Raw genomic sequence first — 57,671 nt, forward strand, 5'->3', positions numbered from 1 at the left:
GCCGCAACCAAAGACGGAAGCAGGTGAGACATGCTGGCTGATAAAGATCGCATCTTCACCAATATCTATGGCTTTAAAGACCAGTCGCTGAAAGGCGCCATGTCGCGTGGCCATTGGGATAACACCAAGGGCTTCGTCGAAAAGGGCCGCGACTGGATCATCAACGAAATGAAGGCTTCGAACCTTCGTGGACGTGGTGGCGCAGGCTTCCCGACTGGCCTGAAATGGTCGTTTATGCCGAAGGAAGTGACGGATCGTCCGCATTACCTCGTCGTGAATGCCGATGAATCCGAGCCGGGCACCTGTAAGGACCGCGAAATTCTGCGCCACGATCCGCATACGCTGATCGAAGGCTGCGTGATCGCCGGTTGTGCCATGAGTGCTCATACTGCTTACATCTATCTGCGCGGCGAATTCATGCGTGAGCGTGAAGCGCTGCAGGCAGCGATTGATGAGTGCTATGACGCTGGCCTTCTGGGCAAGAACAATAAGTGCGGCTGGGATATGGATATTTTCCTCCATCACGGCGCCGGCGCTTATATCTGCGGTGAAGAAACAGCTCTTCTCGAAAGCCTTGAAGGCAAGAAGGGCCAGCCACGTCTGAAGCCTCCGTTCCCTGCGAACATGGGCCTTTATGGCTGCCCAACGACTGTTAACAACGTTGAATCGATTGCTGTTGCTCCGACAATCTTGCGTCGCGGCGGTGCATGGTTCTCGTCGATTGGCCGTCCGAACAACGTCGGCACCAAGCTGTTCCAGATTTCTGGTCATGTGAACACGCCTTGCACCGTTGAAGAAAGCCTCGGCATTACTTTCCGCGAGCTGATCGAAAAGCACGCTGGCGGCATCCGTGGTGGCTGGGACAATCTGCTCGGCGTCATTCCCGGCGGTGCATCCTGCCCGATTATCAAGGGTGAAGACATGATGGATGCCATCATGGACTTTGACGGTATGCGCGAAAAGAAATCTTCGTTCGGTACCGGCGGCGTGATCGTCATGGACAAGTCCACTGACGTGATTAAGGCAATTGCCCGTCTTTCAGCTTTCTTCAAGCATGAAAGCTGCGGTCAGTGCACGCCTTGCCGTGAAGGCACGGGCTGGATGTGGCGCGTCATGGAACGCATGGTCAAGGGTAACGCGCAGAAGCGCGAAATCGACATGCTTCTCGACGTAACCAAGCAGATTGAAGGTCACACGATCTGCGCGCTTGGTGATGCTGCTGCATGGCCTATTCAGGGCTTGATCCGCAATTTCCGTCCGGAAATTGAAAAGCGCATTGACGATTATACACGCAACGCTGTTCAGAGCCGCAACATCCGCCTCGAAGCGGCTGAGTAAGCGGAAGAATACGTTGTATGTCCGCCCGGGAAGGGCGGACTTTAGAGTTTGACATCTGGAAGATGCGGCAAGAGCCGCAGGTTTGGATAAGCGATGGCAAATATTAAGGTTGACGGCACAGAGATCGAAGTACCCGATCACTATACGCTCCTTCAGGCTGCCGAAGCCGCGGGGGCTGAAGTCCCGCGTTTTTGTTTCCACGAACGGCTTTCCATCGCTGGAAACTGCCGCATGTGCCTTGTTGAAGTGAAGGGTGGACCGCCAAAGCCGGCAGCATCCTGCGCTATGGGTGTTCGCGATCTGCGTCCTGGCCCGAACGGCGAAGCACCTGAAATTTTCACCAACACGCCTATGGTCAAGAAGGCCCGCGAAGGCGTGATGGAATTCCTGCTCATCAACCATCCGCTCGATTGCCCGATCTGCGATCAGGCAGGTGAGTGCGATCTACAGGATCAGGCAATGGCATTTGGTACCGATGGCTCGCGCTATCGTGAAAACAAGCGTGCCGTTGAGAACAAGTATATTGGTCCACTCGTCAAGACCGTGATGACACGCTGCATTCACTGCACGCGCTGCGTCCGCTTCACGACTGAAGTGGCTGGCATTTCCGAGCTCGGCCTTATCGGTCGCGGTGAAGATGCTGAAATCACCACCTATCTTGAACGCGCAATGACCTCGGAACTGCAGGGCAATGTTATCGACCTTTGCCCGGTTGGTGCTCTGACCTCGCGTCCATATGAATTCCAGGCTCGTCCGTGGGAACTGAACAAGACTGAAACCATCGACGTGATGGATGCTGTCGGTTCGAACATCCGCGTTGATACCCGTGGCCGTGAAGTGATGCGCATCATGCCGCGCGTCAATGAAGCGGTGAACGAAGAGTGGATTTCCGACAAGACCCGCTTCATCTGGGATGGTCTGCGCACCCAGCGCCTCGATCGCCCATATGTTCGCAAGGAAGGTCGTCTGGTTGCAGCTTCGTGGCCAGAAGCTTTCGCAGCAATCGCTGCCAAGGTTTCTGCTACTTCCGCTGACAAGATCGGTGCAGTCGCTGGCGATCTGGCTTCGGTTGAAGAACTCTATGCTCTGAAAAGCCTCATTGCATCGCTCGGCTCGAAGAATATCGATAGCCGTCAGGATGGCGTATCACTTGATCCAGCTTTGGGTCGTTCAAGCTATCTCTTTAACACAACGATCGAAGGCATTGAAAATGCTGACGCTCTTCTGATCATCGGCTCCAACCCACGCGTTGAAGCAGCTGTTCTGAACGCTCGTATTCGCAAGCGTCAGCGCATGGGCCATTTCCCGATCGCTCTGATCGGCGAACAGGCTGAACTGCGTTACGACTACGAATATCTGGGTGCAGGCGCAGACACACTCGCAGCGGTTGCTTCGGGCAAGAACGCATTCCGCGACGTGCTGGCAAAGGCTGAACGTCCATTGATCATCATTGGTCAGGGCGCGCTCACCGGCGAAAATGGTGCAGCAGTTCTCGCATCCGCTGCAAAGCTTGCGCAGGATGTTGGTGCAATCAACGCTGAGTGGAACGGTTTCTCGGTTCTTCACACTGCAGCTTCCCGCGTCGGTGCGCTTGATCTCGGCATTGTTCCGGGTGAGGGCGGCAAGGCTGCTCGCGATATGTTGGGCAATCTCGATGTTGTGTTCCTGCTCGGTGCAGACGAACTCGACATGACGACCAAAGGTTCGAGCTTTGTTGTTTATATCGGTACGCATGGCGATGCCGGTGCACATGCCGCTGACGTTATCCTCCCAGGTGCAGCCTATACCGAAAAGTCGGGTACATGGCTCAACACTGAAGGTCGCGTACAGCTCGGCAACCGTGCTGGTTTCGCACCGGGCGAAGCGAAGGAAGATTGGGCAATTCTGCGCGCTCTTTCCGACACGCTCGGCAAGCGTCTGCCGTTTGACAGCCTCGCACAGCTTCGCGCCAAGCTCTATGCAGACTTCCCGCATATGATGGCGATCGACACTATTGCGCCTGCTTCGGCCGACGACATCGTCGCGCTGGCTGCAAAGGCATCCAACCTTTCCGGCGGCGCTGCTTTCGTTTCGCCGGTCAAGGATTTCTACCTGACGAACCCAATCGCGCGTGCTTCCGCTGTCATGGCCGAGTGCTCGGCGCTTGCGGCCGGCAGCTTCCAACAGGCAGCTGAGTAAGCGAGAGAGAGACGGAATAATGGACGGAATTTTTGCAGCTTACGTCTTGCCCGCGCTAATCATGGCGCTGAAGTCGGTCGTTCTGCTTGTCGTATTGCTGATCGTCGTGGCTTACCTGCTTTATGCGGATCGTAAGATCTGGGCAGCTGTTCAGCTTCGCCGTGGACCAAACGTTGTTGGTCCATGGGGTCTCTTTCAGGCATTCGCCGATCTTTTGAAGTTCGTCTTCAAGGAACCAATCATTCCTTCGGGCGCAAACAAGGGCGTGTTCCTTCTTGCACCGTTTGTTTCAGCGGTTCTGGCAATGGCAACCTGGGCAGTCATCCCGGTCAATGAAGGCTGGGCGATTGCTAATATTAATGTCGGCATTCTCTATATCTTCGCCATTTCTTCGCTTGAAGTTTACGGCGTGATCATGGGCGGCTGGGCCTCGAACTCGAAGTACCCATTCCTCGGCGCACTTCGTTCGGCAGCACAGATGGTCTCTTATGAAGTGTCGATCGGTTTCGTGATTGTCACGGTTCTTCTGACGGTTGGCTCGCTCAACCTGACGGATATCGTGCTGTCGCAGAATACGGGTCTCGGTACATCGCTCGGCCTGCCTGCTTCGTTCCTCGACTGGAACTGGCTGGTACTGTTCCCGATGTTCGTGATCTTCTTCATTTCGGCGCTTGCTGAAACGAACCGTCCGCCATTCGATCTTGTCGAAGCTGAATCCGAACTCGTGGCCGGTCACATGATCGAATATTCGTCCACGCCGTTCCTTCTGTTCTTCCTTGGCGAGTATGTGGCGATCACGCTGATGTGCGCCCTGATGACCACACTCTTCCTTGGCGGCTGGTTGCCTCCGGTTGACGTATGGTTCCTCAACTGGGTTCCGGGCATCATCTGGTTCATGCTCAAGCTCTGCTTCTGCTTCTTCATGTTCGCCATGGTGAAGGCTTTCGTACCGCGTTACCGTTACGACCAGTTGATGCGTCTGGGTTGGAAAGTGTTCCTGCCGATTTCGCTGGCAATGGTTGTTCTGACCGCGACCGTCATCAAAGTCTTCGATCTGGTGTAAGGAGAAAGACAAATGGCTTCATTCGCACAAGCCGCGAAATCCCTCCTTCTCAAGGAATTCGTCGGTGCTTTCTTCCTCTCCATGCGTCAGTTCTTTGCGCCCAAGGCGACACTGAACTACCCGCATGAAAAAGGTCCCGTTTCGCCACGTTTCCGTGGCGAGCACGCGCTGCGCCGTTATCCCAACGGCGAAGAACGCTGCATTGCCTGTAAGCTCTGCGAAGCGATCTGCCCGGCGCAGGCTATCACCATTGAAGCTGGTCCGCGCCGCAATGACGGCACGCGCCGCACGGTGCGTTACGACATCGATATGGTGAAGTGCATCTATTGCGGCTTCTGTCAGGAAGCTTGCCCGGTGGATGCAATTGTCGAAGGTCCAAACTTCGAGTTTGCGACCGAAACCCGCGAAGAGCTCTACTATGACAAGGATAAGCTCCTTGCTAATGGCGATCGCTGGGAACGCGAAATTGCGCGCAACATCGCGATGGATGCGCCATATCGCTGATTGGTTTTGCTGAAACCTTGTTTCGGCATCCGGTTTGAAAAGCGGCAACAAGAAGGGGCGGCCCGTCTTGTTGCTGGAATTTAAGTTTCGCGATTATTCGCGGCAAACAAAGACTAAAGCGGATGAAGCAATCAGGCTTTGTCCACGGAAAGGTGTTGGGGGATCCCCATGCTGACAGGTATTGCGGCAGCGTTCTTCTATCTGTTCGCCTTTATCATGATCGCAAGCGCGTTCATGGTGATTGCGGCACGCAACCCCGTGCATTCGGTGCTGTTTCTGATCCTCGCTTTCTTCAATGCAGCGGCGCTGTTCCTGCTGACGGGGGCCGAGTTCCTCGCCATGATCCTGCTCGTCGTTTATGTCGGTGCTGTGGCGGTTCTCTTCCTCTTCGTCGTCATGATGCTGGATGTTGACTTCTCCGAATTGAAGCGCGGTGCGCTGCAATATGCGCCGGTTGGCGCTCTGGTCGGTCTCATTCTGCTGGGCGAGCTGATTGTTGTTTTTGCGGGTTCGATGTTCACGCCTAAGCTGGGGCAGGGCGCCGTTCCGATCCCTGATCTTGCTGAACGCACCAACACCGCAGCCCTCGGTGATATTCTTTACACCGACTTCGTCTTCCACTTCCAGATTGCAGGATTGGTCCTTCTCGTAGCCATGATCGGCGCGATCGTTCTGACGCTGCGGCACAAGCCGAATGTTAAGCGCCAGTCGATCCCGGATCAGGTCGCTCGTACGCCTGAGACGGCGATCGAGATCAAGAAGGTCGAACCGGGCAAGGGCATCTGAGGATAAGAATATGGAAATCGGTATTTCTCATTATCTGACCGTTTCGGCCATCCTGTTCACCCTTGGCGTTTTCGGTATCTTCTTAAACCGTAAGAACGTCATCGTTATCCTGATGTCTGTCGAATTGATCCTTCTCTCGGTCAATCTCAATTTCGTGGCGTTTTCTTCTGTGCTTGGCGATATGGTCGGACAGGTTTTCGCGCTCTTCGTTCTGACTGTTGCGGCTGCTGAAGCAGCTATCGGTCTGGCAATCCTCGTTGTTTTCTTCCGTAATCGCGGCTCCATCGCGGTGGAAGACGTCAATGTTATGAAAGGTTGACGGGCAAATGCTCTACTACGCGATCGTCTTCCTTCCGCTTATCGGCTTTCTTGTTGCTGGCCTGTTCGGCAACAAGATCGGAGCCAAAGCGAGTGAATACATCACTTCCGGCCTGATGGTGATCGTCGCGATCCTGTCATGGGTCGTGTTCTTCAAGATCCCGCTCGGACACGATGCCGAAACAATTCGTATTCCTGTTCTTCACTGGGTTACGTCCGGTTCGCTGTCGTTTGATTGGGCTCTGCGTGTTGATACGCTGACTGGCGTTATGCTCGTCGTGATCAACTCGGTGTCGGCACTGGTGCACATTTATTCGATCGGATACATGCACCACGATCCACATCGTCCGCGCTTCTTTGCTTATCTTTCGCTCTTCACCTTTGCCATGCTCATGCTGGTAACGTCGGACAATCTGATCCAGATGTTCTTCGGCTGGGAAGGCGTTGGTCTCGCATCCTACCTTCTGATCGGTTTCTGGTTCCAGAAGCCATCGGCAAATGCTGCTGCAATGAAGGCATTCGTGGTCAACCGCGTTGGTGACTTCGGCTTCCTGCTCGGCATCTTCGGTCTGTTCGCGCTGTTCCAGTCGGTTGATTACAACACGATCTTCTCAGCTGCAGCGACCTATCTGCCAGCTGAAGGTGCGAGCGATGCCGGTTCGGTTGTTCTTAACTTCCTCGGCTATGAGCTGCACAAGGAAACCGCTCTGACGGTTGTCTGCCTTCTGCTCTTCATGGGTGCCATGGGTAAGTCCGCGCAGTTCCTGCTGCACACCTGGCTTCCTGACGCGATGGAAGGCCCGACGCCTGTGTCCGCGCTTATTCACGCGGCAACGATGGTGACCGCGGGTGTGTTCATGGTTGCGCGCCTGTCGCCGATCTTCGAACTCTCGCACACGGCTCTTCTGATCGTGACGATCATCGGTGCAACGACAGCTTTCTTTGCTGCAACCGTTGCTCTGGTTCAGAACGACATCAAGCGCGTTATCGCTTACTCGACCTGTTCGCAGCTTGGTTACATGTTTGCGGCTCTGGGTGTTGGCGCTTACGGTGCTGCTGTATTCCACCTGTTCACGCACGCTTTCTTCAAGGCTCTTCTGTTCCTTTGCGCAGGCTCGGTTATCCATGCCGTGTCTGAAGAACAGGACATGCGTCGCATGGGTGGTCTGCGTAAGCTGATCCCGATCACCTACTGGATGATGATGATTGGTACTGTTGCGATTACGGGTCTGGGTGTACCAGGCACGATCATCGGTACCGCTGGCTTCTTCTCGAAGGATGCCATCATCGAGTCGGTCTTTGCATCGCACAGCCTCGCATCGGGCTACGCTTTCACGCTCCTCGTGATCGCGGCAATGTTCACCAGCTTCTACTCATGGCGTCTGATTTTCATGACCTTCTATGGCAAGCCACGCGCTTCCGCTGAAGTCATGCATCACGTCCATGAATCGCCTCCGGTGATGCTGGTACCGTTGCTGATCCTCGCTGTCGGCGCTCTGCTTGCAGGTGTCGTATTCAAGGAATTCTTCTTCGGTCACGAATATGCCGAGTTCTGGAAGGGTGCGCTCTTCACGTTGCCAAGCAACGAAATCCTGGAACATTATCACCATGTTCCACTGTGGGTTAAGTTGTCGCCGTTCATCGCTATGCTGATCGGTCTGGTAACGGCTTGGATTTTCTATATCCGTGCGCCGCACATTCCAAAGGCACTCGCAGAACGTCATCGTGGTCTGTACCAGTTCCTTCTCAACAAGTGGTACTTCGACGAATTGTATGACTTTATCTTCGTGCGTCCTGCTCGTTTCCTCGGCCGCTTCTTCTGGAAGGTCGGTGATGGCAAGATTATCGATGGATACGGTCCTAATGGTGTCGCCGCACGCGTTCTTGATGTTACGGGTCGCGTTGTGAAGATGCAGTCGGGTTACCTTTATCACTACGCATTCGCGATGCTTATCGGCGTCGCCGCGCTCGTCACCTGGATGATGCTCGGGAGCTCTTTCTGATGACCGATTGGCCAATTCTTTCTACGGTCACATTCCTGCCGCTCGTCGGCGCCTTGTTGATCCTTCTCATCAAGGATGACAGCGAAGCCTCGCGTCGCAACATCAAGAATGTTGCGCTGCTGACCACGGTTTTCGTCTTCATTCTATCCCTGGTTATCTGGGCCGGATTTGATAATTCAAATCCAGGCTTCCAGATGGTCGAACAGATCGACTGGCTCGGTGGTGGCATTTCCTACCACATGGGCGTTGACGGCATTTCCATGCTGTTTGTCGTGCTCTCCGCTTTCCTCATGCCGTTCTGCATCTTGGCAAGCTGGTTGGCTATCGACAAGCGCGTCAAGGAATACATGATCGCTTTCCTTATTCTGGAAACGCTTATGATCGGCGTGTTCTGCGCTCTCGACCTGTTCCTGTTCTACGTGTTCTTTGAAGCAAGCCTTATCCCGATGTTCATCATCATCGGTGTTTGGGGTGGTAAGCGCCGCGTTTATGCAAGCTTCAAGTTCTTCCTCTACACGCTGCTCGGCTCCGTGCTGATGCTGATCGCAATCATGGCAATGTACTGGCAGGCCGGTACGCTCAATATCGTCGAACTGCTGAAATACGACTTCCCGGCAGGTATGCAGACGTGGCTGTGGCTGGCGTTCTTCGCATCCTTCGCGGTCAAGATGCCAATGTGGCCGGTTCATACCTGGTTGCCCGATGCGCACGTTGAAGCGCCGACGGCAGGCTCGGTCATTCTGGCTGGTATTCTTCTGAAGCTCGGTGGCTACGGCTTCCTGCGCTTCTCGCTGCCGATGTTCCCGCTTGCATCTGCCGATTTTGCACCATTCGTCTTTGCATTGTCTGCAATTGCTATCGTCTACACCTCGCTCGTGGCTTTGGTGCAGGAAGATATCAAGAAGTTGATTGCTTACTCGTCGGTTGCGCACATGGGCTATGTGACCATGGGTATCTTCGCAGCCAACGAGCAGGGCGTGCAGGGTGCGATCTTCCAGATGCTCTCGCATGGTATTGTTTCGGGCGCGCTCTTCCTTTGCGTGGGTGTCATCTATGACCGTATGCATACCCGTGAGATTTCGGCCTTTGGCGGTCTCGTCAACAACATGCCGAAATATGCGGTTGCATTCCTCATCCTGACGATGGCGAATGTGGGTCTTCCGGGTACTTCGGGCTTTGTGGGTGAATTCCTCACGCTGTTCGGTGTCTTCCGCGTCAATACGTGGGTTGCCCTGTTCGCGACATCGGGTGTGATCCTGTCGGCAGCCTATGCGCTGTGGCTCTATCGCAACGTGGTGTTTGGTGCGCTGACCAAGGAAAGCCTCAAGGGCCTTCTCGACCTCAGCCCGCGTGAAAAGCTGATCCTGTATCCGCTTGTGATCCTCACTATCTTCTTCGGTGTGTATCCGGTTCCGGTCTTTGATGCGACCGCAAGCGCCGTGCATGCACTGGTTACTAATTACGACGCAGCGCTGGCAAATGCCGCTAGCGCTACGCTGGCGCAGTAAGTAAAGGCGTAGGCTTGATGCAAACCGACCTGATTGCTTCCCTGTCTCTCGCAGCTCCCGAGGTTCTCCTCGCGCTGAGCGGACTGGCATTGCTCATGATCGGCGTGTTCTCCGGAGAGCGCGCCTCAACCCTCGTCAATGGACTTGCAGTCGCTGTTTTGATTGCAGCACTGGCTCTTGTCGTGATCTTCCCGCACAACGGCACTGCTTTCGGCGGTGGCTTTGTAAGCGATGGCTTCGCACGTTTCATGAAGGCGCTGACACTGATCGGCTCCATCGTGACGCTCGTTATGTCCGTTGGCTTTGCGCGTGAAGAAAAGTTCGACAAGTTCGAATTCCCAGTGCTGATCGTGCTTTCGACGCTCGGCATGCTCATCATGGTGTCGGCATCGAACATGCTGACGCTTTATATGGGTCTCGAACTGCAGTCGCTTGCACTCTATGTGCTTGCAGCCTTCAATCGTGACAGTGTTCGCTCCACCGAAGCTGGCCTCAAGTACTTCGTACTGGGTGCGCTTTCTTCGGGTATGCTGCTCTACGGTATCAGCCTTGTTTACGGTTACACCGGCCATATCGGCTTTGCCGAAATCGCAACCGCTATCAGCGGCGGCGAGCGTCAGCTTGGACTGGTCTTCGGTCTGGTGTTCATTCTGGCTGGTCTCTGCTTCAAGATTTCCGCTGTTCCATTCCATATGTGGACGCCGGACGTTTATGAAGGTTCGCCAACGCCTGTAACCGCATTCTTTGCAGCCGCTCCAAAGATGGCAGCAATGGCTCTGATCGTTCGTGTTGTTGAAGGCGCATTTGCTCCTGTGACCCACGACTGGCAGCAGGTTATCACTTTCGTCGCGATTGCTTCGATGGTGCTGGGTGCTTTCGCCGCTATCGGTCAGCGCAACATCAAGCGCCTGATGGCCTACTCGTCGATCAGCCACATGGGCTATGCTCTCGTTGGTCTGGCTGCCGGTACGGTTGTCGGTGTTAAGGGCGTTGCGCTTTACATGGCGATCTATCTCGTCATGACGCTGGGTAGCTTTGCCTTCATCCTGTCCATGCGGACCAAGGACGGCAATGTTGAGCAGATCGAAGATCTTGCGGGTCTTTCGCGTACCAATCCGGTGATGGCGACCATCATGACCATGATGCTGTTCTCGCTTGCTGGTATTCCGCCGCTCGCTGGCTTCTTCGGTAAGTGGTACACCTTCGTCGCAGCTGTTGAAGTTGGTCTTTATCCGCTGGCAATCATCGGTATCGTCGCTTCGGTTGTTGGTGCATTCTACTACCTGCGCATGATCAAGATCATGTGGTTCGATGAGCCAACAACGACTTTCGTTCCAGCAGCAATTGAGCTGCGTCTCGTACTGCTGGTTTCGGGTGCTTTCGTTCTGTTCTATGGACTGATCGGTGGCTGGCTCGGTGGCTTGGCTGAAACTGCAGCGAAGACGTTCTTCTGAGCATGACAATGAATAAGGCCGCAGGTGATGGCATGGGTTTCACGCTGGCACCTGCGGCTTTAGCAGACGAATACCGACTGGAGTTTTTTCCGGTCGTTGGTTCTACCAATGCAGAGGCGCTTGCACAGGCTAATGCCGGGGATGCAGGGCGCCACTGGTTTGTTTCTCCCAAACAGGAGAGCGGACGAGGGCGTCGTGGCCGTACGTGGACCGCGCCCGAAGGTAATCTTGCCGCAACTCTGCTTCTCGTTGATCGTTTTGATCCCAAAACTGCCGCCACACTCGGTTTTGTCGCAGGTCTCGCTTTGGCTGATGCTGTTGACGCCGTTTTGCCAGAAGCTGTAGCTGCCCGCGTCAATGTCGCGCTCAAATGGCCGAATGATGTGCTGGTTGATGGCGCAAAGCTTTCCGGAATTCTGCTTGAATCAACCATGCTCTCGGATGGACGTTTCGGAATAGCGATTGGCATGGGCACGAATGTCGTTGCAGCGCCTGAGGGCTTGCCTTACGCCGCAACCTCGATCAACGGATTGGGCGGCAATACGGATGCCGCTACGCTGTTTCTGGCACTTTCCGATGCATGGTGCCAATATTACCGCATCTGGGATCAAGGGCGGGGATTGAACAATATTCGCGAACTTTGGCTCAAGCGCGCGCATGGTCTCGGCCAGCCTGTTGCTATGCAGCTCAATGGCCGGATTGTTGAAGGCGTTTTTGAAACTATCGATTCGGAGTGTCGGTTGGTCATCCGTGAGGACGATGGAACACGCGTGCCTGTGACCGCTGGCGATGTCTATTTTGGAACGGCAGCATCTGTTAAAGCCGTTTCCTGAAGCAATATATGTGCACAATAGGCCTCAGTTGGCGCCGTTCCGGGCTTGCAAACTATCGGCAGTCGGTTCAACAGAGGCATAATCAGAGCATCTTCGGTGAAGAATTGTTTTCTCTTCCGGAACAGGATGCGCATTATATCAAAAAGTTAGAGTGTTAAGCTGAATCAATTTGCTAAGAAGGCACTCTAAAACGAAGTTAGAACAGGGAGGCATTATGCCCCGCTCACCATCGACGCAATTTGTCTTCCTGCCGCTCGGCGGTGTCGGCGAAATCGGCATGAACCTCGCCATGTATGGCTTTGGTCCTGAAGACAATCGTGAATGGATCGTGGTCGACATGGGCGTAAGCTTTGCCGGACCGGAACATCCGGGCGCGGACCTTATTCTCCCTGACATTCGTTTTCTTGAAGCTGAAAAGCACAATCTGCGCGGCATCGTCATCACGCATGCGCACGAAGACCACTACGGCGCATTGCTTGATCTGTGGCCGCGCCTGAAGGCGCCCGTCTATGCAACGCCATTCACCGCGGGCCTGCTTGAAGCCAAGCGCCAGTCTGAATTCGGTGCACCGGAAATTCCGATGAATATTTTCAAGGCTGGTGAAAGCTTTGAAATCGGCCCGTTCAAGTTGGAAGCGATTGCTGTCACGCACTCGATCCCTGAACCCGTTTCGTTGGCAATCACCACGCCGCTTGGAACGGTCGTTCATACCGGCGACTGGAAGATGGATCCGGACCCTTCAATGGGGCCGCTGATTGATGAAGCACGTTTCCGTGCGCTCGGTGATCAGGGTGTTCTGGCGCTTGTCTGCGACTCTACCAATGCGATGCGAGAAGGGGAATCTCCATCCGAGCGTCAAGTCGGCGAAAGCCTGCGCGAACTCATTGAAAACGCGCGTGGACGCGTTGCCATTACGACTTTCTCGTCGAATGTTGGACGTATTCGCTCGATCACCGAAGCCGCACGCGATGCGGGTCGTCAGGTGCTGGTGGTTGGTCGTTCCATGAAACGCACAATCGCTGTGGCGACCGAGCTTGGCTATATGGAAGGCCTGCCTGAGTTCCTCAGCGAAGACGATTATGGCTATATCCCGCGTGAAAACGTCGTGATGATCCTCACAGGTAGTCAGGGCGAGCCGCGTGCCGCGCTCGCAAAACTGGCACGCGATGAAATGCGCAGCATTGCGCTTTCGGCTGGCGATACCGTTATTTTTTCGTCGCGTCCAATTCCGGGCAACGAAAAGGCCATTCTCGACATCAAGAACAAGCTTATCGATCAGGGTATCAAGCTGATCAGCGATGATGATGCGCTTGTGCATGTTTCAGGCCATCCGCGAAGAGCTGAGCTGAAGCGCATGTATTCATGGGTGCGCCCAAAGATTCTTGTGCCGGTTCATGGAGAAGCCGCGCATCTGGTTGCTCAGGGTTCGCTTGGTGCAATGGAAGGTATCGAAGAGATTGCGCAGGTGCGCGACGGCGATATGCTGCGCCTTGCTCCCGGCAAGGCCGAAATCATCGATGAAGCCCCGATTGGTCGTATATACAAGGACGGCAAGCTGATTGGTGACGAAGACGAAATCGGTATGGTTGAGCGTCGTAAGCTTGCCTATGTCGGCCATGTCGCTGTTTCCGTGCTGCTGGATCGCGATTTCAAGATCATGGATGAGCCTGATCTCGTGGCTTTCGGTCTGCCGGAAGAAGATGCGCAGGGCGATCTGATGGAAGATATTCTGCTCGATGCCGCAATTGAAGCTATCGACAGCATTCCGCGCGCCCGCCGCAAGGATCTGGAAGTCGTTCGTGAATCTGTTCGCCGCGCTGTTCGCGCTGCGACAAATGAGGCATGGGGCAAAAAGCCGGTAGTGACGGTGTTTATCAACCGGATAAAGTAGGCTTCAGTTTTCGGGAGGAGGACACTGATGCTTGAACGCCTGAACCATGTCGCAATCGCGGTTCCGGATATAAAGACCGCGTCTGCGCTCTATAGCGCGCAGCTGGGTGCGAAAGTTACAGCGCCACAGGCTTTGCCTGAACATGGTGTAACTGTGGTTTTCATCGACGTCGGCAATACCAAGATCGAGTTGCTTGAACCTTTGGGCGAGGGATCGCCCATCGCAAGCTTCTTGGAAAAGAACCCTTCCGGCGGTATGCATCATCTTTGCTATGAAGTTGCAGATATTATCGCCGCTCGTGACCATCTTAAAGAGGAAGGCGCACGCATTCTCGGTAACGGTGAGCCAAAGATCGGTGCTCACGGAAAGCCCGTACTATTTTTGCATCCCAAGGACTTCAATGGGACACTGATCGAGCTTGAGGAGGCATGAAATGACCATCGTTTCCGGCGTCGCAATGTATTTTATCTTCTGGTGGATAACGTTGTTTGCCCTTCTACCCGTTGGCTTGCGCACACAGGCCGAAGAAAAAGAGGTCACATTGGGCACCGTTGCCAGTGCTCCTGCAAAGCCACGCATCGGTCTCGCCTTTCTGCGTACGACCTTTGTCGCGACCGCTATCTTCTGTCTCTATTGTTACATGACGCAGGTCCAGGGTTTTGGGCTTGATGATATTCCGCACTTCTTTCCCGATCTGAAGTAAAAGCGGACACTCTATTTCCAAAAAATTGTAAAATGAAAAAACCAAATGCCTATTTTTTAGGCATTTGGTTCACGCTAGGCATTTTCGCGGCTGTTGCTGCCTAGAGGCTATGAATCTAAAACTCATCAATTCTTTATAACTGTTTGAATCGATAGAAAATTAGCGCTTCTAGAAACTCGCTCTATGATGAAAATCGGCTGTCGATAACATGGTGTTCAAGCCAATAAAAAAGAGCACCCTACGCTGCGTTTTGCAGTCAGAGAAATAATAATACTATCAATGGGTTAATTCTGCGGGAGTTGGCTTTTTTATTGCGAGTTAAGTAAAGCCAAAAAAAAAGCAAGGCTTTCGCCTTGCTAGTCGAATACGCGTTCGACCCGTTTCCATTTTACTGGCGGCAGCGAGTAATCGCGCCTGGATCCATCCTCCCAAGACTTTGACCGCGTGAACCAACGGTTAATTCCGTTGTTAGGCTTATTGATGAAAAAAATAGCGGACTGCACAGCTTTTGTCACCAAAAATCTTTCACAATGTCATATTTCGTTCGTAATTTTTCCCAGAAGGATGTGCAGTTTAATTAATGTATTGAAATTGAATATAAATCTCGCTGTGTATAGTTTCTTGCGATCTACTTTCATGTTTAGGTGATGTTTGTGGATGGCAAAAACCCATATCAGCAAAGCAGCGGCGGGCGGGTTTTCAACAGCGGCATAACCCGTTATGAAACCGGCAAGTTTGCTTAATTTTTGCCTGATTCTACACGCACTCAGTTGATACTCAGGCAATCTCTCTCTTGATCGGTGGTCACGATGCGTCTGTCGCAGTATTTTTTGCCCATTCTGAAGGAAAACCCAAAAGAGGCAGAAATTGTCTCTCATAGGTTGATGCTGCGCGCGGGTATGATCCGTCAGCAGTCGGCAGGCATTTATTCATGGCTCCCGCTTGGTCTGAAAGTGCTCAACAAGGTTTGCAACATCATTCGTGAAGAGCAGAACCGTGCTGGCGCGAATGAAATTCTTATGCCGACGATCCAGTCCGCCGACCTTTGGCGTGAAAGCGGTCGTTATGATGCATACGGCAAAGAAATGCTGCGCATTCAGGACCGTCAGGAGCGTGAAATGCTCTTCGGACCGACGAATGAAGAAATGGTTACGGATATTTTCCGTTCCTACGTGCGTTCCTATAAGGATCTGCCGCTGAACCTTTATCACATTCAGTGGAAATTCCGCGACGAAGTGCGTCCGCGTTTCGGTGTGATGCGCTCGCGTGAGTTCCTCATGAAAGACGCCTATTCGTTCGACCTCGATTATGAGGGCGCGAAGATGGCTTACTACCGCATGTTCGTCTCTTATCTGCGCACCTTTGCTCGCGTCGGTCTGCAGGCAATTCCGATGCGTGCCGATACCGGCCCGATCGGTGGTGATCTCAGCCACGAATTCATCATTCTGGCTGAAACCGGCGAAAGCCAGGTTTATTGCGATAAAGCCTATCTCGATCTCGCCGTTCCGGGCGCAGATACGGATTTCCGAAATGACGAACAGCTGACGGATATCGTCACTCGCTGGACGACGCCTTACGCAGCAACTGACGAAATGCATGATGAAGCGGAATGGTCAGCGGTGAAAGCCGATGATCAGGTTTCCGCGCGTGGCATCGAAGTCGGCCATATCTTCCATTTTGGCACCAAGTATTCCGAGCCAATGGGCGCAAAAGTGCAGGGCCCAGATGGCAAGGAACACCTTGTTTCGATGGGCTCTTACGGTATCGGTCCTTCGCGTCTGGTGGCGGCTGCTATTGAAGCGTCCCACGACGAAGCAGGCATCATCTGGCCAAAGGCGATTGCGCCTTTCGGTGTTGGCATTGTCAACATGAAGCCGGGCGATGAAGGCTGCGATGGCGTGAGCGAAAAGCTCTATGAAGCATTCACCAATGCTGGGATCGATCCGCTTCTCGACGACACGGATAACCGTCCGGGTTCCAAGTTTGCGACAATGGATCTGATCGGCTTGCCTCATCAGGTTATCGTCGGTCCGCGTGGCGTTGCGGCTGGCGAAGTCGAGGTCAAGGACCGTAAGACCGGTGAGCGTCAGAATCTCACCGTCGAAGCAGCAATCAACCTTTTGACGGCTTAAACATGAGCAGTGCGGCGGCAGCAAAATCTGATGGTAAGCAGAAGGCGTCTGATAAGGCACCTTCTTCTGGCCCATTCTCAGCCTTTGAGCGGATGATCGCATGGCGCTATCTGCGAGCGCGCCGCCGCGAAACGTTTATTTCGGTGATTGCCGGTTTCTCGTTCACCGGTATCATGCTCGGCGTCGCTACACTCATCATCGTTATGGCGGTGATGAATGGTTTCCGCGCTGAGCTTCTGAATAGAATTCTGGGCATCAACGGACATCTCATCATGCAGCCGATAGATCGGCCACTTGATGATTATGCCAGCCTGATTACCCGCATTGATGGCATTTCCGGTGTGAAATTTGCTATTCCTGTCGTCGAAGGACAGGCTTTGGTGCAGGGCAATATCGGCGCCGGCACTGGTGCTCTGGTTCGTGGTCTTCGTGAGGAAGATCTTGCCAAGCTCAAGCTCGTTTCTGACAATATCAAGCAAGGCACTTTGCAGGGCTTTGATCAGGGCGGCGGCGTGGCCATTGGCACACGTATGGCTGAAAACCTTGGCCTTTCTATTGGCGATACGCTGCGCGTTATCTCACCCGATGGCGATGTGACGCCATTTGGCGTCAACCCGCGCGTCAAAGCCTACCCGATTGTCGCGATTTTTGAGATCGGTATGTCGGAATATGATGCGTCCATCGTCATGATGCCGCTATCGGAAGCGCAGCTTTTCTTCAATCAGGAAGGCAAAGTGCAGTCGCTGGAAATCTTTGTCGATAATCCTGATAAAGTAGATGCCATGCGAGCACCCGTTGAGGAAGTTGCAGCGCGTCAAATCTCCATGGTCGATTGGCGTCAGCGCAACCAGACGTTCTTCTCTGCCTTGCAGGTTGAGCGTAACGTCATGTTCATGATCCTGACGCTGATCGTGCTTGTGGCCGCACTCAATATCATTTCCGGCCTTATCATGCTGGTGAAGGATAAAGGGCGCGACATCGCTATCCTTCGAACCATGGGGGCAACGCGTGGCGCGGTCATGCGGATATTCCTGATGACGGGCGCTGCGATTGGCGTGACGGGTACGCTTGCAGGCGTGGTTCTCGGTGTCGTCGTATGTCTTAACGTCGAACGGATTCGACAGTTCTTCTCGTGGCTTTCGGGCACGACCCTGTTTAATCCGGAGCTTTATTTCCTGAGCACGCTGCCCGCGAAGATGGATGTTGGTGAAACATTCTCCGTTATAGCAATGGCTTTGGTCCTTTCTTTTATTGCCACCATTTTGCCGGCATGGCGCGCTGCTAAGCTCGATCCGGTCGAAGCCCTGAGGTATGAATAATGGCGGCTGAAGTCATTCTGCGTCTGGAAAATGTCAGCCGTGCCTATAAGGAAGCTGATCGCGAACTCGTTATTCTTAAGGACGCAAATTTTACGCTGCGTCGCGGAGAGATGGTGGCACTTGTTGCGCCGTCTGGCGCTGGCAAGTCGACCCTGCTGCACACGGCGGGCCTGCTTGAGCGTCCGGATGCAGGTGACGTCATTCTTGATGGCCGTTCATGTGGCGGGCTGTCGGAAGACGAGCGAACTTCTGTTCGTCGCAACGATGTCGGCTTTGTTTATCAGTTTCATCACCTGCTGCCGGAGTTCTCTGCTTTGGAAAATGTGATGATGCCACAGATGATCCGCGGCCTTCCACCGAAGGCTGCAACGGTGCGTGCGCAACAGCTGCTCGACTATATGAAGATCGGCAAACGTGCGTCGCATCGTCCTGCCGAGCTTTCTGGTGGTGAGCAGCAACGTGTCGCAATTGCGCGCGCGGTAGCCAACGCACCGCTCGTTCTGCTGGCGGATGAACCGACAGGCAACCTTGACCCGACCACTTCGTCCTACGTCTTTGGGGCGCTTGAAGCGCTCGTGCGGCAGTCGGGACTGGCAGCTCTGATCGCGACCCATAACCATGAGCTCGCTCGTCGTATGGATCGTCGCGTCACCCTTAAAGAGGGCAAGGTCGTTGATGTCTGACGTCCAAAGGGACGTTTAAAAGTATTTCCAGCAAAAGTGCGAAGCGCCTATGCATGGAAATCAGTTCGTCGGACTGATTTCTTTTCCTGCTGCGATGCGTCGGATAATACATAAAGCCAAATAGTTGCAGCGGTTCCAACGTTCATTCTCAACTGGAACCGCTGTAAAAGCAGCTATAGAGCGCTTTTCCAATGGTTCAGTTTAAACCGTGGATGCTTTAGCATTCTGCGTCAGCTGTTCTCCGCATAGATCTCATATTGTTGATCATTGAACGCCGGTGGCCATGCTGCCGGCGATTGCATGTTTATTTTTCATAAACCTTAAATACATGACTGCAGCAGAACGGGTGTTGACTTTAGAACAAAAATGGAACAAAAACTAAACATACGTGAACAAAGAGGAGTTATCCCAATGACCGATCTCGTCTACGACGTTTTGTCTTTCGTCTCCGTCAGCCTGTTCGTTGCTACCTTTGCTATCTGGGTAAGCGTAATCTGAAAGCGTAATGCGGGTTCTTCTGTGAACCCCGATGATAGTAGCGACCGTCACGCTGGACATCGTTGCGGTATTCCCCGAAACTGCCTAAATGGGCGATAAGAGTCGCCCGTTAGAGTGTGCAAATCCATATAGTGATTGGCACGCGGATGGCGCTGAAGGCATGATGTCGTTGTCATGATATTGCAGTGCGTTTAGCTCTGCAAAGAACGGGGAAATAGTATGAATGATAAAGCAAGCATTTTAGCGGGCGGGGGCAAGTCGTCACCTCGTTTCGTTCATCTGCGAGTTCATTCTGCTTACTCCTTGTTGGAAGGCGCGCTGCCTGTCGGCAAGATCATCAAACAGGCGATTGCCGATCAAGCACCGGCCATCGCGATAACTGACAGCAACAACCTTTTCGGCGCTCTCGAGTTTGCACAAAAGGCGTCAAAGGATGGTTTGCAGCCAATCATAGGCTGCCAGCTGGATGTTGCTTTTGGCGATCACAACGATAACAGCCGCAGTGCAAACCGACGATTGGTTCTCGATCTTGCACCTCTGGTTTTCCTCGCTTCGACTGAGGAAGGTTATGCGAACGTTGTCAGGCTTGTCAGCCGAGCGTTTCTTGATACGCAATCGGGAGACCCAGTGCATGTCGATGCAAGCTGGTTATCTGATCTGTCAGAAGACGTGATTGTTCTTTCAGGCGGCCCTTTGGGGCCAATCGGACGCGCATTTGCTGCTGATCGTCCCGATCGCGCTGAAACCCGTTTGGCCTTTTTGAAAGAAGCATTCGGTGATCGGCTTTATGTCGAGTTGCAGCGGCAGGCGGGCTATGATCGCGCGCTTGAGGCAAAGACCGTCGAGTTAGCATATGCGATGGAACTGCCGCTCGTCGCGACCAATGAAGCTTTCTTTTTGAAAGCCGAGGATTTTGAAGCGCACGACGCGCTTCTTGCCATCGCTGAAGGTCAAATTCTATCCAATGATGATCGCCGTCGCTTGACGCCGGATCATCATTTGAAAAGCCGTTCGGAAATGGCTGCCCTGTTTGCAGACCTGCCCGAAGCGCTCGAAAACACGATTGAAATCGCCGAGCGGTGCAGCTGGTTCACGCAGACACGTCAGCCGATCCTACCGCGTTTCACCGGCGAGTCTGACGATCCTGAAGCAGCCATTCAGGCGGAAGCTGACGAGCTGGCACGTCAGGCGCGTGAAGGCCTGCAGATGCGGTTGGAAACAGCAGGTCTTGCTGAAGGCTATACAGAAGAACAATATGCCGAACGTCTCGATTACGAGATCGGCATTATTACCCGCATGAAATTCCCGGGTTACTTCCTGATCGTTGCGGACTTTATCAAATGGGCCAAACAACAGGGTATTCCTGTAGGACCGGGGCGTGGTTCTGGTGCGGGTTCGCTCGTCGCTTATGCTTTGACGATTACAGACGTTGATCCGCTGCGCTTCTCGCTTCTGTTCGAACGCTTCCTCAATCCAGATCGCGTATCGATGCCCGACTTCGATATCGACTTCTGTCAGGATCGTCGCGAAGAAGTTATTCGCTACGTTCAGGAGAAATACGGGCGCGATCAGGTCGCGCAGATCATCACCTTCGGTACTTTGCAGGCGCGTGCTGTGCTACGCGACGTGGGCCGTGTTCTCGAAATGCCATACGGTCAGGTTGATCGTCTCTGTAAGCTTGTACCGCAGAACCCGGCCAATCCGGTGTCTCTGGCACAAGCCATCGAGACTGAGCCAAAGATCAATGAAGAGCGCGAGAAGGAGCCCGTTGTTGGCCGTCTTCTTGATATGGCGCTGAAGCTTGAAGGACTGTATCGTCACGCCTCGACCCACGCCGCCGGTATCGTCATCGGCGATCGTCCGCTTTCTGAACTCGTGCCGATGTATCGCGATCCACGTTCCGATATGCCGGTCACTCAGTTCAATATGAAATGGGTCGAGCAAGCCGGGTTGGTCAAGTTCGACTTTCTGGGTCTGAAAACACTGACGGTTCTCGAAACAGCCGTGAAGCTCGTTGCACGCAAGGGCATCGATATAGACCTGTCGCGCCTGCCGCTCGATGATGAACTCACCTATGAAATGCTGTCGCGCGGCGAAACGGTCGGCGTGTTCCAGGTGGAAAGTGCCGGTATGCGTAAGGCGTTGCTTGGTATGCGTCCCGACCGGATCGAGGATATTATTGCGCTTGTTGCGCTTTATCGCCCTGGTCCGATGGAAAACATCCCGACCTATAATGCGCGCAAGAACGGTGAGGAGGAAATCGCCTCCATTCATCCAAAAATCGACGATCTGATCAAGGAAACGCAGGGCGTTATCGTTTATCAGGAACAGGTGATGCAGATCGCACAGGTGCTTTCCGGCTATTCGCTCGGTGAAGCTGATCTTCTGCGCCGCGCGATGGGTAAAAAAATCCGCGAAGAAATGGACAAGCAGCGTGTCCGTTTTGTTGATGGTGCGATCGAAGGTGGTGTTGATAAGGCTCAGGCGAATATGATTTTCGACCTGTTGGCTAAGTTCGCTGACTACGGCTTCAACAAGTCGCACGCTGCTGCCTATGCGATTGTCTCCTACCAAACTGCCTATATGAAGGCGCATTATCCAGTTGAGTTTCTAGCGGCATCGATGACCTATGATATGTCGAACGCAGATAAGCTCAATGATTTCCGTCGTGATGCAAATCGTTTGGCAATCGATGTTGTGACACCTTCCGTCATGACATCGTTCCGTCCTTTCGAGGTGGGCGAGAAGAAGATTTTCTATTCTTTGGCAGCAATCAAGGGCGTGGGCGAAGCTGCCGTTGATCATATCGTCAGTGTGCGGTCCGAAAAGCCGTTTGAAAGCCTTGAGGATTTCTGTGAGCGGATCGATCCGAAAATCGTCAATCGCCGCGTAACGGAAAGCCTGATCAATGCAGGCGCACTTGATTGCTTTGGTCGCGACCGTGCTGCAATGAGCGCGGGTATGGACCGCATTATGGGCTTCGCGCAGCGCACGCAGGAAAATGCGGCCAGCGGCCAGTCCGATATTTTTGGGCTTTCAGGTGCTCCGAAAGAAACACTGATTCTTCCGCAGGCAGCGCCATGGCTCCCTTCGGAAAAGTTGCATCGCGAGTTTCAGGCAGTTGGCTTTTATTTGTCCGCCCATCCGCTCGATGAATATCGTCAGGTCCTTGACCGGATGCGTGTGCAGAGCTGGGCCGATTTCTCGGCGGCGGTGAAGCGTGGTGCAAATGCAGGTCGTCTTGCCGGAACAGTAACCACCAGACAGGAGCGTAAGACGCGCACAGGCAACAAAATGGGCATTGTGCAGCTGTCGGATGCCACCGGCCAGTTTGAAGCCGTACTTTTCTCGGAAGGTCTCGCGCAGTACCGCGACCTGCTTGAAAGCGGTAAATCGGTGGTGATCACAGTTGCCGCGGAAAACCGTCCAGAAGGGATTGGCCTCAGAATTCAGACGGTGCAGTCGCTCGAGGACGAAGCCTGCCGGATGCAGAAGGCACTCCGGCTCTATCTTCGTTCAGCGGAAGCGGTGAAGCATATTGTTCCGCATTTCAACACGCGTGGCGACGGTCAGGTGAGCCTGATTGTCATTAAGGAAGAAGGTCAGCGCGAAGTCGAGATTGAGCTTCCCCACCGCTATCGCGTCAGTCCGCAAATTGCGAGCGCGATGAAGGCAATTCCAGGTGTCGTTGAAGTTGAACTGGTCTAATAAAAAAAGCCGGCTGGGAATATACAGCCGGCTTTTGTTTTAAGCGGGTGTTCGCATGCTCAAGGCCTTGCGGACTTCCGGCGCAACCTTGGTCCCGAACAGCTCAATTGATTTCATTGTATTTTTGTGCGGCAGATTGCCGAGGGCTGTCTGCAGCAAGAACCGGTCATGCTTGAAATAGCTATGCTGGCTCAAGATTTTGTCGACGATCTGTTGCGGGCTTCCGACGAGCAATGATCCTCGTGGTTGGCACATCGCATCAAATTGTTCACGAGTGGCCGGCGGCCAACCACGCTCACGTCCGAGTTTGCTCATGACATAGGCGTATGAACTGTAAAATTCGTCGCCAGCTTGTTGAGAGTTTTCAGCAATATAGCCGTGAGAGTTGATTCCAACTTTGAGTTTTTCTGGTGCGTGTCCGGCTTTAAGACCTGCTTCGCGATAGAAATCGGTCAATTGCGCGAAACGCTCCGGATACCCTCCGATAATCGCGATGGCGAGAGGCAGGCCAAGAAGTGCTGCTCGTCCCACTGAAGCGGGCGTACCACCCACTGCGAGCCAGATGGGTAAGGAATCCGGTAGTGCGCGCGGATAGACACCACGTCCGTCAATTGCTGCGCGCATGGTGCCAGTCCAACTAACCCGCTCATTCTCGCGAATATTAAGCAACAGATCGAGTTTTTCGGCAAAAAGCGTGTCGTAATCGTCGAGATTATAACCAAAAAGGGGGAAGGACTCGATGAACGAGCCACGACCTGCCATGATTTCAGCACGCCCGTTGGAGATGAGATCAAGCGTTGAAAATTGCTGATAGACCCGCACCGGATCGTCAGACGAAAGAACCGTCACCGCACTGGTCAGCTTAATGTTCTTCGTGCGTGACGCTGCCGCTGCCAGCACGACAGGCGGTGCAGAAATCGCGTAGTCCGGGCGATGATGCTCGCCCAAGCCGAACACATCGAGGCCGACCTGATCGGCGAGTTCAATCTCTTCTATGAGATTGCTGAGCCGTTGTTGCGGCGAAAGGGGGCGATTGGTTTCGGGATCAGGCCCGATATCACCGAAAGTATAAATACCGAGTTCCATGGCGTTCCATCGATCTGTTGGCTGTTGCGCTTTAATTAAGGCGCTTCATGCCGCTTGTTAAGAACGCACTGAAAGGTGATCGGGTTACCTTGAGGAAACCGGGCGGTTGCCCGCCCGGCAATCGATTGCCTTAGTATGCAGCGGTGAAACGCTTGCCGATGTGCTTGCCCTGTTCTGCTTCATCGACAATCGCAACAGCCAAATCTTCGACGGAGATTTTGCTTTCGCCCTTGTCATCAAACACGGGCTCGTCAGCACCAAGACGATATTTTCCGGTGCGTTCGCCCGGCTGAAGAATGATCGCAGGCGAAACGAACGTCCAATCAAGGTCTTTTTCATCACGCAATTCGTTCAATGCCTGACGTGCGCCAAGTGCGCCTTCTTTCCATTCGGCGGGAAATTCGGGTGAATCCACCAGCTGATGGCCATTGATGGCAAGGCTGCCTGCACCGCCGACTGCGATGAGACGCTTAACGCCAGCCCTTTTGGCAGCTTCGTTGATGGAGCGGCTGCCCTTGATATGGTTTTCGCGAATGTTGGCATCCGTCCAGCCGGGGTTGAAGGCTGAAATAACGATGTCGTGGCCTGCAAGTTGTTTGGCGAGCGCGTCAGTGTCGAATACGTCTGTCTTCACTGCTGTAACATTATCGAGTTTCTCAACCTTGTCCGTGTTGCGGGCGAGGGCCGTTACAGTATGGCCGCGAGATACGGCTTCCTTGAGGACAGCAGCGCCTACAAAGCCGGTAGCGCCGATCAGTGCAATTTTAGCCATGACATTTTCCTTTTCAGTTAAACCTAGAGAAGTGATATTTAATAATCAGGTTCTTTATGGTAACTAGGTAGTCGAGATGAGAAGCCTTGTGAAGAACGCACTTTTTCATGTTTAAGGTACATGGAAGTAACCGCGTTGCCGGCAAGAGCAGAAATCGCCGATAAAAACAGTAGGCTTTGGCGCGCGCATGACTCCCCCAAATGCAAAACGTCTTTGGGGAAAGAGGTGCCTGGAAGCGATGATTTAAAGCGTGCCGCCTGAACTTTGTTAAGTGCGATACGCTTTAAGGAGTAAGAATGAAAAATACGACCGAGCCAAATGCGAGCTCGCCCTTATTGTCTTCAACACCCGCTTTTCAGGCTGATCCCGAAGGTGAGGGCTCATGCCCTATTCGCGAGGTGCTGGATCGCGTCGGTGATACCTGGAGCATTCTCGTGGTTTTCAATCTGCAAACGGGTTCATTGCGTTTCAACGCTTTACGTCGCGCGATTGAGGGCATTTCCCAGCGAATGCTGACCGTTACCCTGCGATCTCTCGAACGCGATGGATTGGTCGCGCGTCATGTACGTCCAACATCTCCGCCGGAAGTGACTTATTCACTTACCGAGCTTGGTCATTCTCTGGCCGTGCCGATTGATGTGTTGGGCCAGTGGGCGGTTAAAAATCGCGAGGAAATGCGCAGCGCCCGTTCACGCTTTGATGCAGCTACAGAAGATTAAGGAACCTGATATCGGCGCGCTCGTTGTTCTCTTGAAAAAGGGAGTAAGGATTATGCCAGCAAAATCACAGGCGCAGCAAAAAGCTGCCGGTGCAGCACTCGCTGCCAAGCGCGGTGAAATCAAAAAGAGTGAGCTGATCGGTGCATCAAAAGAAATGTATGAGTCGATGACCGAGAAGGAACTGGAAGAATTTGCGGAAACCAAACGCAAGGGCTTGCCGGAGCATGTTTCAGACAAGAAAAGCAGCTGACTTTTAATCAGCTGCTCTCCAAGATTACAAAACTATAGCCTATTTTGCGCCTTTTCCGGGCGCAAGCTCAATAGCTTTCAGCTTGCCGCCGGTAATTCCACAGCGCAAAGTGATTGTATCCCACTGCGCACCGCTTCTATTGCGCGCTTCTCCCGGAACAGAAATCACCGCAGAAACCTTGCTTGCGTCTTTCGCGCTGAATTTCGATGATTTGTCATTCGTCGTGGCTGCTGCAATGTCCGCTTTGGTGAAGCCAAGGCGGTCGTATTTTTTGCTTTTCTTCACATAGTCATAGGCGCTCGCAATGCAGTCGGCCACCTGCGGCGATGCCTGCTGATCTTTTGCGAGCGTTTGGTAGTTTCCGGTAAAATCTTTCGAGCGCTTAGGTACCGCATCTGCATGGGCTGCGCCCGCAATTCCAAGTGTAAAAATTGCAGAAAGTATAAGTTGGGTCGATTTCATGGATCGCTTCCTTTGAACAGCTACCGCGCAAAGTGCGGTAAGCAAATCGATAATGACGATGCTATTAGAAACGCAGATTGGATTTTTTTGTGTTTTCCCCGTCACCTAGAGCGCATCCCGAAAAGTGCGAAGCGGTTTTCGGAAAAAGATGCGCGTAGAAACAAATGGATAGAGCACTTCCAATAATTCAATCAAAACAGGAAATGCTCTAGCAGAATATCTTACTGGCAGATTCGAGCAAGGCAGGATTTGCCGTGACAGCCCTGATCCAGATGCATGTTTGTGCGATGCGCAGCATCGCCGTCGGGCCCGATCACAGTCATGAAAAGCTTGCAGCTCGCACCATGCACCGCGCGCCAGAAAGTTTTCTCTTTTTCAGACCCATTCCAGCCGCTTTCGAGCTCCGTCTTCGAGCCATCTGAAAACTTAAATGACATGATATCAAGCGCATTGGCGAAAGCGTGTTCTGACACTCGCCCCGTCGAAGCACCATTGACCTTGCGGCACTGGTAATCCGAACCGGTGCCGATTTCAGTGATCTTGATGCTGTCGCCGTACACTTTCTTCGCGGCGTCACTGACATCTTTCGACCACTCAGCAAGCGTCACAGCCATGGCGCAATTTGTCGTGACTGCGGTGGCGAATTTCAGCGGCTCGGTTTTTCCTATAGCTGTGAGCGATAGAGGCGAACGAGCGCTGCATTGCGGGCCATCTTCAATCGGTGGCAACAGTTTGCCCTCTACGTCTCCAGCCATCAGTGCAGGACATGACACTTGATAAATACGTTCGGGCTTTGCAGGGGGTGCTGGTGCGGGGGGTGGTTCAGCGCTTTCTACCGGTTGTTCTGGTTTTTTATCGGGAAGTGGAGCCTTTTCAGTAGGAGGTGTTTGAGTGGGCTCCGATTGTTCAGGCTGCTTTGCTGTTTCCTCTTCGCGGCGAGGTGATGGCGTCGGTAACGGAATAACCACGGGTGCGGGGGTAGCTGATGGGCTAGGCGCAGCAGGCAATGCTTTTGATTGCTTTTGTTTGGCTATACGCTTTTTCTTCGGCCGCTTGTGGGAAGATGTGTGTCTGGCGTTACCGTTTAACATCCTTTCGATAAGGTTTTGCGCGTTAGCGCTCGAAAGACTGCCCCAGTTCTCTTGCGGAAACACCACAATCGCGAAAGTAGCGAAGGCGATAATCATCAGCCTTTGAAGGAAAGCGAAGGAAACGGCCATATTCACCTCTTTTGATATCGGGCGCTAACGAGTAATGTTGAAAGGTGATATGTCGTTCCTTCACGCTTGATGGCAGAACGTTGCAATTGGCTTCGATCAGACCCAGTTCGACGTGCTTCTTCTATAAATGATGCCTTGTGCCATTTAAGATCCGCTTTGAGCTGGCCAAATGGCTTAAAATCAGGGCTTCTGCCTTGACAAGATGACACTCCAATGACTAAAAGCCGCCATCGCTGGAGCCTAAACGCTCCGGCGTTTCATTTGACGTGTCCCGTGGATGAAGATCGCAGCTGCGCGCTTCATCCTGTCAGTCCTTGAAACCCAAGGGCAGAGGAGGGCGCGTTTCCTGTCAGCGCCGTAAGGTGCACTAACTTTTTAAAGGAAATGCGATGAGCAAGCGCGAATCCGCTAAGTACAAAATTGATCGCCGCCTTGGCGAAAACATCTGGGGCCGTCCGAAGTCCCCTGTAAACCGTCGTGAATATGGCCCAGGCCAGCACGGTCAGCGCCGTAAGGGCAAGCTGTCCGACTTCGGTGTACAGCTCCGCGCAAAGCAGAAGCTCAAGGGCTTCTACGGCGATATCTCGGAAAAGCAGTTCCGCAAGACCTATGACGAAGCAGCTCGCCGCAAGGGCGATACCGGTGAAAACCTCATCGGCCTGCTCGAATCGCGTCTGGACGCTGTTGTGTACCGCGCAAAGTTCGTTCCAACGATCTTCGCTGCACGCCAGTTCATCAACCACGGTCACGTCAACGTAAACGGCCGCCGCGTCAACATTCAGTCCTACCGCCTGAAGGCTGGTGACGTTGTTGAAGTTCGCGAAAAGTCGAAGCAGCTCGTTGTTGTTCTCGAAGCTGTTGCGCTCGCAGAACGCGATGTTCCTGACTACGTTGAAGTCGATCACAACAAGATGGTTGCGACCTTCGCACGCGTTCCAGTTCTCGGCGACGTTCCATACGCCGTTCAGATGGAACCAAACCTCGTCGTCGAATTCTATTCGCGTTAATTTTGAGCCTCTGGCTCATTTAGCTGAAATAAATGGCCGCCCTCGGTTTTCCCGAGGGCGGCTTTTCTGTATGTAAACATAATCTCTCTTATTCGCAGGAAGCATCATGAACGCTTTTGATCCTAACATCGGGTCAGATATCGCAGACGAAAACGGAGGCGATGGCTGCCACCCACTTTTCCGCGATGTGCCAGCCTCGGTTGAGTTCAACAAGCTGCGTAAACGTCTCCTGCGTCATACGCGCCAGGCTATCGAAGATTTTGCCATGGTAAAGCCCGGTGAGCGTTGGATGGTTTGCCTTTCCGGAGGTAAGGATTCCTACGGTCTGTTGGCGCTTCTGCTCGATCTCAAATGGCGCGGTGTGCTGCCGGTGGAATTGCTGGCGGTCAATCTCGATCAGGGCCAGCCAAATTTTCCGAAGCACATTCTGCCGGATTTCCTGAACAGCTACGGTATTAAGCATCGCATCGAGTATCAGGACACCTATTCCATTGTTACTGAAAAGCTGCCTGAAAACAGCACCTATTGCTCCCTTTGCTCGCGTTTACGCCGCGGCAATCTCTATCGCATAGCGCGAGAAGAAGGCTGCTCGGCCGTTGTTCTCGGCCATCATCGCGAAGACATTCTCGAAACCTTCTTCATGAATCTTTTCCATGGTGGCCGTCTTGCCGCCATGCCGCCGAAGCTTCTCAATGACGAAGGTGATCTCATGGTTTTCCGTCCGCTCGCCTATGCGGCGGAAGAAGATATGGAAAAGTTTGCGACTGCGATGCAGTTTCCGATCATTCCTTGCGATCTCTGCGGTAGCCAGGAAGGCCTGCAGCGCAATGCAATGAAGGCGATGCTGACCGATATAGAAAAGCGTATGCCGGGCCGTAAGGACACGATGATCCGCGCCATGACCAATGTGCGCCCGAGCCATCTTCTCGACCGCAAACTGTTCGATTTCGCAGGCCTGATGGCAAATTCCGACGTGGAGAATGATAGTGCAGTTTGATGAAAAGCAGATTGATTGGCTGGCCGATCTTCTGGCAGAAGCAGCCAACGAAGAAATCATGCCTCGCTTTCGCCAGCTGGGGCAGGGCGATATTCGCCAAAAGACCTCTGCTGCCGATCTCGTCACAGAAGCCGATGTGAATGCCGAGCGCTATATCACGGCGCGCCTCAATGAACGCTTTCCCAACGCGCTGATCGTGGGGGAAGAGGCTTGTTCTGATGATGAGGCTTTGCTTGATGGGCTCGGTGATGCGGATCTTGCATTCACGATCGATCCAGTCGATGGCACCTTCAATTTTGCTTCAGGTGTTCCCCTGTTCGGCGTAATGCTGGCGGTTGTTGCCAAAGGCGAGACAGTTGCCGGCATTATCTACGACCCAGTCGGCAAGGACTGGATTCTTGCTTCAAAGGGTAGCGGCGCGCATATTCGCCATGCCAATGGTTCAACGAGCCGCGTGAGTGTGGCTGAGCCTGTTGATATTTCGCAGATGACCGGTGCGGTTTCCTGGCAATATACTGTCGATCCGATCCGTTCGCGCCTTGCACGCAACCAGACGAAGTTTCTCTCCAAGATCGGCTATCGCTGTGCGGCACATGAATATCGTATTATCGCGACAGGCGGCGCGCATTTCGCAGTCTATAACAAGCTGATGCCGTGGGATCATTTGCCCGGTGCGCTTATCCATCAGGAAGCGGGTGGGTATCTCGCACGCTGGGATGAAAGCGACTATCTGCCGTCGCACACCGGTGGTGGGCTGCTGATTGCACCTGACAAGGAAAGCTGGAAAGCCATTCAGGCAGCTCTTTGGGAAGAATAAGAAAAGCCCGCCATTTGGCGGGCTTTTTATTTTCTACTCAGATTGGCTTGTTGTGCGGCTTGAACATCTTGCCGCGCTCAGCAATCAAAACGCAGATGAATGCGATGAAGCCCAGCACACAATAGCCTGCGGCGACCGGTGTTGTCGTTCCATCGAATGCCTGACCGATGACTGCGCCGAGTGCTGCGCCGATGACTGTCTGTGCAAAGCCCAAAACGGAAGATGCCGTACCGGCGACTTCGCCCAGAGGCTCCATAGCCAGCGCATTAAAGTTAGCCGTTACAAGGCTGAACGAGAACATGATGGTCATATAGATCGTCATCAGCATCCAGAATGGCACGGGACCGCTGAATGTCACAGAAAGCACGACCCAAAGCAGGCTGAAGCCGACAAATACCAGCAGCATCGTCTGTGAAATGCGGCGCATACCGTAGCGACCGACAAGGCGGGAGTTGAGGAACGATGCGAGAGCAAGCGTCATGGCGACGGCAGCAAAGGCCAGCGGAAACAGCGATCCAAGTTTGTAGATATCAACAAAGATTTGCTGCGCCGAGTTGATGTAGCCGAACAGCGCTCCAAGAATGAACGAGGTGCCGAGCATGTAGAAGAGCGCTACGCGGTTGGACAGAACGATACCAAAACCACCGATTACACTCTTGACTGTCAACGGACGACGATGGCTGACGGGCAGCGTTTCGGGCAGGCGCAAATATGCCCATACACCGATTATAACAGCCATAAGCGCCATAGACAGAAAGATCAGATGCCATTCACCGAACAGCATAATCAGCTGACCGGTTGCAGGGGCGACCACTGGCAGGATCATGAAGACCATCATGACGAGCGACATGACTTCAGCCATCTGACGCCCGGCAAACTTATCGCGAACAACTGAAACGGCAATTACACGCGTTGCTGCGGCACCCAGTCCCTGCAATACGCGCAGAACAATAAGTGTTGTGAAATCCGTTGCAACGGCTGCACCAAGTGCTGCGAGTATATAGATCAGCAAACCGCCAAAGAGAGGTAATCTTCTGCCGAAACGGTCGCTCAGCGGACCATAGAACAGCTGCGATACGCCAAAGCCGAGCAGATAGGCCGTAATGACAAACTGTGCGTGATTTTCTGAGAGCACGCCAAGGCTGGCGCCAATTTGCGGCAGACCAGGCAGCATAATATCCACTGCCAACGCATTGATTGCCATGATCGCTGCAATGAGAGCGATGAACTCGCCGCGCCCGCGCATGGAAGTCTTCTGGTCCGGAGAACCATTTTGAATGTCGATTGGCATTTGGGTAGTCCTCGATAAACGGCACACCGGTCAGGGGAGTGCCGGTGTAGTAGTCAGAATTTAGAAAACAGCGGCCCGGCAGCAGATGCTGCCTATGATGGCTATGCATCGGGCAATAGAAAAGGCGCCATGAAACGGCGCCTTTTAGAAAAGGTGAGCTTTAAAAGCCGTATGAGGGGTAATTAATCCTCAAGCGGCCTTGGTTGCAATACCCTTATCGGTAAAAAGTGCCTGTAGTTCGCTGGACTGGAACATTTCGCGGATGATGTCGCAACCGCCAACAAATTCGCCCTTTACGTAGAGCTGAGGAATGGTTGGCCAGTTGGAGTAATCCTTGATGCCCTGACGGATTTCGTCGGAAGCAAGAACGTTCACGCCCTTATAATCGACGCCGATATAGTCGAGAATCTGAACGACCTGACCGGAGAAACCGCACTGTGGGAAACCTGGTGTGCCCTTCATGAACAGCACGACGTCGTTGGTCTTCACTTCATTGTCAATGAAATCGTTGATTCCGGTCATTTTAGTTCCTTTCAGGATGCCGGTTCAAATCCCGGCCCGCGTAGGGAGAGGTTCTACCCCAATATAGTAAGCTGAGCTTTGGTAATCACCCTCTAAAGGTGAAAGCAAGTCAAATTAGCGCGAAATCAGGCTGTTTTGGGGGCAACATCTTGCCGCAGGAAGAAAATCACCGCCCGGATTGTCGTTTCCAAGTGCCATTGCGTGTATTTCAACACTTGGCTAAAGGCTGGAAAGCTCAACCGAGAGCGGTGTTGGATTAGTTTATTCTGGTACGCTGGTCTGGAGGGCAAGGGCGTGAAGCACGCCGCCCATGTTGCCCTTGAGGGCGTCATAGACCATCTGGTGCTGCTGCACGCGTGACTTGCCACGGAAACTTTCCGCAACAACTTCCGCCGCATAATGATCTCCGTCTCCGGCAAGGTCGCGGATCGTAACCTTTGCGCCGGGAATACCTTCGCGTATCAGTTTTTCGATCTCATGAGCGTCCATAGCCATGCAAAATCTCCTGCCTTTTAGGGCTTCTTCTTGTTCGTTTCGAATCGTAACGCATCATCGTGATACGTCAATATTCAACTGTCTAACGTTTAAATTGCCGACAAGCAAACGCCCGGCGCGGTGTTCCCGGCCGGGCGTCAATTGGTAACAGTTCTAACCAATAACGTTTAGTTGTCGACTGCAGCTTCTCCACTCATGAAGCCCGGGAACCAGCCTTCAAAAGCATTGTTAAGCTCTGCAACTGCTACATCAACCGTTGCACCGAACTTCAGGCGGTCGCCGCCGACCGTGCCGAGTACACGGAACGGAACGCCAGCACCTTCTGCATTGAGCGCAATGAGTTTCGCCATTTCAGGTGTTGCTGCAACAACATAACGCGACTGATCTTCGCCAAACAGCGCGGCATGTGGCAGGCCGTCGCCCGCATCAAGAACTGCACCCTTGCCGGACTTGATTGCCATTTCAGCAACAGCAACGGCAAGACCACCATCGGAGAGGTCGTGACAGGCTGTCACCTGGCCATTGCGGATCGCCGAACGGACGAACTCGCCGTTACGCTTTTCAAGAGCAAGATCAACCGTTGGAGCAGGGCCATCAGCACGATCAAAAAGATCGCGCAGATAGACTGACTGACCCAAATGGGTGCCGTCGCCGCCCAGCAGAACCAGCGTGTCGCCATCCTGCATTCCGCCGATCTTGGCCATCTGCGACCAGTCAGGAATGAGGCCGACGCCGGCAATGGTCGGAGTTGGCAGGATCGCCTGACCGTTAGTTTCGTTGTAGAGCGATACGTTGCCCGAAACGATTGGGAAATCGAGCGCACGGCAAGCTTCGCCGATACCTTCAATTGCCTTGACCAGCTGGCCCATGATTTCCGGCTTTTCAGGATTGCCGAAGTTGAGGTTGTCGGTCGATGCAAGCGGCTCAGCACCGGTTGCGGAAATGTTGCGCCAGCATTCGGCAACAGCCTGCTTGCCGCCTTCAAACGGATCAGCTTCGCAATAGCGTGGCGTTACGTCAGACGAGAAAGCGAGTGCCTTGGTGGCGTGACCTTCAACGCGGATCACACCAGCATCGCCACCCGGGAGCTGCAGCGAGTTGCCCTGAATGAGTGTGTCATACTGTTCGTAAACCCAGCGGCGCGATGAACCATCCGGCGAGCCAACGAGCTTGAGCAGCGCATCCGAATAGTCTTCAACCTGTGGCACATTGCTGGCAGGCAGCGGTGCATGCTTGCCCGGTTCCATCCATGGACGATCATACTCAGGAGCTTCGTCACCGAGTTCCTTGATCGGAAGGTTTGCAACTTCTTCGCCCTGATGGATGACGCGGAAGCGCAGATCATCAGTAGTCTTGCCGACGATTGCGAAATCAAGACCCCACTTACGGAAGATCGCCTGTGCTTCTTCTTCCATTTCTGGCTTGAGAACCATGAGCATACGCTCCTGGCTTTCCGACAGCATCATTTCGTAAGCTGTCATGTTTACTTCGCGAACCGGAACATGGTCGAGAATGAGCTCGATACCGAGATCGCCCTTCGCACCCATTTCAACGGCAGAACAGGTGAGACCTGCAGCACCCATATCCTGAATGGCGATAACCGCACCCGAAGCCATCAGCTCAAGGCAGGCTTCCAGAAGGCACTTTTCGGTGAATGGATCGCCAACCTGAACGGTTGGACGCTTTTCTTCAATCGATTCGTCAAATTCAGCCGATGCCATCGTTGCACCGCCAACGCCATCCCGGCCCGTCTTGGCACCGAGATAGACAACCGGCAGGCCAACGCCCTTGGCTTCCGACAGGAAGATGCCGTCATGCTTGGCAAGGCCAGCTGCGAATGCATTGACGAGGATATTGCCGTTATAGCGCTTGTCGAAGTTCACTTCGCCACCAACGGTCGGAACGCCGAAAGCATTGCCATAACCGCCAACGCCGGAAACAACACCGGAAACAAGGTGGCGGGTCTTTGGATGGTCAGGCTCACCGAAACGCAGGGCATTCATGGCTGCAATTGGGCGAGCACCCATTGTGAAAACGTCGCGCAGAATGCCGCCAACGCCTGTCGCCGCGCCCTGATAAGGCTCGATATACGACGGGTGGTTATGGCTTTCCATCTTGAAGACGACGCAGTCGCCATCGCCAATGTCAACAACGCCAGCGTTTTCACCCGGACCCTGGATAACGCGTGGCCCGGTTGTCGGGAGAGTACGCAGCCACTTCTTCGACGACTTGTAGGAACAATGTTCATTCCACATGGCCGAGAAAATGCCGAGCTCCGTGAAGCTTGGTTCGCGTCCGATCAGGTCGAGAATACGCTGATATTCGTCCGGCTTGAGGCCGTGAGCAGAGATAAGTTCCGGCGTGATGTCGCGCTTATTGGAAATAGTCATGGAGATGAGGGACCCCGTCGCAGGCTGCGGTACCCGGAAACTTCTGCCGAAGGGCGGACACCTAAGGTTTCAAGGGGCCTCTTTAACCTAACTCTGTTGGAAGCGCGACAGGAAAATGCCGATTTCCCGGCTCAAATGCTGCCTTCATAGCCTACTTGTTCATTTTCCAGCAATTGCCGCAAAGTTGCGAAGCCATTTTCGATCAGATTACGATCCGTCGGTGAGGAAAAAGCAATACGAACCCGGTGGTAAGTTCGATCAATGCGACCGGCTTTGAACTCGTCTTCATCGTCGATCAGTAGTCCGTTTTCATAGGCGGCTGCTTTGAATGTACTGGCAAGCCATGGTTCCGGCAGTTTCAGCCAGAGGATCGGAACATGCGGTGAAGAAACAAAGTCGTAACCGGCGAAGACCTTGCGGGCCAATTGCTCGCGCCATTTGATTTCAGCCGAGCACTTGTCCAGCAGGGCATTCGCCTGACCTGAAAGTACCATCTGTGCGGTAGTTTCAGCGAGCAGAAACGAAACGCCGCCCGTCATCAGCTTGTGGGTCACGCGTAAACGTTGCGCGCAATGCGGCGGGCAGGCCACCCAACCGCAGCGCAAGCCAGCCGTTACGGCCTTTGAAAGACTGCCGAGAAGAAATGTGCGTCCCGGTGCAATATCGGCAATCTTCGGGATATTTGACCGGGTCATAACCCCGTATGTGTCATCTTCAATGAGCCAGACATTGTGTCGAGCCGCGATATTGGCAATCGCCACTCGGCGCTCATAGGGCATGGTCGCAAGCGTTGGATTGTGGATGCTTGGCATGAGAAACGCCATTGTCGGGTGCTGCTGGTTGCAGACCCGCTCGAATTCTTCCGGGATCATGCCATATTCATCGCTCGCGGCAATCGCGACGCGGCGTCCGGCAATTTTCACGGACCGGCTCACTTGTGTGTAAGTGAGATCTTCAAAAACAATCCTGTCGCCGGGCGAGGTGAAAGCCGTAATCGCCGCAATTGCACCAGCATGTGCGCCGTTGGTGATAACAATATTGCTCGCATCGGCAGGAGCGTTTTCCTGATTGAGCCATTGGCGTCCGGCTTCAAGCCAGTGTTGCGGGAAATGTCGCGTGTAGTTGACAACCTCATGCGGGAAATTGCGAATGACAGACGCAATCAGCGGCTCAAGTATCGTATTTTGTCCGACGTCAGGAGCTGCCGTCGTATCGAAGCGTCCCTTGTCGAGTGGTGCGTCCTGAATACGCGTGCCAGCAATGCCATCGCTCGAATAGGCAGGTGGCGCATTCTTGCCGTCGGCCCTGCCAAGCACATAAGTTCCGCGACCAACTTCGCCGGTTACAAGTCCACGCTCATGCGCGAGAGCATAGGCGCGCCCGATTGTACCGATTGTCACCTTCAGATCATAAGCCAGATTGCGTTGCGGCGGTAGCTTCTGTCCCGCAGGCAAAGTTCCAAGGGCGATCGCTTCTTCAATTGCGTCAGCGAGTTGAAGATAGAGTGGGCCGGATTTTCCGGTGAGGTCGGGAAGCCAATTTGTCATGGTCACAATATAAGCATTGTACCGATATTTGAGTCAATTGTATTTACGTTGCACGCATCAGATTGATGCATAATATCGGCTAAGCCCAGTTTAAAAGGCTCTTTGCTATGACATATACGTCAGTTAAGCACGATGAAATAGATACAATTGATACAATCAAGACAAGGGAAAGCGATTTTTGTTACGCTTCTCGTTCTGTCTGGCAGCGTTTCATTGAATGGTGCTCTCTGCGTCTCATGCTGCGCCGCAGCCGCATTGAATTGATTGATCTGACGGACGAGCAGCTTCGCGATATAGGTATTACGCGGAACGAGGCAGATGTGGAATCGCGCAAGGTCCGTTTCCACATCCGTTAAATTTGAACGTCAGCAGCCTTTTTGGCCCGATGCCCAACGATTAATGTCAGCACTGATACGACTGCTATGACCCTGCTGCATCATCGGGCCAAAGGCTTCAATGCGTGCTGGATTGCCTTCTGCCTGCACAACCAGAAGCGGGCGTCCTGCCAGATTTCGAGCAGGAACCACCAACATACGTGGACGCCCTGAAAAAGAATTAAGTTCCGGCGCAAATGCATAGCCGCGAAAATCCTTATCATTGGATTTGAACCAACAGCTATTCGCTCCCACAGCGATCCGCTCCATGGTTGCCAACGCTGCTTTGCTAACACTTGTGGGAGTAGGAGGCGTCGGTTTCGGCGTGCAGGCTGCAAAGAGTGCCAGAGCAGGCAGTGCAACGAGCGCAATGGTCTTGTTCTTCAAGGAAGGCTCCATAAGAACGTTTTCGGCAAGACCAACAAAAGAGTGGCTTGCCGATAAACGCATAGAAACAATGTGTTAAAGCGCATTTTCAAAAATGCGCTTTCTATTGGACGGGATAATTCAGGCAAGCTGCGGCATGAAAGCCTTTAACCCGTCACTCATCTCATTCCATATGAGTTCGAACGCAGGGTCCTGCTTTGCTTTCACCGCATATGTGTCGAATTTTGGGTAAGCAGCCAGCAAATCGTCTTTCCCCGAAAGCTTCTTGAGTGGCTCCATGAGGAAGCGTACTGGCAGCAGCCATGCATCGGCAAGTGTCGGCGCATCGTTGAGTGCAAAATCGTGATCGGTGAGACGGGATTCAACCACGCTCAAGCCTTTGTGGAGCTTGGTAAACAGCCGCTCGATAGTGGCCTGGTCCCTTTCAGGCTTGCTCTGAAGAATGAAGAGTTTCATCGCAGGGCCGAGAACTTCCAGCTCCGTCACACGCGCCAGAAGGCGGATCAGAGCACGCTCGCGCGGGCTGCCGGGCAGAACGGGAGTGTCCGGAAAATGGTCTTCCAGATATTCCGCAATGACAGCTGCTTCAAACAATGTCTCGCCAGAGCCGGTAATCAGCACCGGGACACGCTTTAAAGGTGTCACATGAATGAAGTCTTCGGGAAATGGATAGGGGAGGTTAATAGGTTTGAACGGCAGTTCCTTGAGATAAAGAACACCGCGCACAAAAGCGGAATAGGGGGAGAGTGGGCGTGAATATAACTGCATCGATATCGTTCCCCGATTCGGTTTACTCAGGAAGTATCTATCGATCAAGCTGCCACGATTTTGTGCGTGGCGCTAGAGCGCATTCCGAAAAGTGGGATCGGTTTTCGAAACCAGATGCGCGTAGAAACAAAAATATCGAGAGGTTTCAACGCTTCGATATCAACTGGAACTGCTCCAGAGTGTCGTGTGCCTTATTGGATCAGAAAGATCGCTCTAAGACTCTGTTTTTACAGCATAATTTATCTTAGATCGAGTCGATTTTAAGGAACTATGCTCTAGGTCCTGAAAGGACTGTTCTCTTTTGCGGCCCCAATTGTGCATCTCGTTTATGCAATAAAAAATGGCCTCCGTTATTCAACGAAGGCCATTTAATCTGCTTGGTCGAGCTTTAAAGCTTTAAGCTGCGATACCCAATGCGCCTGCAAAAAGTGCACGGCCGTCATCGCCGCCATGTGCACCTTCGATCAGGTTTTCAGGATGTGGCATCATGCCGAGAACATTGCCGCGCGCATTGACGATGCCCGCAATGTCATTGACCGAACCGTTCGGATTGGTGCCGTCTGCATAACGGAACACAACCTGGCCTTCGCCTTCGACCCGCTTCAGTGTTTCTGCATCAGCAAAATAGTTGCCGTCATGATGGGCAACCGGGCAACGGATGATCTGGCCTGGCTGATAACCGCGTGTGAACGAGGTATTCGCATTGCTGACTTCGAGCTTCACTTCGCGGCAGACGAACTTCAGCGACGTGTTGCGCATCAGCGCACCTGGCAGCATTCCTGCTTCGACGAGAATCTGGAAGCCGTTGCAGACGCCAATAACCATGACACCCTTGTCGGCCTTCTCGCGAATGGCCTGCATTACCGGCATACGCGCTGCAATTGCACCGCAACGCAGGTAATCGCCATAAGAGAAACCGCCGGGAATCAGGATCAGATCAACATCATCGGGGATGCTCGTGTCTGTCTGCCATACGGTGATTGGTGCCTGACCGGAAATCTTAGTGATGGCCGCAATCATGTCGCGGTCACGGTTGAGGCCCGGAAGAAGAACGACTGCTGCTTTCATGGCGTTTTACGTCTCTTTGAATTTGAGTGCCCTTCAAACCCGCTGTGAAGCGGTGTGAAGGCGCGCAAAAAACTATACTTAAGCCGCAGCGCGTCAGGCGATGACGATTGCGTAATCTTCAATAACCGTGTTGGCGAGCAGCTTCTCGCACATGGCCTTGATTTCGGCTTCAGCTTTCGCCTTGTCCGAGCCTTCGAGTTCGAGATCGAAGACCTTGCCCTGACGGGCGGAATTGATGCCTTCGAAGCCCAGGCTGCCGAGCGCGCCGACAATAGCTTTGCCCTGCGGGTCGAGAACGCCGTTTTTCAGTGTAACGGTGACGCGTGCCTTGATCACTCTGTAGTTCCTGCTGATTTAATTTAACAACAATGAAAACAGCCCGGAACGCGAGTTACCGGGCTGTGCGGATCTTTACTTCACAAGCGTAGGGCCGGAAGGACGGGGCGTGTCGTTCTCGTTCATGATGCCGAGACGGCGCGCTACTTCCTGATAGGCCTCAACCAGCCCGCCCATATCGCGGCGGAAACGGTCCTTATCGAGCTTGTCATTTGTGTTGACATCCCAAAGGCGCGCCGAGTCTGGCGAAATTTCGTCGGCAACGACGATGCGCATCATGTCGCCTTCAAACAGACGTCCGCATTCCATCTTGAAATCAACAAGCTGGATGCCGATGCCCAGGAACAGACCGGTGAGGAAGTCGTTGACGCGGATGGCGAGAGCCATGATGTCGTCGATTTCCTGCGGGCTGGCCCAGCCGAAAGCGGTGATGTGTTCTTCGGTGACCATTGGGTCATCGAGGGCGTCTGCCTTGTAATAGAACTCGATGATCGAGCGGGGCAGAACCGTGCCTTCTTCGAGGCCCAGACGCTTGGACATCGAGCCTGCGGCGACGTTGCGAACAACGACTTCAAGCGGGATGATCTCAACTTCCTTGATCAGCTGCTCACGCATGTTGAGGCGGCGGATGAAGTGGGTTGGAATACCAATGCGGTTCAGCTGGGTGAAAATGTGCTCGGAGATGCGGTTGTTCAACACGCCTTTTCCGTCAACAACTTCATGCTTCTTCGCGTTGAACGCGGTTGCGTCATCTTTGAAGAACTGGACAAGAGTACCGGGTTCAGGGCCTTCATAAAGAATCTTGGCCTTGCCCTCGTAAATACGGCGGCGACGGTTCATGGCTTTTCTCGGATTTCCAAAAATGTGATGATCGGCTTTTGCCGCTATTCTCGCGGGCTACGTATAGCAATTGTGGGCTTTTAACAATCCTGCTTTGTACCCGTTCCCCCGTTTTAAGCGTTTCAGAGCCAGATAAATCAATAAAGTGACTTTTGGCTCTTGTATAATCTTGCGCCCCTTGCCAGCTTTAGGCAAGAGAACGGTTGACGATCTCACATAACTTAAAGTCTTGGGAGTTGTATGAATGGCCACTGGCATGGATGATCGCCGCAACGCATTTGAAAGCAAATTCGCACTGGATGCAGAACTTCGCTTCAAGGCAGAGGCTCGCCGTAACAAGATCCTCGGCCTCTGGGCTGCACAGCTTCTTGGCAAGCACGATGCAGACGCTGATGCCTATGCTCGTGAAGTTGTTGCCGCTGACTTTGAAGAAGCTGGCGATGAAGACGTTTTCCGCAAACTACGCGCCGATTTCGATGCGGCAGATGTGAAGGTAACGGACGAAACCATTCGCGAGAAAATGTTTGCTTTCCTTGAGGAAGCGATCCAGCAGGTTCAGAAAGACTAACTCGTAGTATAAAGGGCGGAAATGCAAAATGCGTTTCCGCCCTTAGTTTTTTGTAATGCAGGGGAATAAGCATGTCTTTGTCTTCGCGTCTTCGTGCCGGAGAAACAGTTCTTTCCGCGTGGTCATCTCTACCGGAAGCACTGACAGTTGAAGTTCTGGCGCACAGCTCCTTTGAAGCAGTTACGCTTGATATGCAGCATGGCGGCCATGATGAGCAGAGCGTGTTGCGCAGTCTCGGATTGATCCTCAATGCTGGTAAGCCGCCAGTCGTTCGTATCCCGGTTGGTCGCTTCGATATGGCAAGCCGCGCGCTCGATTTTGGTGCACAGGCCGTGATTGCGCCAATGATCAACTCGGTTGAAGACGCGCGTAAGTTTGCAGCCGCAATGAAGTACCCGCCGATTGGCGAGCGTTCATGGGGTGTTTTCCGCGCCAATGCTGATTACGGAGCGCCGGGCTCGAACGATTATCTCGTAACCGCCAATCAGGACACGCTGGCTTTCGCCATGATCGAAACGCGCGATGCCTATGATGCGCTGGATGCGATTCTTGACGTGCGCGGTATCGATGGCGTTTTCGTAGGTCCTGCCGACTTCTCGATTGCCTGGAGCAATGGCCGTGAAGCCAATCCGGATTCCGAAGCGATCATCGAGCCAGTGAGCATCATCGCTCGTAAGGCCGCAGCTGCTGGAAAATTCGCTGGCATTTATTCGCCGTCAGCAGAGTTCGCACGGCGCTACATCCCGCTTGGCTTCCAGTTCCTGACACTTGGAAACGATAGCGGCTATCTGCGCCTCGGCGCAAAAACGCTCGTTGACGCTGTCCGGGCTTAAATAAATAAGCGGCAGATCATTCAATCTGCCGCTTTCAAAACTGTTCTGAATCTATTTGATCAGAAAATTAGATAACTCTTTGATTCAATGCATTTTTGGCGGCTGAAGATTGGTCATAAATTCAGCAAAAACCATAGAGCCTTCTGGCCACGGGCCATGTCCGGATTCCGAATTGATATGACCTGCATCACCGGCGTCAATCAGCAGTGCGCCCCAATCCTTGACGATATCTTCTGCTGCTTCAAAGCTTGAGAAGGGATCATTGCGGCTGACGACGGTAATCGTCGGAAATGGCAGGCGCTCACGCGGATAAGGGCCGAATGTCATCAGGTGCTTTGGCCGGATCTTTTCGTTCGACACATCGGGAGGCGCTACAAAGAAAGCACCGGCTACCTTGTGCTGAATTTGCGGAAGAGCGTGAAGCGCAGTTGCAACGCCAAGCGAATGAGCAACAAGCACGATCGGCTTCGTCGTCTCATTGGCTGCTTTGACCAGCTGTGCCACCCAATCGTCTTTGACTGGCTTCGACCATTCGGCCTGTTCGACACGTCGTGCCGTCGAGAGTTTATTCTCCCAGCGCGTCTGCCAATGGTCGGGTCCGGAATTGGTGTAGCCGGGGATGATAAGAATATCTGCGTCTTTGACTTTCATGCCCCCTATTTAGAGCCGTTTCAACGCATCTTCAAGCTCAGCTATAGCGCGTCAAAAAGAACTTAGATGTCGCAAATGATGAACAGCTTGTTCGCTGATCGCTATCTTGTGAAACACTCGCTAAATTGTGATCTTTAGCGGGAAGATAATTACGGAGAGGATTTGACGGCCATGACGATAAGCAGAAGAACGATACTTGGTTCTGCAGGTGCTGCCGTCATGAGCAATATTCTTTCCGCGCGCGCAGAAATGCCGCCGAAGGAGAATGAAATGACTGAAACACTGAAGATGGCCGCTGCTGATAAGGGTGGTTCGACCGCTGCCACTGTAAAGAGCGCTCCTTTGCCTTTTGCTATGACGACACCGGTACGTGTGGCGCGCATTGGTCTGAAAGCGCGCGATGCAGAAACCCTGGCTGAGTATTATCGTGATGTCGTAGGCTTGCGTGAAATGACGCGTCGTGGCGCTTCCATTGTATTGGGTGCAGGCGACCGTGAATTGATGGAAATCGAGCAGTTTTCGGCTGCCAAGCCTGATGATCCACGCAGCGCTGGTCTCTACCACACGGCTTTCCTGCTGCCGACTCGTGGCGATCTCGCCCGCTGGTCGCGCCGCGCCATCGACAAGCAGCTGCCTGTTGCCGGTGCGTCTGATCATAATGTCAGCGAGGCAATCTACCTGACTGATCCTGAAGGCAACGGTATCGAGATCTATTCCGACCGTCCACACAATACGTGGCAGTGGAATGGTGATCGCGTGAAGATGGGCACCGAGGCGCTCGACGTGAAGAACCTTCTCGACCTTATTGATCGTGAAGGTGGTGAATGGAACGGCGCACCGCAAAACACGGTTGTTGGTCACGTTCACTTGCGCGTTGGCAACGCGAAGGATGCTGAATCCTTTTGGCATCAGCAGTTGGGCTTTGACACCGTTCAGACCTATGGCGACAAGGCCGTGTTTCTGTCCACTGGCGGCTATCACCACCACATTGGTGCTAATGCCTGGCAGAGTTCAGGTGCCGGCTTGCGCGATAAGGATCGCACAGGTCTTGCATGGGTCGAAATGGAAGATACGCGTGGCGGTAATAACCACGTCTTTGAAGACCCATGGGGTAATGTGATCAATACGATCAAAAAGAGCGCGTAATCCGAAATAATAAAAAGCCCCATGTTTACAGAAACATGGGGCTTTTTGCAGATTCAATTTATCAGCCTTAGTGATTTTGGTTATGGCGTGCCGAACATCGTGGCTTTCGAGAACCGGAGCGGAGCGTACTTTTAGGTACGTGAGCACCGGAAGCGCAGAAAGATGCGATTTGCAGGCCGCCAGAGCCTAAATCTCAGCCGAAAACGCGCTTGAAGATCGTATCAACATGCTTGGTGTGATAGCCAAGATCGAATTTTTCGCGGATCTGTTCTTCGGAAAGTGCTGCACGCACTTCCGCGTCACCGAGCAGTTCTTCGAGGAAGTCTGCACCCTGTTCCCAGACCTTCATGGCATTACGCTGCACGAGGCGGTAAGAATCTTCACGCGAAACGCCAGCCTGTGTGAGTGCGAGCAGAACGCGCTGCGAATGCACAAGACCACGGAACTTGTTCATGTTTTTCAGCATGTTTTCCGGGTAGATCACCAGCTTTTCGACAACGCCAGCCAGGCGGTTCAGCGCGAAGTCGAGTGTGATAGTGGTGTCTGGGCCAATCGCACGCTCAACGCTCGAATGCGAAATATCGCGTTCATGCCAGAGAGCGACATTTTCCATCGCAGGCACAACCGACATACGAACCAGACGGGCGAGGCCGGTCAGGTTTTCGGTTAGAACAGGGTTGCGCTTGTGCGGCATCGCCGACGAGCCTTTCTGGCCGGGCGAGAAGAACTCTTCTGCTTCCAGAACTTCCGTGCGCTGCATGTGGCGGATTTCAATGGCTACGTTCTCAATCGACGAAGCGATAACGCCGAGCGTTGCGAAGAACATGGCGTGACGGTCGCGCGGAATAACCTGCGTTGAAACTGGCTCTGCTTCGAGACCGAGCTTTTCGCAGACATATTCTTCAACGCGTGGATCGATGTTGGCGAAGGTGCCAACAGCGCCCGATACGGCACCGGTCGCGATTTCTGCGCGTGCCGCAACGAGACGCGCGCGGTTGCGTTCCATTTCGGCGTAGAAACGTGCGAAAGTCAGACCCATTGTGGTTGGCTCGGCATGGATGCCATGGCTGCGGCCGATACGAACGGTATCCTTGTGTTCAAATGCGCGCTTCTTAAGCGCTGCAAGCACACGATCCATGTCTGCGAGAAGCAGATCAGCTGCGCGAACGAGCTGCACATTGAGCGTGGTGTCTAGTACGTCCGACGAGGTCATGCCCTGATGCACGAAGCGGCTGTCTGGGCCGATGAATTCTGCCAGATGCGTCAGGAACGCGATGACGTCATGTTTGGTGACGGCTTCGATTTCGTCGATGCGCGCAACGTCGAACTTGGCGGCATCACCCTTTTCCCAGATCGTCTTTGCGGCTTCTTTAGGGATTACGCCGAGTTCGGCAAGCGCCTCACATGCATAGGCCTCAATTTCGAACCAGATGCGGAATTTGGTTTCGGGAGACCAGATGGCGACCATTTCTGGTCGGGAATAGCGCGGGATCATGGGCATATCCTGTTTTGGCGGCCCGTCTGCCGGGCTGCAGGTCTTGGGTAAAGGGAATGCGCGGTGTTTAGCAGAGCCTGATGCTCAGCTCAACGCACTCCCCCGGAAAAGTGGCTTCAGTTTATCGTGCAGCTTCTGCTGCTTCGCGAATGGCTTTGATGTTAGCGGCATAGCTCTCAACCGAGTTGCCTTTGTAAACGGCAGAACCCGCAACGAGAATATTTGCACCGGCTGCAACAACCGATCCGGCAGTCTCAGGCGTGATGCCGCCATCCACTTCGATATCGATCGGGCGGTCGCCAATCATCTCACGCACTTGGCTGATCTTGTCGAGCATCGGCGCAATGAACTTCTGGCCGCCAAAGCCCGGATTGACCGTCATGACGAGAACGAGATCAACATCATCAATGACGTTGGTCAATGCTTCGACAGGGGTTGCTGGATTGAGCGCCAGACCAGACTTTTTGCCCAAAGCGCGGATGCTCTGGAGCGAGCGGTGTGTATGTGCGCCAGCTTCTGCGTGGATTGTGATGAGATCGCAGCCAGCATCCGCAAATGGTTCAAGATATGGATCGCAAGGCGCGATCATCAGATGCGTGTCGAAGAAAGCCTTGGTGCGTGGACGAATTGCTTTCACTACCTGCGGACCGAACGTGATGTTCGGCACGAAATGACCATCCATAACGTCGATATGAATCCAGTCGGCACCGGCTTCAAGCACGGCATCGACTTCTTCTCCCAGACGCGCAAAGTCGGCGGAAAGGATGGATGGGGCGATAGCGATAGGACGCATGGTTGTCTCCCTTGCAGGATGTTTTCACATCATAAAATAAAAATGCGTCCGGCCAGTTTTGACCGAACGCAGATATTGAGTCTCTAGCCCCAACGCTTGTGGAACCACATCCACTGGCCAGGATATTCGCGCACCCATTCCTCAACGGTATCGTTGAGAAGCTGCGCGGTCGCGGCGATATCGATCTCGCCTTTTTCGTCGCGTGGCAGCTCCATGCGCTCTTTCAGCTCAAGCCGATATCGACCGCCAGGCAGGCGTATGCAGCGCGCCGGATAGACATCGCAATCATACTGTCGCGCGAGTTTGGCGAGCAACGGATTGGTTTTTACCGGGCGATCAAAGAAGGTGGAGGGAATGCCACGCTGGAACTTCTGGTCCACCAGCATCCCGACATTACCGCCAGCATCCAGAACACGCGCCAGCGACCAAGCGGCACCGGCCTTTGATGGCACCAGATGTCCCATATTGGTTTTGCGTGCTTTGAGGACGGTCTTCGCAATATAGGGATTGTTCGGCGGGCGGAAGAGGGCTGTTACATCGAGACCAAACGTACCGGCACAGATCGGCAGAAGCTCGAAATTGCCGGTATGTGCGGTGAAAAAGATATGCGGCTTGGTCTCGTTGCGGAGACGCTCGAAAATCGGAATGCCGTCAACTTCGATAAGACCGGGCTCGGTCGCATTGGGATCAAAATCGAATATCGCATCGAGAAAGATATATTCCGCGAAAAGACGCGCCATCGAATCCCACATTTCGACGGCGATCTTTTCAATTTCAGCATCGCTCTTCTCAGGATAGGCAAGGCGCAGATTGTTGGTTGCCACCTTGTGCCGTGGCGTCAGTGGTCCCACCTTGCGTGCGAACCATGCAGAAAAGCGGATTGCGCTTTTCGCAGGCAGGAGACGCAGCAGCGCCAGAGCCATAAAGACGGCCTGCGCCCAAAGCCAGTAGTTGAACTGCTTGAGCTTACGCGACCATTTGAAGAGAAGAAGCTTAATCTTGAACATAAAGGCTTAGTCGATCTGCAACACGATCTTGCCGAACACGTCGCGGCCTTCCATGCGCTTGAGAGCCGTACCGATGTCGTCAAAGCCGACAATGGTGTCGATCACTGGATGAACAACGCCCTGCGCCATTTTCTGCATCGCATCAGCCATGTTTTCCATGCGGCAACCGAAGGAGCCGAGGATTTTAAGCTGCTGCTGGAAGAGCTGCATCAGGTTCATATTGGTTGAAACACCGGAGGTCGAACCACAAGTGACGAGACGCGCACCGCGCTTCATGCAGAGCATTGAGCCTGCCCATGTGTCGGCACCAACATGCTCAAACACAACGTCAACGCCCTTCTTTTTGGTGAGCTTACGCACAACACCTTCAAAGCGGTCAACGCGGTAGTTGATGACGTGATCGGCACCCAGCGCCTTGGCTTTTTCGATCTTATCGTCAGAGCCAACCGTTGTGATGACTGTACAGCCCATCTTCTTGGCAAGCTGGATCGCAGCCGAACCAATGCCGGAACCGCCAGCCTGAACCAGAACGGTTTCGCCCGGCTGGAGTTTCGCATTGTCAAACAGCATATGCTCGACCGTACCAAAGGTAACAGGAGCGACCGCAGCGCCAATGGCGTCAACGCCGGGAGGTGCTGGAACGAGCAGACGTGCTGGCAGATTAACGGCTTCACAGGCGAAGCCATCGAGATGGAAGCCATGAACGCCGCCTACGTGTTCACAGAGATTATCGCGACCTTCGCGGCAGGCCTTACACAGACCACAGGTGCGTGCGCCATAGATCGACACGAGCTGGCCTGGCAGAACATTTGATACGCCCGGGCCGATTGCATCGACAATGCCGGAAGCTTCCGCGCCGATAACCAGTGGCATCTTACGCTTGGCAAATGCCATGCCGCGCCAGCCCCATACGTCGATATGGTTGAGTGCGACGGCCTTGATACGGACCGTAACTTCGCCATTGCCGGGTGCGGCAGGCGGAGCAATATCGGTCATTTCAAGGCGACGATCGTCGAGGAGCTGTAGGGCGCGCATGAATTTATCCTTTTCAAGACATAATCCCGGGCAGCGTTTCGCTGTCCGGGATTACCGAGAATATATAACTGCAGATCCGATTAATTCGGATTTGCCGTCAAAACAAGGCTCGTGTTCTGTCCACCAAAGCCAAATGAGTTGGAAAGCACGGCAGAAACCTGTCCATCACGCTTAACATTTGGCACGACATCCAGCGGAATTGCCGGATCTGGATTGTCGTAATTGATGGTCGGAGGCAATGTGCCGGTTTCAATCGTCAGCAGCGAGAATACGGCTTCAATCGCACCAGCGGCGGTCAGTGTGTGACCGATCATCGACTTGTTGGACGAAACAGGGATCGAAGAAAGCCGTTCACCAAACACGGTTGAAAGGGCAAGATATTCCATCTTGTCATTTTCAGGTGTCGAAGTGCCGTGAGCATTGACATAGGAAAGCTGATCTTCGGTCAGTCCCGCATCTGCAAGTGCTGCGCGCACTGTGCCGATTGCCGGTGAGGCATCCGGCTTGGAGCGGGTGCGATGGAAATCATCAGCCTTTTCACCGCAACCAGCGAGAATGCCGAGCACTTTTGCACCGCGTGCGATGGCGCTTTCAAGCGATTCCATAACCAGAGCGCCGGAGCCTTCAGCCATGGCAAAGCCGTTACGATCCTTGGAGAATGGCTTGGATGCCTTTTCCGGCTTGTCATTCTGCGTGGACAGCGCCGATAGCAGAGAGAAACGGATCAGAGCTTCTGCCGAGACCGATCCGTCGGTACCGATTGAGAGAACACGATCACTTTCGCCGCGACGAATGGCTTCAACGCCAAGCTGAATCGCAGTTGCGCCCGAAGCACATGCGGTCGACAGAGTCACCGGCAGGCCGCGTGTGCCAAAAGCCTCAGACAGACGCTCGGCAATGTAGCCGAACTGCGTCGTATTGAAGAGGGCATCCTGACGGGCACGGCGGCAGGCTTCGAGCAGAAGCTGATAGCTTGCGGGGCCTTCATCCTTGATGCTGGCATCAAGTGCAAAGCGGCTTTTCCAGTCGAGTTCAACCGGAGGGGCTGCGAGGAAAAGCGGTCCGCCGAAATTGGTCACTGAAAGACCGGACTGGGCGAGGGCTTCTTCACCGGCAAGCCGTGCAAGCGCTTCCGAAAGAGGTGATGCACCAACTTCGCTTTCAGGCAGAAAATCAACAGTACCCGCAAAGCGCGTGTTGAGATTATCGGATGGGAAGCGTGTGATTTTATGAATGCCGGAACGCCCACCGGTCAGTGCAGCCCAGTTGTCTTCCTTGCCCTGCCCAAGGGAGGAAACAACGCCTGCACCGGTAATTGCAACGATGGGACGGCCGAGATGGTCTGTATATTTGGTCATCTTATGCTCTCACCAGCTTTGCAGCACCTTCAGCGCGTGTTGCGCCAATGGTGGTGACGATGGCTTCACTGACGGCTCCGTCTATGGCCTTCTCAGATGGGCCCGATGGAGCAAACGCTTCGCCCTTCCAGACGGAAATGGCTGCAAGTGCCAAGGCCAGCGGGAACTGCGCTTCGCGCAGGTGGCCGGTCAGGCTTGCAACGCCGCGATATGCGGCTGAAACGCCTTCAAGAGCTGCTTTTTCAGCGGCCGTTGCTTCATGTGCACCGGAAGCGCCGGAGACAACATAGCCAGGCTCTGCGCCGCCATTGGCTGCGAGCACCAATTCATGCACGGTTTTGGCAAGATCAGCCGCATCGCGGCGGATCTGCGCGCTTTCGATGCTGGCAATCTCTGCATAGGCGCGTGCACCGCGTTTTTGCGCATGGTCTGCGCTTTCGAGCACGAGGAAAACCCCGCCAGAGCCGGAAATCATGCCGCCACCGGCGCTGCCTTCACGTTCCCAGAGCGATGTCCAGCCGTCGTGCTTGAGCAAGCCGCCAAGCTCGTGACCGAGAATCATGTCGAAATGTTCGGAATTATAAGAGCCGCCGACCAGCGCATGGGTGCTCTGGCCTGAACGAATACGTGCAGCAGCCGTTTCAATCGCCGCGATGCCGGAACCTTCTTCGCCCATGAAGGTACGGGAAGAACCAGTCACTTTATGGACGATGGAAATGTTGCCTGCCAGCAGATTGGAAAGCTGGGCAAGAAACAGGGTAGGGCGCAGCTCCGTCGACAGCTTTTCGTTGAGCATCACACCGCGATTGTTGCTGGTGCGACCTTCTTCTAGGATCTGCATATCGACAGTAATGTCGCGCTCGCCGCCACCGGCACCCACGATCATATCCATGCTTGCGCAAAGCGCTTCGTCGTTTTTGATACCTGCATCGTCAAGTGCCAAGCCTGCCGCATAGGTTCCAAGTCGCTGCCATGTCTCCATTTGGCGCTGGTCGCCACGCTTGGGGATTTGCAAACCCCAGTCGACTTCGCCAAGCGGATGAACTGTGTAAGGCGCAAAGTTTTCTTTTTCGAGGCGAGGTTCAGTACCTGCCTTGGAGAAAGCGTTCCAATGCGCATCCAGTCCTTCGCCTAGCGAGGAGATGATGCCAATGCCGGTTATGACGACTTTATTGCTCTGCATGGTTCGGTCTGCCCGTAAATGCTGTGCTCAAGAATGCTTGCTTGTTCCAGAAACGGAATCAGGGCGAACACGGATGTTCACCCTTCAATACCGTCAGCTTGCGTGGCTGTTCAGCCCTTCTTGGCTGCGACCAGCTCGTCAATCTTGGCGCAGAGGTTCTTCAGAACGAAGTATTCTTCGGTCGGAGCCTTGCCTTCGTTAACTTCCTGCGTCCACTGTTCCAGCGGAATCTTGATGCCGAAAGCTTTGTCGATAGCGAATACGATGTCGAGGAAGTCGAGGCTGTCAATGCCAAGATCGTCGATGGTATGGCTATCCGGCGTGATGGTGTCACGGTCGAGTTCGCTGGTTTCGGCGATGATGTCGGCGACTTTGTCAAAAGTAGAGGACAAGTTTCGATTCCTTTATTCGTGCAATGCCTCAATAGGCATGCGTCTGAGTATCTGCGCGTGTCTAGCGTGTTTCCGGCGATAGGGAAAGTCATATTGCTTTCACAATAGCCAGAGCGTTAATTGCGCATATAAGGTGCCTGCTACGCGAAGCGCAACATAAAGCGAATTACAAATTTTTGAAATATTGTTGGAAAAGAGTTGTTCACGGTTCGCTTCTTACTCGCTTTATGAAGTACCAAAGCCCGACCGCAGTACAGGCAAGCATCACAATCGCGAGCGCATATTGTACCGGTCCATTGCCGGAAGCGATGGCTGCGAGACCTGATGCCGCACTTCCCAGAGTTCCCAGTGCTTCGGGGTGTTTAAGCACAGTCTTAACCGCCGTATCACATTGCTTTGCTTTGGGTGAGGCATTTGCATTCGGTTTGGCAAGTTCTGTTACGGTTGGTGTCGCTGCCAGCATCAATGCGCGTGACCGAACCCGTTCAACCCGGACCAGCCAGCCCGCGCCAAATGTCGAAGCTGTGGACAATCCTTTAAGCCAGGCGGCGCGAGCATCGCAAAGCGCATTGATAACCGCCTCGGGAGAGCGGCCGGAAAGGGCGGAAATCGTTTTGACGCCAATGACCCCATCCTGGGGCATGTTGAGGGTGGCCTGCAATGTTTTGGCAGCTCTTCCGGGGCCGGAGTTCACCGCAAAGTCGAACACAGCATAATCAATACCTGACGGAAGACTGTCACCGTCGATCTTGTTCCAGAATTGCTGTTGGTAGATTTTCGTTGCGGTTGAGCTTGAAAGGCTCTTCACGTCGGCAGCCGAAACTGTATGGCCTTCCCATGCGGAGAGTGTAGATAGAGTAATTCCCATATTCGTGGCGCCGCCGGGATCGCGAGGATTGTCAACATAGCCACCTTCTTCACTAAAAATGTAGGGTATAACTTTCTGGAAATTTTCCTTCATTGCTAGAATTCCTAATTTATATAATGAAGATAAAGTAAGTATTTTTAGTATGGTTATTTTAAACTATCATGTGACGGAATAATATTTATTTGTTTCTGTATTCCTCGAATAAAATTGGGTCGTAATTTGATCGGGGTAAAGCGGGTCTCGATAAGATTATTCTTCAATTAGAGATGTTTAAGCCGGAGTGGCGATTGAATTTTTTCAAGGCGTGGATAGCGCCAGCATCTTGAGACCCCCTTGGTATAGCGCGCCGATTTGATGCATTCAGATCAAAATGCAATGCAAGGGTTAGTGTTGCTGCGAAAGCCTCTTGCGCAGGCTCGAATGATACGGCTTGATGCGGCTCTCATAAATGCATCAAAACGGGCGAACAAAGTGACATCGGAAATTTTCGGATATGCACCGGACGGGCAGGCGGTTCATCGGCTTACGATCGCAAACGGTCCACTTGAAGCAAAAATCATTACATGGGGCGCATCCATACAGGATCTCCGCATGCAAGGGCATGATGCTCCTTTGGTCATAGGTTATCGTGACTTTGCGGATTACCCGGCGCATTCGCCCCATTTAGGCTCGATTGCCGGCCGTTTTTCCAACCGCATCCGCAATGCGCGCTTTGTGCTCGACGGAAAGGTCTATGAGGTAGAGCCGAATTTTCAGGGAATCCACAATCTGCATGGCGGCAGCAAAGGTCTCGGAAATCGTGTCTGGAAAATCACCGGCTCAGGTGCTGATTTCGTGACACTTGCGACGCTTGCGGCTGATGGCGAAATGGGTTTTCCGGGTAATCTCAACGTGAGCTGCACTTATATGCTCAACGCAAAAGGCACGTTGATTGTGCGTTTGGAAGCAGTGACCGATAAGCCAACAGTCTGCAATCTCTTGCATCATAGCTATTTCAACCTCGACGACGGCGGCGAAGGCGATATTCTCGATCACCAGCTCAAGATTGAGGCTGATGCCTATATGCCGGTCGATGAGGCACTGATTCCTGATGGGCGTGTTTTGCCAGTCAAAGGAACGGCTTATGATTTCCGGGATTTCCGCCCTATCCGTTTCGAAGAGGACGGCAAACAGGTCGAGTATGACAGCAATTTCTGCATGACGGCTGCGCGCGGCCCGTTACGGCCATGCGCTTCCGTTAAAGGAGCTCGCTCAGGGATTAGGCTTGATATCGAGACGACAGAACCTGGCGTTCAGTTCTACGCGGGCAATACGATGGCGAATGATTGCATTGGCCTGACCGGAAAGCCTTACGGCAAACATGCAGGTTTTTGCCTTGAGCCGCAGGTCTGGCCCGGTTCTCTCGAATATCCATACGTGCCGCAGGCAATTCTCCGTCCGGGCGAAGTTTACGCCCAGACAAGCCATTTCACTTTTTCGCGGGATTAAATCACGCTGAATAAGCGGCGCGCGCTGTTTCCATGGGAGCAAGCGCGCCGCGGATTTCAACGACCCGAGCCGCAACTGCGTGGGCTTTGTGGGCAGCATCGACAGGTGACAGGCCTTCGAGGCGTGCAGCAAGATAACCGCCGTTAAAGCTGTCGCCAGCGCCTGTCGTATCAACGGCATTGGCTTTCACCGACGGAACAAGCGTTTGTCTGCCATCGGCAATGATGAGCGCAGGTTCGGTGCCGTCTTTGACCACGATTTCCTTCACACCCAATCCGATCAACCGATCAGCGCAGGCTTGAGCGGTTTCATCGCCAAATAGTGCCTGTTCGTCGGGGAAGGTCGGCAGGGCAATATCCGCGATCGTCATTGCTTCGCTGATGATCTTTTTCGCTTCTTCCCGATCTGGCCAAAGCTGGTGACGGAAATTGGGGTCAAAAGCAATAAGCGCGCCTTCCGCGCGGCATTCGCGCAGGGTTTCAAAAAGCGTTTCCCGGTGTTCTGCAAACACAATTGCTACCGAAATGCCGGAGAAATAAATCATGTCGCGCCCGGCAAGGCTGGCCTTCAGCGCCTGACGGTCGCTTGCAAGGCGCTTTGCAGCGGCATCGCTACGCCAATAGGTAAATGAGCGCTCCGCACCATTGAGTGTGATCGCATAAAGCCCGGGGTGTACGCCCTGAATGACCGGGCTTTGCGCAATGCCAATGCCATTGGAAGCAAGGAATGCCCGTTGCTTCTGCGAGAAATCGTCCTCACCGAAGGCACTGACGTAGTCCACGGGGTATGATTGCTCGGTCAGAGCGCGCATGTACCAGGCCGTATTCAGCGTGTCGCCGGCATATCCCATGCGCCATTGATCGCCATCATTGCCTGAAAGCTCGATCATGCACTCACCGATCGACGCAAAACCACCCATAGTCATCTCCTCATTTCTAACCGGACGTAGGCCTATACCAATTTGCCGTGATGTAAAATCCCGATGTCATCTACCCTTTATCGACTTGCCACATTCCGCGTGTAAGCATCGCGCCAAAAGAGGAATCACTATGCGTTACGCGATTTATTTCACGCCGCCGTCGGGCGATGCGCTTCTTAAAGTGGCCGCAAACTGGCTTGGGCGCAGCGCGTTTAGCGGTGAGGCGGTAAAGGTTCCGGCGATTCGCACTCTCGCCGCAGAAGATGTCGCAGCATTGACCGAAGAGCCGCGTCGTTATGGTTTTCATGGGACGCTGAAAGCGCCTTTCCGGCTGGATGAGGCATATCAGGAGAGCGATCTGCTTTCGGCGCTGATGTATTTTGCGTCATCAAGCGCACCGTTTGTTATCCCGCGCTTGAAACTGCAGGGCATTGGCCCGTTCTTCGCACTTGTGCCTGAAGAACCGGTTGCAGAGCTCAATCAGCTCGCCAATGACATTGTAGTGTCATTTGATCGTTTTCGTGCGCCTTTGCGTGACGCGGAAATCGCCAAACGCCGTCCAGAGCGTCTCAGCGAAGCGCAGCGGCAGAATCTTGACCGTTGGGGCTACCCTTATGTGTTCGACGAGTTCCGCTTTCATATGACGCTCACCGGTCCGGTGGATGAGAAGCAGCGCTCACAGGTGGAGCGCACGCTCGACGATTTTTTTGCACCCGTGCTGGAGGATCAGGTCGAGGTAGCCAATCTGGCTTTGTTCGTTGAACCAGAAAAAGGTGCACCGTTCGAGATTCATTCGCTGCATCCGCTGACGGGTGGTAATAAGGTGTCGAAACGGTCTTCGCGGGCCGTGGGGAGGCCTTGAGGAATGACGACGGAAACAGTTCTTAAAAATGCGAATATCGTGTTGCCTGATGAAGTTATCATCGGCACCGTTAAAATCGTTGATGGCATTATTGTCGATATCACGTCTGGTTCGTCCGTATCTGGCGAAGATATGGAAGGCGATTATCTGACACCCGGTCTGGTGGAATTGCACACCGACCATTTGGAAGGCCATTATGCACCGCGCCCGAAGGTGCGTTGGAACCCGATTGCAGCAGTTCAGGCCCACGATGCGCAGATTGCAGCTTCCGGTATTACGACCGTGTTCGACGCATTACGGATCGGCTTTGATCAGGAAGCGCAGACGGGTATCGATGATATGCGCAAGTTATCTTCGGCAATTGCTGAAGGTCGGGAAGCGGGGCGCTTGCGTGCGGATCATTTTCTGCATTTGCGCTGCGAGGTTTCAGCGCCTGATTGTTTGAGCGCATTCGAGCGCTTTGGCGTTCACCCACTGGTCAAGCTTGTGTCGCTGATGGATCATGCACCCGGACAACGCCAGTTCACGGATATCGAGACCTACAAATCTTATTACATGAGTAAGCTCAAGGTCTCGGAAGAAGAGTTCATTCGCTATTGCGAAAAGCGCATGGGGCAATCGCAGCAATATTCGGCATCGACGCGCAAAGCGATTGCCAATGCCTGCACGGAACGTGGCATTGTCCTTGCCAGCCATGACGATGCAACTGTGGATCATGTTGCAGAAGCAACGGAGCAGGGCATTCGCGTGGCTGAGTTTCCGACCACGCATCTGGCCGCAAAGGCATCGAAAGAATCCGGGATGTCTGTTCTGATGGGCGCGCCAAACGTGGTGCGTGGCGGTTCGCATTCCGGCAATGTTTCGGCGCGAGAACTGGCCGAAGCGGGTCATCTCGACATCATTTCTTCGGATTATATTCCGGCAAGCATGATGCAATCGGCGTTTTTCATGGCTGACGTGATGGATGCAATCACGCTCCCACAAGCAATCAAATTCGTTTCAAGCAATCCCGCGAAGGCTGTTGGTCTTCAGGACCGAGGCGAAATTGCTATTGGTAAGCGTGGCGATCTGGTGCGTGTGCAGATTGCCGAGCATGTGCCGATCATCCGTACTGTTTGGCGTGAAGGACGGCGCGTGATCTAGAGCGCATCCCGAAAAGTGCGAAGCGGCTTTCGGAACAAGATGCGCTTAAATACAAATGGGTAGAGCATTTCCAATAGCTCAATCGAAACAGGAAATGCTCTAGAGAGCCGTGCGCCCTGTTGGGCGCACAAAGGTCGCTCTTAAAGCGTCATTCTCATCATATCAAATAGTGGCGTCTGCCAGCGAAAGTATTCCTGTTTCAGCATCTACTGACAGCTTCAACTCTTTATAGCTGTTGATGCTCTTATGCGATGTTTCTGGTGAATGCGGATGTGTGGCAGTCACAACAACGACGCGTGCGCCAGCAGTTTCGCCGGCAACAATGCCCGCAGGCGCATCTTCAAACACAAGACAATTGTGCGGATCGAAGCCAAGCCGCTTTGCGCCCAGCTGGAAGCATTCAGGGCTTGGCTTTCCGCGCTGAACATCTTCCGCGGAGACGATTGTTTTTGGCATTGGAAGGCCAGCAGCCTGAAGGCGACGGCGAGCCAGCTCGATTGGCGCAGAGGTTACGATTGCCCAGCGGTCTTCGGGTAGCGAGTTCAGGAAGTCCAGCACGCCTTCAATCGCGACGATACCATCAAGATCTGCCATTTCCGCATCAAGCAGGATTTTAGCTTCCGTATCTGGATCAAGATGTGGCAAGCCGAGCCGACGGACAGTATCGACCGCACGCACGCCATGAATTGTTGGAACAAATGTTACCGGATCAATGCCATGACGGATGGCCCATTGGCCCCAGACGCGCTCGGTTGCAGCAATAGAGCTAAGCACAGTGCCGTCCATATCAAACAGAAAGGCGTCGAACGGCTTATCGAAGGGGGACAGATCGGTCAAAATAAGGTCCTCGGAATTTCATGCCAATTGTGGGCCAAGAATCGGGTGGGTTTGTTCGTCAGAGATCATAATGCGGAAATGCGAGCAAAGTCACAGTATTCGACGGATGAATCGCGTTTGTCATGGCGTGAGTATGAAAAATCGGATGCGCCACCTATATTGAGAGTGCTGGATCTGGCGACAAAACTTGATCATTTGCCATCTTTGTGGCTTTTTGCGCCACCTGACACCACCTCTAAAAGACGAGAACGAATAGCGGCGTGAATCGCTTTCTCAGGATTGTTGTTTAAATGACTGAAATAACAGATAAAAATCGCAACTATCCGGATTATCGGTTTTCGGTCGCGCCAATGCTCGACTGGTCTGACAGGCATTGTCGCTATTTTCATCGCCTGTTTTCCAAACATGCGCTGCTTTATACGGAAATGGTTGTGGCTGACGCGGCGATCCACGGCCCGCGCGACCGTCTCATGGGGTTTGACAATACCGAGCATCCTATTGCTTTGCAGCTCGGTGGCTCTGATCCCGTAAAATTGCAGGAAGCGGCACGCATCGGCGAAGGTTTCGGTTACGACGAAATCAATCTGAATGTCGGATGTCCGTCTGATCGCGTTCAATCGGGAACGTTCGGCGCCTGCCTGATGCAGACACCTGATATCGTTGCGCGTTGCGTTGCGGCCATGAAAGAGGTTGTTTCTGTGCCGGTCACGGTGAAGTGCCGGATTGGCGTTGATGACCAGGATCCAGAAGCTGCACTTGATGCCGTTGCAGATCAGGTGCTTCAAGCGGGCGCAGATGCGCTTTGGGTTCATGCCCGCAAAGCATG

56 protein-coding genes (2 of these 56 only partly in view) are annotated in these 57,671 nt (G+C 53.5%); 31 read left to right on the top strand and 25 right to left on the bottom strand.

Features of this window, described 5'->3' with window-relative positions:
• The 18 genes from nuoE to dnaE form a co-directional block, all read left to right on the top strand.
• On the top strand, positions 1–27 hold the final stretch of the coding sequence (gene nuoE, locus KMS41_03875; GenBank protein QWK78389.1) for an NADH-quinone oxidoreductase subunit NuoE. 711 nt of this gene lie to the left of the window's left edge; only the last 27 of its 738 coding nucleotides appear in the window; its start codon lies off the left edge, out of view; it ends in the stop codon at positions 25–27.
• A 3-nt stretch (positions 28–30) separates the two neighbouring features.
• Positions 31–1,338 (top strand): NADH-quinone oxidoreductase subunit NuoF, encoded by a 1,308-nt coding sequence (gene nuoF / locus KMS41_03880; protein ID QWK78390.1) that lies wholly within the window; start codon positions 31–33, stop codon positions 1,336–1,338.
• Between the two features lie 93 nt (positions 1,339–1,431).
• Positions 1,432–3,516, top strand: a complete 2,085-nt coding sequence (gene nuoG / locus KMS41_03885; protein ID QWK78391.1) for an NADH-quinone oxidoreductase subunit NuoG — start codon at positions 1,432–1,434, stop codon at positions 3,514–3,516.
• A 19-nt stretch (positions 3,517–3,535) separates the two neighbouring features.
• A complete protein-coding gene (nuoH, locus tag KMS41_03890; GenBank protein ID QWK78392.1) occupies positions 3,536–4,579 on the top strand; it encodes an NADH-quinone oxidoreductase subunit NuoH in 1,044 nt (347 codons plus the stop codon).
• 12 nt (positions 4,580–4,591) lie between these two features.
• On the top strand, positions 4,592–5,083 hold the full coding sequence (nuoI, locus tag KMS41_03895; protein ID QWK78393.1) for an NADH-quinone oxidoreductase subunit NuoI: 492 nt from the start codon (positions 4,592–4,594) through the stop codon (positions 5,081–5,083).
• Positions 5,084–5,251: 168 nt separating this feature from the next.
• Positions 5,252–5,869, top strand: a complete 618-nt coding sequence (locus KMS41_03900; protein QWK78394.1) for an NADH-quinone oxidoreductase subunit J — start codon at positions 5,252–5,254, stop codon at positions 5,867–5,869.
• 10 nt (positions 5,870–5,879) lie between these two features.
• On the top strand, positions 5,880–6,188 hold the full coding sequence (nuoK, locus tag KMS41_03905; protein ID QWK78395.1) for an NADH-quinone oxidoreductase subunit NuoK: 309 nt from the start codon (positions 5,880–5,882) through the stop codon (positions 6,186–6,188).
• Between the two features lie 7 nt (positions 6,189–6,195).
• The gene (nuoL, locus tag KMS41_03910; protein QWK78396.1) at positions 6,196–8,190 is read left to right on the top strand and encodes an NADH-quinone oxidoreductase subunit L; all 1,995 of its coding nucleotides are present in this window, start codon (positions 6,196–6,198) and stop codon (positions 8,188–8,190) included.
• Complete coding sequence (locus KMS41_03915; GenBank protein ID QWK78397.1) at positions 8,190–9,698, top strand: NADH-quinone oxidoreductase subunit M; 1,509 nt, start codon at positions 8,190–8,192, stop codon at positions 9,696–9,698. The genes nuoL and KMS41_03915 overlap by 1 nt, the downstream gene beginning before the upstream one ends.
• A 17-nt stretch (positions 9,699–9,715) precedes the next feature.
• On the top strand, positions 9,716–11,152 hold the full coding sequence (gene nuoN, locus KMS41_03920) for an NADH-quinone oxidoreductase subunit NuoN (GenBank protein ID QWK78398.1): 1,437 nt from the start codon (positions 9,716–9,718) through the stop codon (positions 11,150–11,152).
• 32 nt (positions 11,153–11,184) lie between these two features.
• Complete coding sequence (locus KMS41_03925; GenBank protein QWK78763.1) at positions 11,185–11,985, top strand: biotin--[acetyl-CoA-carboxylase] ligase; 801 nt, start codon at positions 11,185–11,187, stop codon at positions 11,983–11,985.
• Positions 11,986–12,199: 214 nt separating this feature from the next.
• Positions 12,200–13,876: a ribonuclease J gene (locus KMS41_03930; GenBank protein ID QWK78399.1), complete on the top strand. Its 1,677-nt coding sequence runs from the start codon at positions 12,200–12,202 to the stop codon at positions 13,874–13,876.
• A gap of 27 nt (positions 13,877–13,903) precedes the next feature.
• A complete protein-coding gene (gene mce, locus KMS41_03935; protein ID QWK78400.1) occupies positions 13,904–14,308 on the top strand; it encodes a methylmalonyl-CoA epimerase in 405 nt (134 codons plus the stop codon).
• 1 nt (position 14,309) lies between these two features.
• Complete coding sequence (locus tag KMS41_03940) at positions 14,310–14,579, top strand: DUF1467 family protein (protein ID QWK78401.1); 270 nt, start codon at positions 14,310–14,312, stop codon at positions 14,577–14,579.
• Positions 14,580–15,388: 809 nt separating this feature from the next.
• A complete protein-coding gene (locus tag KMS41_03945) occupies positions 15,389–16,711 on the top strand; it encodes a proline--tRNA ligase (GenBank protein ID QWK78402.1) in 1,323 nt (440 codons plus the stop codon).
• Positions 16,712–16,713: 2 nt separating this feature from the next.
• Positions 16,714–18,030 carry a lipoprotein-releasing ABC transporter permease subunit gene (locus KMS41_03950; GenBank protein ID QWK78403.1) on the top strand — a complete coding sequence of 439 codons (1,317 nt, stop codon included), beginning with the start codon at positions 16,714–16,716 and terminating at the stop codon, positions 18,028–18,030.
• Positions 18,030–18,713, top strand: coding sequence for an ABC transporter ATP-binding protein (locus KMS41_03955; GenBank protein ID QWK78404.1), 684 nt, complete (start codon positions 18,030–18,032; stop codon positions 18,711–18,713). The genes KMS41_03950 and KMS41_03955 overlap by 1 nt, the downstream gene beginning before the upstream one ends.
• Before the next feature lie 717 nt (positions 18,714–19,430).
• On the top strand, positions 19,431–22,919 hold the full coding sequence (gene dnaE / locus KMS41_03960; protein QWK78405.1) for a DNA polymerase III subunit alpha: 3,489 nt from the start codon (positions 19,431–19,433) through the stop codon (positions 22,917–22,919).
• Between the two features lie 39 nt (positions 22,920–22,958).
• Here dnaE and KMS41_03965 read toward each other — a convergent pair whose 3' ends face one another.
• Together KMS41_03965 and KMS41_03970 are read right to left on the bottom strand one after the other, a co-directional pair.
• Positions 22,959–24,005, bottom strand: coding sequence for an LLM class flavin-dependent oxidoreductase (locus KMS41_03965; protein ID QWK78406.1), 1,047 nt, complete (start codon positions 24,003–24,005; stop codon positions 22,959–22,961).
• Between the two features lie 130 nt (positions 24,006–24,135).
• Positions 24,136–24,777: an NAD(P)-dependent oxidoreductase gene (locus KMS41_03970; GenBank protein QWK78407.1), complete on the bottom strand. Its 642-nt coding sequence runs from the start codon at positions 24,775–24,777 to the stop codon at positions 24,136–24,138.
• Positions 24,778–25,073: 296 nt separating this feature from the next.
• On the opposite strand from KMS41_03970, the gene KMS41_03975 reads away from it, so the two are divergent.
• On the top strand, positions 25,074–25,496 hold the full coding sequence (locus tag KMS41_03975; protein ID QWK78408.1) for a helix-turn-helix transcriptional regulator: 423 nt from the start codon (positions 25,074–25,076) through the stop codon (positions 25,494–25,496).
• Between the two features lie 52 nt (positions 25,497–25,548).
• A complete protein-coding gene (locus KMS41_03980; GenBank protein ID QWK78409.1) occupies positions 25,549–25,746 on the top strand; it encodes a DUF3008 family protein in 198 nt (65 codons plus the stop codon).
• Between the two features lie 39 nt (positions 25,747–25,785).
• Here the strand turns inward: KMS41_03980 and KMS41_03985 are convergent, their stop codons facing one another.
• Positions 25,786–26,208 carry a hypothetical protein gene (locus KMS41_03985; GenBank protein ID QWK78410.1) on the bottom strand — a complete coding sequence of 141 codons (423 nt, stop codon included), beginning with the start codon at positions 26,206–26,208 and terminating at the stop codon, positions 25,786–25,788.
• 221 nt (positions 26,209–26,429) lie between these two features.
• On the bottom strand, positions 26,430–27,428 hold the full coding sequence (locus KMS41_03990) for an extensin family protein (GenBank protein QWK78411.1): 999 nt from the start codon (positions 27,426–27,428) through the stop codon (positions 26,430–26,432).
• Positions 27,429–27,817: 389 nt separating this feature from the next.
• Here KMS41_03990 and rpsD point away from each other — a divergent pair, with 389 nt between their 5' ends.
• The 3 genes from rpsD (at position 27,818) to KMS41_04005 (ending at position 30,249) form a co-directional block, all read left to right on the top strand.
• Positions 27,818–28,435 carry a 30S ribosomal protein S4 gene (gene rpsD, locus KMS41_03995; GenBank protein QWK78412.1) on the top strand — a complete coding sequence of 206 codons (618 nt, stop codon included), beginning with the start codon at positions 27,818–27,820 and terminating at the stop codon, positions 28,433–28,435.
• A gap of 106 nt (positions 28,436–28,541) precedes the next feature.
• Positions 28,542–29,432: a tRNA 2-thiocytidine(32) synthetase TtcA gene (gene ttcA / locus KMS41_04000; GenBank protein ID QWK78413.1), complete on the top strand. Its 891-nt coding sequence runs from the start codon at positions 28,542–28,544 to the stop codon at positions 29,430–29,432.
• Positions 29,422–30,249, top strand: a complete 828-nt coding sequence (locus tag KMS41_04005) for an inositol monophosphatase family protein (protein QWK78414.1) — start codon at positions 29,422–29,424, stop codon at positions 30,247–30,249. The genes ttcA and KMS41_04005 overlap by 11 nt, the downstream gene beginning before the upstream one ends.
• A gap of 37 nt (positions 30,250–30,286) precedes the next feature.
• Here KMS41_04005 and KMS41_04010 read toward each other — a convergent pair whose 3' ends face one another.
• The 5 genes from KMS41_04010 to KMS41_04030 form a co-directional block, all read right to left on the bottom strand.
• Positions 30,287–31,540 (bottom strand): multidrug effflux MFS transporter, encoded by a 1,254-nt coding sequence (locus KMS41_04010; protein QWK78415.1) that lies wholly within the window; start codon positions 31,538–31,540, stop codon positions 30,287–30,289.
• A 189-nt stretch (positions 31,541–31,729) separates the two neighbouring features.
• The gene (gene grxD / locus KMS41_04015; GenBank protein ID QWK78416.1) at positions 31,730–32,062 is read right to left on the bottom strand and encodes a Grx4 family monothiol glutaredoxin; all 333 of its coding nucleotides are present in this window, start codon (positions 32,060–32,062) and stop codon (positions 31,730–31,732) included.
• Between the two features lie 261 nt (positions 32,063–32,323).
• Positions 32,324–32,557, bottom strand: coding sequence for a BolA family transcriptional regulator (locus KMS41_04020; GenBank protein ID QWK78417.1), 234 nt, complete (start codon positions 32,555–32,557; stop codon positions 32,324–32,326).
• A 167-nt stretch (positions 32,558–32,724) separates the two neighbouring features.
• The gene (gene purL / locus KMS41_04025) at positions 32,725–34,947 is read right to left on the bottom strand and encodes a phosphoribosylformylglycinamidine synthase subunit PurL (GenBank protein ID QWK78418.1); all 2,223 of its coding nucleotides are present in this window, start codon (positions 34,945–34,947) and stop codon (positions 32,725–32,727) included.
• A gap of 131 nt (positions 34,948–35,078) precedes the next feature.
• Positions 35,079–36,494: a PLP-dependent aminotransferase family protein gene (locus KMS41_04030; GenBank protein QWK78764.1), complete on the bottom strand. Its 1,416-nt coding sequence runs from the start codon at positions 36,492–36,494 to the stop codon at positions 35,079–35,081.
• Between the two features lie 107 nt (positions 36,495–36,601).
• Between KMS41_04030 and KMS41_04035 the strand changes: the two genes are divergently transcribed.
• A complete protein-coding gene (locus KMS41_04035) occupies positions 36,602–36,850 on the top strand; it encodes a DUF1127 domain-containing protein (protein ID QWK78419.1) in 249 nt (82 codons plus the stop codon).
• A gap of 9 nt (positions 36,851–36,859) precedes the next feature.
• Here the strand turns inward: KMS41_04035 and KMS41_04040 are convergent, their stop codons facing one another.
• The 5 genes from KMS41_04040 to KMS41_04060 all read right to left on the bottom strand — a co-directional run bounded on the left by KMS41_04040 (position 36,860) and on the right by KMS41_04060 (position 40,267).
• Positions 36,860–37,255: a hypothetical protein gene (locus tag KMS41_04040; protein QWK78420.1), complete on the bottom strand. Its 396-nt coding sequence runs from the start codon at positions 37,253–37,255 to the stop codon at positions 36,860–36,862.
• A 120-nt stretch (positions 37,256–37,375) separates the two neighbouring features.
• A complete protein-coding gene (locus tag KMS41_04045; GenBank protein ID QWK78421.1) occupies positions 37,376–38,023 on the bottom strand; it encodes a glutathione S-transferase family protein in 648 nt (215 codons plus the stop codon).
• Between the two features lie 396 nt (positions 38,024–38,419).
• On the bottom strand, positions 38,420–39,091 hold the full coding sequence (gene purQ, locus KMS41_04050; GenBank protein QWK78422.1) for a phosphoribosylformylglycinamidine synthase subunit PurQ: 672 nt from the start codon (positions 39,089–39,091) through the stop codon (positions 38,420–38,422).
• Positions 39,092–39,184: 93 nt separating this feature from the next.
• Complete coding sequence (gene purS, locus KMS41_04055) at positions 39,185–39,427, bottom strand: phosphoribosylformylglycinamidine synthase subunit PurS (GenBank protein ID QWK78423.1); 243 nt, start codon at positions 39,425–39,427, stop codon at positions 39,185–39,187.
• Positions 39,428–39,502: 75 nt separating this feature from the next.
• The gene (locus KMS41_04060; GenBank protein ID QWK78424.1) at positions 39,503–40,267 is read right to left on the bottom strand and encodes a phosphoribosylaminoimidazolesuccinocarboxamide synthase; all 765 of its coding nucleotides are present in this window, start codon (positions 40,265–40,267) and stop codon (positions 39,503–39,505) included.
• A gap of 244 nt (positions 40,268–40,511) precedes the next feature.
• On the opposite strand from KMS41_04060, the gene KMS41_04065 reads away from it, so the two are divergent.
• Positions 40,512–40,835 carry a DUF1476 domain-containing protein gene (locus KMS41_04065; protein ID QWK78425.1) on the top strand — a complete coding sequence of 108 codons (324 nt, stop codon included), beginning with the start codon at positions 40,512–40,514 and terminating at the stop codon, positions 40,833–40,835.
• Positions 40,836–40,900: 65 nt separating this feature from the next.
• Positions 40,901–41,668, top strand: a complete 768-nt coding sequence (locus tag KMS41_04070; protein QWK78765.1) for an HpcH/HpaI aldolase/citrate lyase family protein — start codon at positions 40,901–40,903, stop codon at positions 41,666–41,668.
• 84 nt (positions 41,669–41,752) lie between these two features.
• On the opposite strand, the gene KMS41_04075 is transcribed toward KMS41_04070, so the two are convergent.
• Positions 41,753–42,319 (bottom strand): alpha/beta hydrolase, encoded by a 567-nt coding sequence (locus KMS41_04075; GenBank protein QWK78426.1) that lies wholly within the window; start codon positions 42,317–42,319, stop codon positions 41,753–41,755.
• A gap of 270 nt (positions 42,320–42,589) precedes the next feature.
• Between KMS41_04075 and KMS41_04080 the strand changes: the two genes are divergently transcribed.
• Positions 42,590–43,465: a VOC family protein gene (locus KMS41_04080; protein ID QWK78766.1), complete on the top strand. Its 876-nt coding sequence runs from the start codon at positions 42,590–42,592 to the stop codon at positions 43,463–43,465.
• Between the two features lie 193 nt (positions 43,466–43,658).
• Here KMS41_04080 and KMS41_04085 read toward each other — a convergent pair whose 3' ends face one another.
• The 8 genes from KMS41_04085 to KMS41_04120 all read right to left on the bottom strand — a co-directional run bounded on the left by KMS41_04085 (position 43,659) and on the right by KMS41_04120 (position 51,689).
• Entirely contained in the window at positions 43,659–44,960 is a 1,302-nt protein-coding gene (locus KMS41_04085) for an adenylosuccinate lyase (GenBank protein QWK78427.1), read from the bottom strand.
• A 121-nt stretch (positions 44,961–45,081) separates the two neighbouring features.
• The gene (locus KMS41_04090; protein QWK78428.1) at positions 45,082–45,753 is read right to left on the bottom strand and encodes a ribulose-phosphate 3-epimerase; all 672 of its coding nucleotides are present in this window, start codon (positions 45,751–45,753) and stop codon (positions 45,082–45,084) included.
• An 83-nt stretch (positions 45,754–45,836) separates the two neighbouring features.
• Positions 45,837–46,760, bottom strand: a complete 924-nt coding sequence (locus KMS41_04095) for a lipid A biosynthesis lauroyl acyltransferase (GenBank protein QWK78429.1) — start codon at positions 46,758–46,760, stop codon at positions 45,837–45,839.
• A gap of 6 nt (positions 46,761–46,766) precedes the next feature.
• Complete coding sequence (locus KMS41_04100) at positions 46,767–47,795, bottom strand: zinc-binding dehydrogenase (protein ID QWK78430.1); 1,029 nt, start codon at positions 47,793–47,795, stop codon at positions 46,767–46,769.
• 80 nt (positions 47,796–47,875) lie between these two features.
• Positions 47,876–49,153, bottom strand: a complete 1,278-nt coding sequence (locus KMS41_04105; GenBank protein ID QWK78431.1) for a beta-ketoacyl-ACP synthase — start codon at positions 49,151–49,153, stop codon at positions 47,876–47,878.
• Between the two features lies 1 nt (position 49,154).
• Complete coding sequence (locus KMS41_04110) at positions 49,155–50,336, bottom strand: beta-ketoacyl-ACP synthase (GenBank protein QWK78432.1); 1,182 nt, start codon at positions 50,334–50,336, stop codon at positions 49,155–49,157.
• Between the two features lie 110 nt (positions 50,337–50,446).
• A complete protein-coding gene (locus KMS41_04115) occupies positions 50,447–50,728 on the bottom strand; it encodes an acyl carrier protein (GenBank protein QWK78433.1) in 282 nt (93 codons plus the stop codon).
• Positions 50,729–50,930: 202 nt separating this feature from the next.
• Positions 50,931–51,689: a glycoside hydrolase family 108 protein gene (locus KMS41_04120; GenBank protein ID QWK78434.1), complete on the bottom strand. Its 759-nt coding sequence runs from the start codon at positions 51,687–51,689 to the stop codon at positions 50,931–50,933.
• Positions 51,690–52,067: 378 nt separating this feature from the next.
• On the opposite strand from KMS41_04120, the gene KMS41_04125 reads away from it, so the two are divergent.
• On the top strand, positions 52,068–53,084 hold the full coding sequence (locus tag KMS41_04125) for a galactose mutarotase (GenBank protein QWK78435.1): 1,017 nt from the start codon (positions 52,068–52,070) through the stop codon (positions 53,082–53,084).
• Position 53,085: 1 nt separating this feature from the next.
• On the opposite strand, the gene KMS41_04130 is transcribed toward KMS41_04125, so the two are convergent.
• A complete protein-coding gene (locus tag KMS41_04130; GenBank protein QWK78436.1) occupies positions 53,086–54,003 on the bottom strand; it encodes a sugar kinase in 918 nt (305 codons plus the stop codon).
• 130 nt (positions 54,004–54,133) lie between these two features.
• Between KMS41_04130 and KMS41_04135 the strand changes: the two genes are divergently transcribed.
• Complete coding sequence (locus KMS41_04135) at positions 54,134–54,865, top strand: DUF1045 domain-containing protein (GenBank protein QWK78437.1); 732 nt, start codon at positions 54,134–54,136, stop codon at positions 54,863–54,865.
• A gap of 3 nt (positions 54,866–54,868) precedes the next feature.
• Positions 54,869–56,008 (top strand): alpha-D-ribose 1-methylphosphonate 5-triphosphate diphosphatase, encoded by a 1,140-nt coding sequence (locus KMS41_04140; protein QWK78438.1) that lies wholly within the window; start codon positions 54,869–54,871, stop codon positions 56,006–56,008.
• 162 nt (positions 56,009–56,170) lie between these two features.
• On the opposite strand, the gene KMS41_04145 is transcribed toward KMS41_04140, so the two are convergent.
• Entirely contained in the window at positions 56,171–56,845 is a 675-nt protein-coding gene (locus tag KMS41_04145) for an HAD family hydrolase (protein ID QWK78439.1), read from the bottom strand.
• 290 nt (positions 56,846–57,135) lie between these two features.
• Here KMS41_04145 and dusA point away from each other — a divergent pair, with 290 nt between their 5' ends.
• A protein-coding gene (dusA, locus tag KMS41_04150; protein QWK78440.1) for a tRNA dihydrouridine(20/20a) synthase DusA crosses the window boundary here: on the top strand, positions 57,136–57,671 show its 5' portion. 478 nt of this gene lie beyond the right edge of the window; 536 of the gene's 1,014 nt are visible here — the first part of the coding sequence; it begins with the start codon at positions 57,136–57,138; its stop codon lies off the right edge, out of view.

Source organism: Ochrobactrum sp. BTU1 (assembly GCA_018798825.1).
GTDB lineage: Bacteria > Pseudomonadota > Alphaproteobacteria > Rhizobiales > Rhizobiaceae > Brucella.

Bases quoted from the DNA above. Each gene is read 5' to 3' on its own strand.
- nuoF (QWK78390.1), top strand. From the start codon at position 31: ATGCTGGCTGATAAAGATCGCATCTTCACCAATATCTATGGCTTTAAA.
- nuoG (QWK78391.1), top strand. From the start codon at position 1,432: ATGGCAAATATTAAGGTTGACGGCACAGAGATCGAAGTACCCGATCAC.
- nuoH (QWK78392.1), top strand. From the start codon at position 3,536: ATGGACGGAATTTTTGCAGCTTACGTCTTGCCCGCGCTAATCATGGCG.
- nuoI (QWK78393.1), top strand. From the start codon at position 4,592: ATGGCTTCATTCGCACAAGCCGCGAAATCCCTCCTTCTCAAGGAATTC.
- KMS41_03900 (QWK78394.1), top strand. From the start codon at position 5,252: ATGCTGACAGGTATTGCGGCAGCGTTCTTCTATCTGTTCGCCTTTATC.
- nuoK (QWK78395.1), top strand. From the start codon at position 5,880: ATGGAAATCGGTATTTCTCATTATCTGACCGTTTCGGCCATCCTGTTC.
- nuoL (QWK78396.1), top strand. From the start codon at position 6,196: ATGCTCTACTACGCGATCGTCTTCCTTCCGCTTATCGGCTTTCTTGTT.
- KMS41_03915 (QWK78397.1), top strand. From the start codon at position 8,190: ATGACCGATTGGCCAATTCTTTCTACGGTCACATTCCTGCCGCTCGTC.
- nuoN (QWK78398.1), top strand. From the start codon at position 9,716: ATGCAAACCGACCTGATTGCTTCCCTGTCTCTCGCAGCTCCCGAGGTT.
- KMS41_03925 (QWK78763.1), top strand. From the start codon at position 11,185: ATGGGTTTCACGCTGGCACCTGCGGCTTTAGCAGACGAATACCGACTG.
- KMS41_03930 (QWK78399.1), top strand. From the start codon at position 12,200: ATGCCCCGCTCACCATCGACGCAATTTGTCTTCCTGCCGCTCGGCGGT.
- mce (QWK78400.1), top strand. From the start codon at position 13,904: ATGCTTGAACGCCTGAACCATGTCGCAATCGCGGTTCCGGATATAAAG.
- KMS41_03940 (QWK78401.1), top strand. From the start codon at position 14,310: ATGACCATCGTTTCCGGCGTCGCAATGTATTTTATCTTCTGGTGGATA.
- KMS41_03945 (QWK78402.1), top strand. From the start codon at position 15,389: ATGCGTCTGTCGCAGTATTTTTTGCCCATTCTGAAGGAAAACCCAAAA.
- KMS41_03950 (QWK78403.1), top strand. From the start codon at position 16,714: ATGAGCAGTGCGGCGGCAGCAAAATCTGATGGTAAGCAGAAGGCGTCT.
- KMS41_03955 (QWK78404.1), top strand. From the start codon at position 18,030: ATGGCGGCTGAAGTCATTCTGCGTCTGGAAAATGTCAGCCGTGCCTAT.
- dnaE (QWK78405.1), top strand. From the start codon at position 19,431: ATGAATGATAAAGCAAGCATTTTAGCGGGCGGGGGCAAGTCGTCACCT.
- KMS41_03965 (QWK78406.1), bottom strand. From the start codon at position 24,005: ATGGAACTCGGTATTTATACTTTCGGTGATATCGGGCCTGATCCCGAA.
- KMS41_03970 (QWK78407.1), bottom strand. From the start codon at position 24,777: ATGGCTAAAATTGCACTGATCGGCGCTACCGGCTTTGTAGGCGCTGCT.
- KMS41_03975 (QWK78408.1), top strand. From the start codon at position 25,074: ATGAAAAATACGACCGAGCCAAATGCGAGCTCGCCCTTATTGTCTTCA.
- KMS41_03980 (QWK78409.1), top strand. From the start codon at position 25,549: ATGCCAGCAAAATCACAGGCGCAGCAAAAAGCTGCCGGTGCAGCACTC.
- KMS41_03985 (QWK78410.1), bottom strand. From the start codon at position 26,208: ATGAAATCGACCCAACTTATACTTTCTGCAATTTTTACACTTGGAATT.
- KMS41_03990 (QWK78411.1), bottom strand. From the start codon at position 27,428: ATGGCCGTTTCCTTCGCTTTCCTTCAAAGGCTGATGATTATCGCCTTC.
- rpsD (QWK78412.1), top strand. From the start codon at position 27,818: ATGAGCAAGCGCGAATCCGCTAAGTACAAAATTGATCGCCGCCTTGGC.
- ttcA (QWK78413.1), top strand. From the start codon at position 28,542: ATGAACGCTTTTGATCCTAACATCGGGTCAGATATCGCAGACGAAAAC.
- KMS41_04010 (QWK78415.1), bottom strand. From the start codon at position 31,540: ATGCCAATCGACATTCAAAATGGTTCTCCGGACCAGAAGACTTCCATG.
- grxD (QWK78416.1), bottom strand. From the start codon at position 32,062: ATGACCGGAATCAACGATTTCATTGACAATGAAGTGAAGACCAACGAC.
- KMS41_04020 (QWK78417.1), bottom strand. From the start codon at position 32,557: ATGGCTATGGACGCTCATGAGATCGAAAAACTGATACGCGAAGGTATT.
- purL (QWK78418.1), bottom strand. From the start codon at position 34,947: ATGACTATTTCCAATAAGCGCGACATCACGCCGGAACTTATCTCTGCT.
- KMS41_04030 (QWK78764.1), bottom strand. From the start codon at position 36,494: ATGACAAATTGGCTTCCCGACCTCACCGGAAAATCCGGCCCACTCTAT.
- KMS41_04035 (QWK78419.1), top strand. From the start codon at position 36,602: ATGACATATACGTCAGTTAAGCACGATGAAATAGATACAATTGATACA.
- KMS41_04045 (QWK78421.1), bottom strand. From the start codon at position 38,023: ATGCAGTTATATTCACGCCCACTCTCCCCCTATTCCGCTTTTGTGCGC.
- purQ (QWK78422.1), bottom strand. From the start codon at position 39,091: ATGAAAGCAGCAGTCGTTCTTCTTCCGGGCCTCAACCGTGACCGCGAC.
- KMS41_04060 (QWK78424.1), bottom strand. From the start codon at position 40,267: ATGAACCGTCGCCGCCGTATTTACGAGGGCAAGGCCAAGATTCTTTAT.
- KMS41_04065 (QWK78425.1), top strand. From the start codon at position 40,512: ATGGCCACTGGCATGGATGATCGCCGCAACGCATTTGAAAGCAAATTC.
- KMS41_04075 (QWK78426.1), bottom strand. From the start codon at position 42,319: ATGAAAGTCAAAGACGCAGATATTCTTATCATCCCCGGCTACACCAAT.
- KMS41_04080 (QWK78766.1), top strand. From the start codon at position 42,590: ATGACTGAAACACTGAAGATGGCCGCTGCTGATAAGGGTGGTTCGACC.
- KMS41_04085 (QWK78427.1), bottom strand. From the start codon at position 44,960: ATGATCCCGCGCTATTCCCGACCAGAAATGGTCGCCATCTGGTCTCCC.
- KMS41_04090 (QWK78428.1), bottom strand. From the start codon at position 45,753: ATGCGTCCTATCGCTATCGCCCCATCCATCCTTTCCGCCGACTTTGCG.
- KMS41_04095 (QWK78429.1), bottom strand. From the start codon at position 46,760: ATGTTCAAGATTAAGCTTCTTCTCTTCAAATGGTCGCGTAAGCTCAAG.
- KMS41_04100 (QWK78430.1), bottom strand. From the start codon at position 47,795: ATGCGCGCCCTACAGCTCCTCGACGATCGTCGCCTTGAAATGACCGAT.
- KMS41_04105 (QWK78431.1), bottom strand. From the start codon at position 49,153: ATGACCAAATATACAGACCATCTCGGCCGTCCCATCGTTGCAATTACC.
- KMS41_04110 (QWK78432.1), bottom strand. From the start codon at position 50,336: ATGCAGAGCAATAAAGTCGTCATAACCGGCATTGGCATCATCTCCTCG.
- KMS41_04120 (QWK78434.1), bottom strand. From the start codon at position 51,689: ATGAAGGAAAATTTCCAGAAAGTTATACCCTACATTTTTAGTGAAGAA.
- KMS41_04130 (QWK78436.1), bottom strand. From the start codon at position 54,003: ATGGGTGGTTTTGCGTCGATCGGTGAGTGCATGATCGAGCTTTCAGGC.
- KMS41_04135 (QWK78437.1), top strand. From the start codon at position 54,134: ATGCGTTACGCGATTTATTTCACGCCGCCGTCGGGCGATGCGCTTCTT.
- KMS41_04140 (QWK78438.1), top strand. From the start codon at position 54,869: ATGACGACGGAAACAGTTCTTAAAAATGCGAATATCGTGTTGCCTGAT.